Genomic DNA, 55,858 nt, shown 5'->3' with positions numbered 1-55,858 from the left:
TAATTTAGGCAACAACGCCCTCGGTAACTATTAAGTTTTATTTGATAGGGGTCTCTCACTTTTTGATTCCCCTTGTAAAGTTGCCACCCTCTCCCGTCAAAAATAAAGTCATCAGCCCAAACAAGAATCGGCATATCAAGCTCTAACCCCTGGCAATCAAACTCACTAATTGTGCGCTGGAAACTACAACACGATGTCGAAGAACTAACGTCATCATGGAACCATGGGCCCAATGGTTGTTTGTTATACTTGATGTTGTCTGACGAACTTAACAAGCCATACTTCTTGTTGGTGTTTTGATATCTATTGAGACAGTATCTTTTGGCTTTTTCCAAATCTCTGGTTAGATAGATATTAAAACCGTCTTTAATCGTCTGCTTAGCCAGCGCAACATCCGGCTTATCATTCAAAACACCTTCCACCCACTTAGGATATAAACTTGCGCTATGAGCTCGTAAAGACTGGTCTAAATTTAGCAATGGGTTTACTCGAACACGATTACTGCTCATGAATTGAAAATGATGCTCTAACGCTGGTGGGCAAAAAACAATCCAAGGCTCTTTACTACTTTTCAAAGCATCGCACCAAAGAGAAATACCCACTTCTTCACCCACATAAATCTCTTGTCCCTCTCCAACTAGAGCGACATAGTGACAAGGCGTTTTATCTTTATCTGCGATCCTGATGATGCAAGAAGGCTCCGACATTTGGTAATTCTTGTTTTTATTTTCGTCCCACATCCTCTGGGCTTCATCAAAAACAACCAAATTAGTATGAGGGATTGTACGTGGCTTCATATATTCGCGTTTAAAGTCTTTCAACGCGCGAACAAACGTTTTGTCATCAAGAGCATATTGCAAGACATCTACCAGCGGGCCATTCCCAGATAAAAACTGGCCTCTTTTGTTCCGATGGACAAACTCCAAACCCAGCAACGTCTTCCCTGCTCCAGGAACACCAGTAACCAGGGTCAATACACTCGCCCGATTTCTATTTCCTTCACTCTCAACCCAAGCAGTTACTTTATCCAACTCATCAAGCGCTTCATAAATCCCTGCACTTTTAGCGCTCTTTAGTTCTTCTATTGGGTTGTTTTGAAATATCTCTACTGCCGCATCCACTAAATTTGGTAATGGCGCATAAGGCGATTCAAGCCACTGTTTTAAATCAGTGTTAGTTGGAGCGCCCGTTAAGTACTTATCAAGAAAGGCTTTGAGTTTATCGCTAGATAGGATTGAGATATTACTTTCGATATCCGTTAATTTACCGGTGGATTGAGTCAAAACCAAACCGGCAATCACCTCTAGCGCAGCGCTTTCATGATGGTAATTGCAGAGATCTCGATAATAGCCACACAACTGGTCATAATCGGCTCGCTGATAGCGATCCTTCATTTTGAATTCTAAAATGAATAGCTTATTTTCGACGAGAAGCAGAACATCGGGTCTACGCCCTCCTTCAATTGGTAGAGCGTACTCAAAAATAATATAGCCATCAGATTGGGCACGCTTGGAGAGTTCTTTCTGAAGATGATGAAAACAATCAACCCAAGCTCGTTTCTGAAGTTCACCGAGCTCTAAGCCAGGGAAGTTGATACAAAACTCAGAACACATGTTGGCCAACCAGTTTTCTTCTTGTTCTTGAAGAAAGACATCAATCCTATTTGCATAGCAATAAGTCATTCACGGTCCTCTTCAGTTTGCTTGCAACTTTCTAACAATGGGGACATCAGCTTCGGCCCAATCTAAAGAAGTTAGCTCATCGAGATTTAACCACAATGCTTCAATATGCTCAGTAAGTACTATCTTTCGGTTTTCGACAGGACATAAGTAAGCGTGCATCGTGATATGAAAATCAGGGTAAGTATGTTCAACCGTCATGACATAATCTACATGTTCGATATTCAGATGAAGCTCTTCTTTCAACTCTCTTTTAATGGCTTCTTCTCGCTGCTCACCTACTTCCACTTTTCCGCCGGGAAATTCAAACTTCTCATGGATATAAGCCAACTTTGAAGGACCGCGCTGAACACACAAAGTTTTACCTTCATGTTGAATAATGGCCGCCACTACTTCTATGTTTTTTACCAAACTAACCTCAAATCAATAATCACGTGTTTTGTAGCCTAGGGACCAACACATAGGCACTTTCAAAGGCTCCAATAACAACCGTTAAAACTTAGTTCACCCAATCCAAATGATTCTCTTCAAACACTTCTACGCCCTTTTGCCGGATGCGGTTAATCCAGTACTCAGCTTTATTTGCTCCGACCCCAAAATGCTCAACAGCTGCTCGTTGTAATACTCTATGCTCATTCTGAATTGATGTTGGCATTAATGCTGAATCATCTGTATTTACACATACTGAAATTGAACCACGCCTTAAACCAAACTTGTTAAAACGTTCTCCCGCGTTTAACCAAGATTCAATAGGTGGATTCCAACGATAAATAGGATGTTCATGATAATGTTCAAAGCGCCCTATATATATATTTGATGTTGGACAAGCTTCGAATATTATTTCTTGAGAACCATATTTTTCCATTTGTAAATCTTGAATTGCTTCGTACAACTCTAATTCTGCTGCTGATATAGAGTCAAAATATGTCCCATACTTATAGCCAAAAGGCTCAAAACCTTGCTTGGGATTACAATGAATAATTACTTGTTTTTCACGCCTATCAAAAAAGCGTTCATCTAACTCAGCTAATATGTATTTTTGCCAAAGTGCGAATGCCTTTTGATTACTAGCGTTACATTGTATTTGGTCAAAATCTATTATCCAATCACGGAATAAAGGGTTCTTAGCATCAATAACTGGAGGCATGTCAGTAGATAACTTATCAAGGTTTAATGCATAAGGGCAATTTCTCCTCAATTTCCAAGCTTCATATAAACTTCGACATGAATGCTCCTCTTCGTAAAGATAGCCTGACCAGAAATTAATCTTCTCTTGCAGTAAATGCAAAACACCAGTAAATTTCGGCACTTTTTGAATAACTTCAAGTGATTTCTGAAAGCACCAAACAAGGTTGTCTAAATGTTCACCTATTGTGACATAAGCCGTTTGTTGTCTTTGGGCCCACAAAATAGGCGATACCCCGAGTGCTAGCCCATGACCGATTCGATCTCCTGACTGATAATCACAGAAATACACAGCTTCATCGATTGCTCTTAATCCAGAGAGCAAGTGGCTATAATCTTCACCTGCATGAATAGTTAAAAATGGTCTTTGATAACGAGTTGTAAATAGGCTCTGTGATGAGTGTTTAGCTGAACGCAAAACCCGCAAAGCAGGAGCAAATACTTCAATTGGTAAATCGTTCTCATTGCCTGCCACATCATAACCGCGTATTGCTTTACGCAAATCAACTTGTAATGATTCATTCTCACTTTCAATGCGAAATGCTTTTATCTCGCTATCAGAAAAAGAAACAGAACCATGAAATTGTTGAAGGAGCCTAACTTGATTCTTTATATTACCCCTAAACTTAGACTGTCTTTTGTCTTCCCTTTTGCCGCTTCTGGTAAAATGTAAAACAAAGTGCACCCTTTCTGTTAATGATTCTTTATAGAGGACTTCTAAACTAGCCTTTAACGCCTTCGGATCTGCCGGAAAGCTATTACTGCCAATAGCAAAATTTGGTGATACTCTAAATTCCCTTACTGTTTCTTTTGATATATCTGATTTAAAAGCATCAAGACCAACAATATCTTGCGAAGCTAAAGATCTCTGCCTACGGAGTGGAAAACGAAAAGACTCTACAAATTGGCCTAATCCAACCCCCATTACAATCATATAATTACGTAAAATATTGCTTATACGAATATAGGTTTCTAAAGCTTTATCTGCTTTGTTGCTTAAAGAAACTAGGCCTGTACAGAATAAGAGCCAACGATTCGCTGATGGAATTAATAAACAATTAGATTGTGATAAACAATGTTGAGTGAAATTAGCACAATCACCACGTTCAATATATGAAATTGCATCACCATTGAACTCAACATTAATATCAGGTTTCATATGTAGTTCATTTATTCGTGCATAATCATTATCAAAAGCAAAAGCTGCCAAATTATCACCCAATAAAGCACTCCACCTAGGTAAATCACCCTTTTTGTATTTTTCACTTTCAAATAAAGTGCTTTCTGGTCTCCTTGGCCACTTAATTTTACCGTTTACCTCTACTCCATATAATGAAAAGCTCAATAAAGATGGACCTGTATGCCCATGCCCACCTTGATGGACATGATTATCAGCAAAACCTTTCTTTCCTTTTGATTGCTGAAGAGCCGTAGGGCACTGATGATTTTTAATACAAGTTATAATCTCCTGTTCACTAATATCATAATCATGAGCTAAATCACTATAAGCTTTTGCAATAATCCAACTAACATCAATTAGAGAGGCTAATTCTAACCACTCTTCAAGATAATTTGACTTAACCTCAAAACGATTACCCTGCCAGATTAAATACTTATCAGACAATAAAGATAATAATTTTTTCAAACTAACCTGATCAAGGTTAAATGAAAAAACAAGAGCCGTAACATCTTCATTTCTTAGCATTCTTGATATATACGGTTGATAGTCAAAAATACTTTTTTCTTGTAATAGTAAACTTTGCTTATCAATACCAACCTCATTAAATAAAAAACGGTCAGATACAAGTAAGGAAGCGTAAGCGATACTTTCATCACTAACTTTAAGCATCATCACCCTCTACATATAACTGTATTGCTTTTAATAAGTTAGCGTTTAATTCTTTGGGTTCAACTAAGATAGTATTATTTGTTATTCTATTGTCTTTAATAAAGGTATCTAATTTGTTTTTATTTTTTTCATCTAATGCGTCTAATCTATTTTTAAGTGTAGATACTTGCTTAAGCTCTTTAAGTTCAAAATCTCTTCTTAACTTCGCCAATTTACCTTCCAACTCTCCTTTCCCCAAAGAAAACTGTGAATATAAATTACCTTTTGAATTATTTAACTTAAATATTGGATGTTCCCATAGAGCATCTATGAACTTTACATTCCATTTACTATCATCCTTTGACTCAGACCTTAACTTCTCTTCATTACGAGTAATTGTCCGGTCATACTTCTCAAATTCATTATAATCTCGTAATGTACTATAATTATCTGTTTGAGCAACATTAGCATTTATTGCATTACCTTTAATCGATGCTGTCATTGCTGAGTTAACAAGAATCAATTCAAAACGTCTTGCTAAATCCGTTAAATGCTCGTCGGAGTAATTCTTCTTAGATTTATATAAATTTAGTGCAGAAAATGTCTTATTAAACATAAATGAAAATATGGATATAAGATCACTTGGATTTATTTCTTCAAATAATTCTCTATTATTCACCTTCCAGTCATTAATTTCTCCTGACAGAATCTTTGCGGAAGAGCGCTTAGAATCACTTTCTTTTTCAACCTCTTCTTCATAGTCGCCATCCTGAATAACTTTAGTTGGATTCGCATTAAATATTGAATAAAATGGTCTACGACCAAGAATATTATAAATATCTTTCTCGATATCTACAGACTTATTTACGAACGAAAATAAAATCAATTCAAATGCACGACTACAAAATACATATTGGTAAGTATTTGATAGTGTTGAATAGTAGTCACCATATGTATAAACATCTAGTAATAGATTAGATTTACTTTTACGTTCTTCAGACAAGGAAGAATTCGTGTTTTTTATTGCCCCTTGTGTAACATACTTTTTGTCGTCAAAAAACTCATAAGGTGGCATACTTCGTAAAGTATAACTTTTTTCATTATATGCACTCTCCAGTATAGTTAAATTACCATTTAGTTGAGCTGACACCTGCTTGGGTTGTAATGAAAACATTGAATTTAAAGAATGTTTTTGGGAATCAAAAAAACATTTGTTAGCCCAAGGATATCGGTCTTTGCTCATTTGCATTTTAGGGTTAAATGCAATTAGAGATTCAATGTTAAAAGAAGAATCCTTATCTAAATTATTAAGCGTAAACCATGACATTGCGTTAGTAAAAGAAACACCGTTTTTCTTTTGTGCAGCCCAACTTTGGTAAGCCATCCATACTGGATTAATACTTTCATCACGTAATACTTCAGGATTAATAGAACGTACTAGCTGGGTTAGTTCTCGTGCAGACTCAGGTTCAGGCCAGTTATTTATAACCTCTTCATTTGAACATAGAAAATAAAATCGGTTAAATATTAAATTATAATATTCAACTATTCTTAAACCGCCACTTAAGTGAGGCACAATTCTTAGCTTTGGTGTAATTTGTGTTATCGGCTGCAAACCAATTCGCATTTGATTTGGGAAAACTTTTGTTAAGTAAGATGTAGTCAACTCCTTCGATACATCCTTTCCTTCATCAGTTAAACCTTCATTTTTAGATTTACTATCATAAGCATTGCTATCAAAATGAACATTTGTCATTTGTTCATATAAACGCATGTCACCACTAACAATAGGTATAATATATGGACACCCAAGTAAACGACGCACATCATCTACAACTTCAAATGCTCTACCAAGCGCCATATCTACATCATCAATTGGTAGCACCAGAGCTTGGCAACCCAATAAATTAATTGCTGACTCTATAAATAAATGGAAATAATTTTCAATTTGAATACCAGAATTATATTGTAGAATTTTATCAATTCCTGAATGACCATTAAAGTCATCTTTCTTTCCAAGCGCATCTGCTAATTTTTTTAGTGAGTTATAGAAATGCGACTTTTCTTGCTCACTAACAGAACTTACGCCATGGCATCCACTTGAACTTTTAATCTTTTTTTCAACTACATAATAAATTTGAGCGATTATTACGTTAGAAAAATGATCGTTATTCACAAGCATTGTTGGGTCAATTACGTTTAGAAACTTAAGCTCTTCTTCCTGTATATTTTCTTTTTTACAAGATTTTTTCCACAACTTCTCACAATTCCTCAAAAATACAGTTTTCCCTGTACCTCTCTGACCAGAAACAAGAATTGCATTGTGAGATAACCATGTTTTGTTATTATCTTTCTTTCTATTCTCTTTATACTCCTTAGCTTCTCGCAATGTAATTTTGAGCTTATTAATTAAACTTTCTTGCGCCTCACACTGCCAAAATTCACCACTGGAATCTGAATAATCATCTAGATATTCAGCTTTTATGTAATTTAATTTTAATATACCTGTCATAATTAGCCTACTTCTTAAACCCTTTCACCCAACCAATAGCACCATCAGCTACTGAGAAATAATCACCAACAATGTCTTGATTAGCAGAATTAACGTTAGCTTCTTCTAGAGAAAACAACTTTGTTAGTGTATTTTCTTGCTCTATTTCAATTGTTCTTTTATCGGCATTAATTACTGATAACTGATGTTCTCGTTCTAAACGTTCCAAATGATAGACCATTGTGCGATTACGACTCCATGCTCTTGTGTAGCCAAGCATTCGGTTAGCCGCATAGGTCACTACAAATACGGCAATGTGCACCGTACAAATAGCTGCAAGAGTTTCCTTTGAATAGAAAACACCTAGCAAGATAGCTTGCGTAATAAACAAGGTTTTAACCCATTTATTGAAGCTTTCAAGAAAGAAGAAAACCACCGCCACGGGCCAGAACAGTGTGAGTTGCCAATTCACAATATCAAAGGCTCTTAACAGGAATGGGTTAGTATCAACTAAGTTGATGTCGAACAAACTGTTGGAATAAATCAGTGTTAAGGAGAACACAACCCAGAATATACTGTGCAGTGCCAACCTTCTTGTCACTTTATGAGGAGTAGAGAAACGTTTTTCCGCATTTCTATACTTTTCTAAATGATGTTTGATTTCATCAAAAGCTTTATCACCTTCAAGTGGCTCTTTATTATGTCTTTTATCTTGGTACTCAGTCATTTTTATCGGTTCTTCTTATAATTCTCAGCCTGCTCTAGCACGCCTTTGTATACATCATCATTGGCTACTGGTGGGAAGCCGTATTTGTGTAGCAGTAAGATTAAATTCACTTTCAACTTGGCTTTGATATCATCGCGCCCTGCCCAGTCTGGGTATTGGGCGACATTGTCTACTGTGGTTTTCATCTCCTTCGCCAGTTCGAGCATCTTGTCATCGTCGTAAGTGAAATCGTATTTCTTGCGCATGTGATTCAAGATATCGAGGAACGCTTTCTCTTCTAGGTCAATCCCTAGCTCTTCAAATGAGCCCATTTCTTTCACGATATCAAAGATAATATCGGTCATTTCTTGAGAGAAGGTATCGAACTCCTCGCCATTCAACACATCATTTTCACGACGTTCGTTATACTGCTCCACCAGCGATTGGAAGCGCTTAGAGAAATTCATACCCTGTAGCTGGTTGACCTTTTTAAAGTCACTTATCGCCTTCTCTAGCAGCTTTTGAAGCAACTGAATTTTGGTGTTAGGCAGCTTAATCTTGTTGATGCGAGCTAGGTAATCTTCGTCGAAAATATCGATAGCTTCGGCGTGCTCATCACCAATGGTAAAGATCTCTTCTACTCCATCGGCACGGAGTGCTTCTGCCACTAACTCTCGAACACGCTTATTCATTTGTGCCGTGTCTGGTGCATCACCTTTGGTTAGCTTAAAGATGATGGAGCGTACTGCGATATAGAAGTGAATTTGGTCGCGCTCTTGCTGAGATAACAATTCACTACCACAGCAAACATCATAAGCCGCCTTCATACGGCCCACTAAAGCCATGAATCGGGTTTCGCCTTTCTTGGTTTGAAGAATGTATTCTGCCGACTGATTAAGACACTCTAGCTGCTTACACGGCTCTCCTGTGTAATAACCGGACGTATCGAACTTGTGGAACATCTGTCTTAATAAATCGAGGTGGTTCTTCACCTCAATAACGGAAAAACGAATATCTTCAAAGTTAGTCTCATCAGCCTTTGAATACATCGCTAAGGCTTGATTCATTCGCGACTTGATACCAATGTAATCGACAACCAGCCCTTTGGCCTTGCCTTCAAACTTACGGTTAACACGTGAGATGGTTTGAATCAGATTGTGTTTCTGCAACGGCTTATCGATGTAGATAGTATCCAATTCAGGAACGTCAAAACCTGTTAGCCACATGTCGACTACAATAGCTATTTTGAAATTCGACTTGGGGCTCTTAAACTGCTGGTCGAGCGATTTTCGATATTCCTTTGTCCCTAGCAGGCTGTATTGGTCAGAGTCATCGTCTTTACCGCGCGTCATCACCATTTGCACCATCGCAAGTGGCTTTAACTTTTCTTTCTCTTTTTCAGTCAGCTCGACGCCATCAATCGATAGCTTTTCCTCGAACCATTCTGGCCTTAAGATTTTGACTTGCTTATAGAAATCAAACGCAATTTCACGACTCGCACAGACAAACATCGCCTTGCCCTTTATCGTGGAACCTTCTTTAACTCGCCCTTCATAATGTTCAACAAAGTCTTTCGCCAAAGCTTCAATACGGTCAGGGTCGCCAAGAATCGCGTTCATATTGGCAGAAGCTTTCTTACTCTCTTCTATCTGATGTTCATTGGTGCCTGCTTCTGCGCACGCTTGGTAGTATTTCTCTACCTCTTCAAGCTTGCTGTTATCAAGAATGACTTTGGCTGCTCGGCCTTCATAAACAATACGAACCGTAATTTCATCATTAACAGATTCTGTCATGGTGTAGCTGTCTACTGCATCACCGAATACATCAAGGGTGGTATCGATCGGCGTTCCGGTGAAGCCAACGTAAGTCGCGCTTGGTAGAGAGTCGTGCAGATACTTAGCAAAGCCGTATGTCTCTTTCACATCGACGGCTATACCATCTTGATATTTGATCACCACTTTCTTATCGAGGTTGACCTGTGAACGGTGAGCTTCATCGGAAATACAGATGATGTTTGTACGCTCTGAAAGCAATTCGATGTCTTCGGTGAACTTGTGGATGGTAGTCAGGAACACACCACCACTCTTGATGCCTTGCAGCTTGTCTCTTAAATCTTGACGGCTTTTAACTGGCACAACCATCTCATCACCAATGTAATCAGAGGCATTACAGAACTGTTTAGAAAGCTGATCATCGAGATCGTTACGGTCGGTAATAAGTACAATGGTCGGGCTTTCAAAATCGATGCTTTTCATCAATAGGCGCGATAGAAATTGCATGGTGAAGCTCTTACCACACCCTGTTGCACCAAAGTAAGTGCCGCCTTTACCACTTCCGTATGGCTTACGTTCTTTGTCGATGTTGTAGTAAAGCTTACGCGCTGCGTAGTACTGCGGGTAACGGCAACAGATTTTTATCTCTTTCTTTGAAGTATCAGGGAAGAAGACAAAGTTCTTCACCACATCAAGTAATCTGGTTTGGTTAAATAACCCAGCAATCATGGTGTAGAGGGAGTTAATACCCTCTTTTTCGGTAGACTCATTACCCGTTACTTTGCGCCATGCGTAGAAGAACTCATACGGCGCAAACAGGTTACCCATTTTGTTGTTCACACCATCACTGATGATGCACATCGCGTTGTAGACGAACAGCTTGGGAATATCACGGCGATAACGCACACAGATTTGCTTCCATGCATCAAAAATGGTCGCGTCTTTCTCTCGCACGGCACTTTTAAATTCAAACACCACCAGCGGTAAGCCGTTCACATAAAGGATGCCATCAGGGATTCGAATTTGTTCATCGACCCCCTCAATCTCTAGCTGGCTAACGATTTTATAGATATTGGTGTCAGTCGCTTCTAACCGATTTGTTTCTAGGTACGTAACCTTACCTTCAGCAACTTTTCTATCAGAGTTGTCTGCTTTAGATTTATTCTCTAGCAGCGGGACAAACATCAAGCGTAAGGCTTGTGCCAAATGTCTTGTATCGATTAACTCAATATAGAGGTCTTTCTTTGAGCGATCTTCACGCTTAAACAAGAAGCCATTCGTTAGCCATTGGCAGAAGGTTTTATTGCTATGGTACAAATCACTGGCAGGCAACGTTGAGATCATACGAACAATGGTGTCGATTTCGCTCTCGGTTATACCATCGCCTCGGTACTGCTTGGCAAGGTAGCGTCGTAAGTCATCGACAATGAGTACTTGTTCTTTGTCTTCACGCGCTATTTGTTCACCCACTACGTGTGGGTAGCCTTGCTCACCCAATAGCTCAATAATGGCCTGTTCTAATTTGGCTTCTGTGAATTTTAAGCTCATCGCCTTTTCCTACTGCTGTTTGACGTTGTTTGTTGTTTTCTAAATTGAGTTATTTAAATTTGTTTTGTAGTAACTCGGTTTCGGGCTTTGTTCCATTTTCTCAACACCGCAGATCTTGTCACCTCCGCAGAATCAGATATATTTTGAATAATATTTCTGAATTAAAGCGAACATATTACGCTTACGCTTGTACGTGGTAGCGAGTTGCGCCACCTGACTATAAAATGTCGCCAATTGAGTAGGATGCGATTTCAGCATATTCTCTAAACGTCGAAGTAACTCTAAAGCTTGATCGTAAGCCGTATTATTGGTCTGTTCGATATAAGATGAGACTGCTCGCAGATAATAATCCAGCGTATTTTCAGGTTTATCATCCACAATTTGATCGGCAAGCGAAATAAGTCCTTGTATTGATATTTTATGTTCGGCAACCCATTCGCACGCTTTGTCTAATTGCTGGTTATCGATATAGAACAGAACCAAGGCATCCGTACGATCAGAAGCTTGATTATAGCGGTCTGGTTGTTGATAGGCATTGGCAAGTAGCAGTTCAGTGCGGGAGAAAAATTCAACATCATCAATTTGGTAATTGGCTTTAAACTTCGCTAACTGTTGATAATATTGAAAGCTTGGTGATTGTTCTAACAAACGGTTAGCTAATACCCATGCAGAATGGATTTCACCTAGTTCAACATAAAGACGGAATTGAGCTTGTTCGCACGCACGAAGTTCATAATCACTCGCCATTTTTTTCGCCTTAGCTAACCAAAACTCAGCTTCTAACGGCTCTTGCTCATCAATGAACATATCAACAACTTCAAGATAATCTCGACACGTTCGTGCTATTTTTTGTTTAATTTCCGCCACTTCACGCCAATCGGAGCTGTGTTTCATTAACGGAACTGCCCATGAGCGTAAGTTCCAGCTACTCTCATCTTGCGATGCTTGATCTATCGCTTGGCGGCATAAGGTTAGAAAGTGGGTGTTAGATTGCCAAATCGCTCCAAAACTCTCTTCAATCGAAGGAAATACGTCAAATTCGTAATGGGTCAAACGCTCAAACATCCACTGCGCTTTCTCTTGCTCACTCCAATTAAGCTTTGCCAGCGTCTTTGGCATGTGTTCGTTAATCATGCTTTCAATGCCATAACGATCGCCATTGGAGTCATCAATTTGCTCTAGCACCTTATTCAACCGTTCAACAAGGTAGTTGATTAATTTCCATTGATGATCGGCGTTAAGGCTTTGCATTGATTCAATGATCATGTTCAATTGAATTTCTGCTGAGTTGAAATAATCATGGCTTTCTCGCCAATCCCAGAGCTGTTCTCGCGGTAAGGCTTGGGTAACCAACTTTTTCAGCTCGCCATATACGGCTGGCTTTTCGCGTATTTCAATTTTTGTCAGCAGTGCATTCCATGTGTACTCATCTTCTTCTAGGTATTCGAGTAACATCTCTACCATGGCCTCTTCACCAAGGCTTTGCAGGTGATTTTTTATGGTATCTCGTTCACTACTTTGGTTTAAAGCTTGTTCTTGGTCTTGTAGGCAAAGGGCAACCGCCACGCCGTGCTTGCACAACATTTGATATTGCGCCGCAGGGCAAGTACAAGTGCCAACCAGATCGCCAGTGAAATCGAGGCTCACTTGATAATTGAGGCTGCCTTTGACCTGTGCGGTCGCGGTGTTGCCAACAAGGTTAAGCTTGCGTACTGCACCACTGCGTGAAAGCAAGATGCCTTTTTGCAAAGTGCTTGTTTCACACAGTGTCGTCAATTCAGAAATGTCGATTTCACGAGTATTAGTTGCGTTCATTATATTATGGTTCCACCTACGCTTTGCTTTGTTCTATTTCGGATTCATCTAATTCCCACCTTCGTTATCTCAGAACCGAGGCGCGAGGTATCTGAGATCTCGCTTTTCACCACCGTCAAAAACGAGATTCCTGATAAGTTCGTCCCTCACTTTCTGGAATGACGAAAGGTTACTCTGCCAGCGCCTTAGCTTGTTCTACTGGCAGGTTCTCTAAATCAACTTCGCCGGAAAGCAATTTAGGAAGTAACGTGTCACGGAGCTGCGATAAGCTATCTATCTCTTTTGATAGAACCTCAATTTTTTGGTCAATTGGTTCAACAAGATTATGGAAAGCTTCGACTAGCTCTTGAGAAGGAGTAATAAATGGAACTTTTTTCAATTCTTTCAGGTTTATTGAATTAAATAGAGTTCCGGAAGAGCCGTTATCCCCGAGCTTCTTCTCAATGTGACTCATAAATGCATATGTAAATGAACGAGAATCACTATTATGTTTAATTGCTCCAATACCTCGACCAATACAACAATCAATAGATGCCATATTCTTATCGCCGACTGGTGCACGAACACTGATTAAAGTGTCTCCTGCTTTTGCATATCGTTTAGGGTCTGTTGTATAAACACGAACATCAGGGTAACGGAAACCAAAATCTCGTCGTCCTTGGAAAAACGCAATTCCTTCTCCATCTTCGTTGTAAGTTTCACCCTTAGGTGACTGTCCCATCGTGATTTTGAAGTGCTCTCCCATACAGCTAGCCTCCCATCCTTTAGGAATCAAACCCAACTCAGACTCAACGAGCTTTTCTGGGAAAAGCGAGGCAGTAGTCACATCCATCCCTTTTGGTTGTTCACCATTCATTTTGGCCTTTACAGGGTCGAAGTCGACAAACCATGACTTGAAGATTGCTTGTGCCATTTGCTCTAGGGTTTGGTTGATTTGATTATTGATAGTAATTTTTTCATCATATTGAAATAAAAGATCCGCTATTTTTTCTTGTTGAATCTTTGAAGGTAAGAAAATAGGGACTCTGGCCAATATTTTTTGGTTCAGCGAAGGCATAGTTGTACCTTCACAGTTTTTTAGTAGCCACGCTTTTACTTGAGGGCTTCTCATTACATAGCTAAAGTATTTTGCGTCATATTTTTTTGACAAGCGAAGATAGATGCCATCAGATCCTACAAACCAACCTTTTTCTCTTTCAGTAATTAGCGCATTTCGCTCTACCCCTCCTTTACGAGCGAAAACGATATCCCCCTCTTGAAGCACAAACTTAGGTAGCCTTGCTGTAACAGCTGAATCTACACGAGGTGTTATATCTTCCAATTGAATGAACCCTTCGCGAATTTCTCTTACAGAAATTAAAGGCACCCCAGTTTCAGTGTACTCTTCCGCCTTTAAAGCCGTTCCGAAAGGGCCAGTTTGTAGAACAGCATCTCCTGCTGCGATCAGTTCACCTAGTAGAGCTTGCTCCCACTTACTCCCCATAACCCAACGCCTCCAAATTACGGCGAATCGCTTTGTCCAACTCTTGAGATTGGTTCATTTGGTTGTATAGGGTTTGTGAAAGCTCACTCATCTTGATTTCAAACGGAATGCCGTCATCTTCCACTTCGGCTGCGCCAACATAGCGCCCCGGAGTCAGTACAAAATCATTAGCCTTAATATCGGCAACAGTGGCTGATTTGCTAAAGCCTGCTTTGTCTTCATACTTCTCTACTTTGCCATCGCCACGTTCAATACGCGCTTTAAGCTCCGCTTCATCACTGCGCCATGCGTGGTAAGTATCAGCAATCAGTGCGATGTCGTCTTTAGTGAGTTCTTTATTGGTACGACTAATCATGGTGCCCATTTCACGAGCATCAATAAACAAAGTCTCTTTTTGGCGGTTACGGTAGCCTTTGGTGTTGTTCTCGGTTTTGTCTTTGGTGATAAACCAAATGCACACAGGGATTTGCGTCGTGAAGAACAGTTGTCCCGGCAAAGCAATCATACACTCAACGCGATCGTTCTCGATTAGCTGCTGGCGGATCTCACCCTCACCTGACGTATTTGAACTCATAGAGCCATTCGCCAATACAAAACCAGCCGTGCCTGTTTCACTTAGCTTAGAGAGCATATGCAAAATCCAACCGTAGTTGGCGTTGCCTGTTGGCGGTGTACGGTAGCCAGCAAAGCGCGCATCATCGGTTAGCTCGGCTTCATTACGCCAACCTTTAAGGTTAAACGGTGGGTTTGCCATGATGTAATCGGCTTTTAAGTCTTTATGCTGGTCAGCAAAAAAGGTATCAGCTGCACGCTCACCTAAGTTGCCCGATAAACCACGAATGGCTAAGTTCATCTTCGCCAGTTTATAAGTGGTCGAGGTAAGCTCTTGACCATAGATAGCGATGTCTTTGGTGCGCCCTTCGTGCTCTTTAATGAACTTTAAAGACTGAACAAACATACCACCGGAGCCACAAGCTGGATCGTAGATCTTACCTTGGAAGGGTTCTAGCATTTCAGCTAATAGTGTTACCACTGACTTAGGCGTATAGAACTCGCCACCACCTTTGCCTTCGGTTGCTGCAAACTTACCTAGAAAGTATTCGTAAACACGACCGACTAAGTCTTCTTCGCTCATGTCACATTCGTTCGCCAGCGTATCAATGTTTTCAATGCTGTCGATAAGTGACGCCAGCTTTTTCACTTCCAGACCTTGGCGCGAGAAGTAGTTGTCTGGCAGAGCGTCTTTTAAGCTTGGGTTGTTTTTTTCGATAGTCGATAAAGCGGTATCAATGATGATAGCGATATCGTCTTGCTTAGCGCGCGCTTTAACAAATGACCAACGCGCATCTTCTGGCAAAAAGAAGATGTTGTCTTGTTGGTAGAACTCTTTCATCTCAACAAAAGCTTCTTGCCCATCGTCTATCATCTTCTGACGGCGTGCTTCAAACTTGTCGCTGATGAACTTTAAGAACACAAGACTTAATACCACGTGTTTGTATTCAGATGACTCAACACTGCCACGCAACTGATTAGCGGTATCCCAAAGGGTCTCTTCAAAGCCTTTGGTCGCTTTTTTAGCTTTTGACGCAGGCTTAGCTTTTGAGGCGGGTTTCTTGTTAGCGGGTGCTTTTGCCATGTTCTTAATTACTCGAATAATGTAGGACTCTGCTTTCAAGCGCAGACTATTGAGGGCGATTATATATGAAATTGAATGAGTTGAATTGATAAAGCTCCGATTTTAGACGCTTTTTACGTGCCTTAAGATAAGGAAATATCCAAATGATCGAGCATTTTAAAAAAGCCACAAAATTCGTTTAATCTTTATAAATAATTCAGTGGCTAGATTAGCAGCACTTAACAGTCTTGTAGGCACTCTGCATGAGCTTCACAACATTTGATTGATTACCCCAAGGTAAACATGCCTATCTCCGCACTTACAGGGGAGCTCAACATTTACGTGACTAAATTTGATGTAACCTTACGGCTATTTGATTTACCATGATTGACTCTTGGGTTATCCCTTTTTCCAGTTCAGACATTATGGACTCTAACTTAGGGGGGATAAGTTTTGAGACACGATCCCAGTTTTGGTATTGGTCTGCAAACAAGTCTGAACGACCATGTTTTTTGAGAGAACCCATAGATAAATTTGGTAGCAGCATATAAGTCGCTCCCGATGATAAAGCTAAAGAAATACCTTTAGGATCGGTATCAAACCAAGCTATAAGCTCTACGTCTGGAAAAGCCAACGCAATTTCTTTTGAGATTACTCCCGTGTCCTTATCCCCCCGGTAAACGATAAGAGGGTTAGGCCCTATGTCGGTTTGTACTAATCTAAACTTAGAAAATGCTTCATAGTTTTCAACAATCACAACTTGGCTGTGCTCAATGCTCGTCAAATGACTTAGAGCTACCTCAATGTTCATGCCCTCTTGTAAGTCATATGATTTACCATTTATGTTCGTGGACAAAATCCCATAAACTTTAATGACCTTGTCTTTGACAGGACTTGAGCTTAACTTCTCGTTAGGAAAGAACTGAGCCATATCCGTTCGAGAATTAGGGATGGGATCAGTTAAAAGATCAAAACCAGATTGCTCTTTAATCACCTTCCTAATTTGACGTATATCTCTAGGCGTCAGCTGCAAATGTTCTCCTCTGGCGCTCCCAACACTAAAGTCGCGATGAAAAGTATCAAACACGCCACTCAGCGCTACACTGGCACCTTCATTAACCTTCGCAGGAGAGAAGAGTTGCTTTAACCGATTTAAATCACTACCCGTTATATCATCAATAATTCTACTCACAGTTTCCTCGCTATAGACACATCTTCTAAGTGAAGGTTGCCGTAACCTATATTGCTACCTTTTGCTAAATAGGTATAAGACCCGATAGGCTCAACGGTAAAGCCTTTGCTATCTTCGGGAAGCATTGAACTATGGAAATTAAGCACGCTAAATAGCCACACGTCTTTAGCGCAAGTGAGCTGGTCAAGATCTTCCGGTAAGTCACTATTGATTTGCTCGTAATACTCCAAAGCGGAAATGCTGGTTTTTCCCTTACCAATAAAGGCTTCAGCAAAAAAGGTATCGCAATGTGAATCAATGTCCGCTTCAATCAGCTCTTGTATTTCAACATCAAGAGTCAATTCTCGGCGCTCAGCTTCTTCAACAACCGGAAGCTCTTCTTGTTCGGCGGGCTGTGCCGTAATTTTTTCAACAATATCGGCCAATTCCGGCTCTTGGTCCATATCATCAGGATTTGGGTGATGCGCAAATTGAATAGGTTCTGAAAGCCAAAACATCGGAATGCCGTCGTGCTTTGCTACCTCATCAGGCAAAATTAAATCGTCACTTGGTGTCCAGTGTGGCTCTTGATCAATAAACCGATCAAAGGCATTGATCAGGTCCTTATCGCGTTCGCGGTTACGATACTTCAGCATCAAAGCTCGAAGTTGAATTAGGATAGACCCGAGCTCTTGTTGGCAACTACGAATCGCACTGTGCATTTCAGCACAAAACAAGGTGTTGAGCTCGGAGTTATCTCCAGCCATTTCACTCAACAACTTAAAAGAGAAAGCTTTCATGCCACTAACAAGCTTTTCAGCTTGCTCTATGGCAACTTGGTTCTCTTTTTGTTTTTGAGCGAGCGTATGGCCATAACCAAAGTCATAACTGATCCGGTTTCTTAATCGACGACATGACTCTTGCAAGTCCATTGTGATTTCATAAACCACACCTTCAAGGCTATTAAACCTATCCGCCTCTTGTTCTCTTTTGCCATTTAATTTAGCTTCCAGGTATTCTTGCGCTAAGCTCTGAATTTCTGGAATGCGCTCAGCATGTTGAGTCCCGAGAAATGAACTTGCCTCCGTTTCAAGGAAGTAGTTCATCAATGCTTCCATCTTAGGGTGCACGCGGTAGCCGCGGCTTGTCACGATAACAACACGGGCTTCTTTTAATTTACGTAGGTCATTGGCGTTTTCATGAGTTTCACGTATCGTGCCATTTTCAAAAACATGCGTTAATGTGTCCTTTGCTTGGCTGATTAAGCGAAGCATGTGGTTAACACCACCATGTTTCCCATTGCTTTGAGGGCTCATCAAAAGTCGAACTCCCCTTGGTTCTCGTTTGCTTTGTTAACTGTCTCAACGATCTTTTCATGCGTATCGATGAAATCGAGCACCTCGTAAACAAAGTCTAATTTTCCCGTCATCACATAGAGTTGGCGCTCTTTGTTTACTAAATGAGCCACCCCTTCTTTAACCAGAAATTCAACAACCACATTTAGTTTATCAGCTGCACTATCACGCACTTTTTTTCGACACACTTTTGGAAGTCGATAAATACTATCGAGTTTCTCCATCAAGCTAGGAGACGAATGGATTTGCGCGCTCAAGACAGGCACATTTAACTCATCGCCGCCAACCATCACTGCTTCAACTTGAGCAGCCTCACTGACTGTCGCCACGAACTTAACCACAGGTCGAATGATACCGTGTACATTACTCATCAACGCGGTCACCTGACGACGATTGTGGTCGTCGATACTTTTATAGGTAACATAATAGGCGCTGGTTCTGCTCGTACATTGGAGCTCGCGCCCCATAATAGTCAACGCTTGATTGATTTCTCGGCGTGTACGATCCTCTTTAAGCGTCTTGTAAGCTTCACGATCCGTTGCTGGGCAGATAAAGCTACCACTAAGTAGAGATTCTAAGACTTGTGATACTGGCTTCATGCTTCTACTCCTGTGCTAGTTTCAGCGGCTTTAGCTAACGCAAGTTTGCTTACTTTAGGTTTGTTGAAAATGTTCTTGTAAGGCGTTAAGTGATACAGATACTTAAATAAGTTGGCCGTACGATTATTGCCATCGGGTTGAGCCGCGATAACATTGAAGTTATGTGCCCCCATCATTTTGAGCAGTTTGGCTTGGTTTTCTGCCGTCAGCTTACCAATCTCATCGGTTGGGTAAGTTATTGATAGTCGACTTGCTCCACGTTGTTGTGTCAGAAGTGCTAAATACAACATGGATTGAATGAGCAAGTTCGTACCATTACTGGCCAAATCACGCATATCTTTATCTGTTTTGGCCGTTTTACGCTGGTTGTTCTCGATGACTTCAAATTTGATGTCAAACAGCTCAGTAGGCTTTTTAACTTTCTCGGCACTAATATGGTATGTCAGTGTACTTAAAGCGTTGAAAAACTCTTTGGTTGGTAGCTCAGCAGATCCCGTTTTATCCCACTCTTCGTAAATCTCAGAGAAGTTAATAATATCTTGCCAACCTTGTAGTTTGGAAAGTGAACTTTCAACGTTAATGTCAATAGAACCAACCACCGAGAACGTGTTATTGAGCTTTACTTGTTCAGAGATATTACGACCAAGTTTCTTAATGTCACGGTCGAAGCCGAGTAGCCGATGCTTGAAGTCAACGAGCATACGCCCCATGTTGACCGCGCTTTCAATTGTTATGCTGGTCACCTGAGGAATAATGTCATTCATGATGATTTCTAGAATATCTATTCGCTTAGAGTCACTAGCAACAATATCCTCTGTAATGGCGTTTCGGCTGCTTTCATTCCAGAAACGATACAGCTCCCCGTCACCAAGGTTGAGAGTGATAGTTTCCATCTGTTGTATATCTTTTTTACGTAGCTTAGTAAGCCTCTCTAACTCCGGGAGTTTGCTCTCTACATAGCTCAAGAGTGAATTTAAATCGCCGTTATAATCGAGCGCTTCTTGGCTGCCTTCTTCGCCCTCAAACATCACATAGTTAGTTAGGCGAGAGATTGCACTGTCAGCTCGCTGTTTGTGGTTTCTCAAGATAGAGAGCTTCTCATCAAACTCTTTTTTGGTTCGATGAGCTTTGGCTCTCAACTCTTTCAGTTTAGTTTCAAAAGATTCAAACTCTTGATGCACCGTTTCAAGTTCTTTGACCTTAGTATTTCGATCGTCACGTCTCTTAGGATCATCCACTTCATAAACAGCAAGCCATATCTCGTATTCTTTGATTTTATGAGACTTCACTTTTAAGTTTTTGATCTCATTATCAAGCAATTCAATTTCTTCTTTGTAGCGTTGATAGATTTCACCGCTAATACCTTGATCACTCAACCGCTGTTCATACTCCGTTTTGATGCGCTGTTTGTTCTCGCCCAACGTCAGAGTACTTTTTTCCAGTAGTTCATCTATAGCTCCGATCGTGAGATCAAGTGATGATTCAACATTGCTAATTTGAGTAAGCCTGTCGTTGTTTAGCTCTAATTTTGCTTCTTCAAAACGTTCAAGCGTTACTGAGATTTCCCTATCAATCAGGGCTATAGCTTTCTCAATCGATTTGATGTTTATATTAATTTTTTCGACTAAGCCCTCTTTTGCACGGGCAATCTCTATTTTCTTGTTTTTAAGGTTAACCTTAGTTTGTGATAGGTCACCCTCAGCGTTTCGCAGTTCATTGCGTAATCGTGATAACTCAAGCGTTGACTGCTTAACAGCAAAATCATTTTTCAAAATTTGCTTATTGAAATCAGCCTCTGCGTCTTCAAGCTCAACGATACGGTCCATCAAGTGAGCCTGCTCTTCCACATCAGCTTTGTTGGTGACACTACAATCTGCTAGGTTGCTCGTATCGATATATAAATCGTACATTGAACCTGAATCTTCAGTCATTGATGGTGTGAGTGTCGTGTCCATCAAAAGCTCATCGGTGAGAACACGACCAAGTGGAGAGCTTTGCCACCCCTGTCGATTAGCCTCCAGGAACGAGAACAAGGTTCCTGAATCTGGGTCTAATCGGTTACTGACTACTTTTAGCCTGGTTTCGGCATCGCGCATATTTCGACGAGTGGCCTCTAATCTTTCGAGTAGTTTTTCACGTTTAGTTTGTAAGTTGACTCCTTCCTTCTCACTCAAAGTTGTCGTGTGTTTTAACGTGTCTACTTGTTCTTGTAATCTGTCCTTCTCAGACTCCAACTGCTCTCTCTGCTCAATGAGAAACTCATCAATATCTGGGTTCTTTAGTCGCTGCTTTTGAGTAGCGAGTTCAGCCCTATGCTCCATAAGAGCCTGAGATTTATCCGCTGTAAAAATCGTATGGGTTTGGGTCAGTTCCTTTAACTGTGGCTGATATACATCGTCTATCTTGTCTTTTTTAACCTTGCACTCTTTCTCGGCATCAAGTTTTTGCTCTGTTAGGTCAGACTTTTCTTTATTGAACTTACTAACAAGGTTTTGTTTGTCTTTCTCATACTTTGCTTTCGCATCATTTACCTTAGTTTCAAGATCGGCGTAACTTTGTCTTTGTTGTGCCACCCTGTCTTCCATTTCTGGCAATTGCTTTAGCTTAACGGACAGTTCTGGATAACCACTATTTTCGTATGTTATAAGCTTGCTGTGATGTACTTCGATCTCAGAGTTAATACTTGTGATAGAGCGTTGAAGAGCGCTCTTTTGAACCTCTTTATCAAGCTTATCTTGATTAATTTCGCCAATCTGCTTGTCACTGTTTTCAAGAAAATCTGAGCGCTCGATTTCGGTTTTCTTAAGAGATTCATCAAGGCTTTCAGAGGCTTCACGAATGATTGTTAAGGCATTGGCGAGCTGAGTGGTTAGATAGGCAATCTGCTTATTGTTCGCAATAGCTTCAATGAACGCTTCTTTTTTGGCTAGGAACGCTGTTAGGCCGTTGTAGTCATCACACCATTGTTCAATTCTGTTTGCATCCACACCAAACTCTAATGTGCTATTTCCTTGCTCGAGGATATCCAGGAAAAGCGCCTTTGTGTCGGCCATATTGAATTCACCTTGAATCAACGCCGCTGTGATTTTTTCAATGTGACGGACATCATGACGACCAGAGCACAAAGAGTAGCTCAGGAACTGATTGCTCAAATTCCCTGCATTAATATTTTGGATAATTTCGCGGTACTCTTTGACGCTAGTAATACGCGACTCGTATTCTAAGCCGTTAGCGTTCAGCTCCGCGGCCAGCTTTGTACAGCCGATAGCGTAAGGCTTATCTTCGCTGTCTTGTTTAATGATCACTGACTGCTCAAACTGACCTTTAACGAAAAGGTAAACAATGCCACCTTTAGTACTAAGGTTTCGATAACAAATGACATGAGCAACTTGACCACGAGCAGTAATGTACTCGAAAACAATATAACTGTTGTTGTGTGGTAAATACCATTCTGCAAAGGGCTTATTGACATTCGATTTCCTGACGATCTGCGTGCCAGTCGCTCCATAAAAGAACGGAATGAGCCTTAAAAGTGATGTTTTGCCTTCTCCGTTACCGCCAGTGATCTGAGTGGGAGCGTCAAAAGAATACTCAGAAAACATCTTGTTTTTCTGATAAGAATTTATTGCGATAACTTTGGTCAATCCGGCATACATCATCGTATCTATCTCGAGTTATGTTGTTTTTCTTGACTGAAAATCAACCAGTTTGAATTTGTGGCCACTAAATCAGGTTACAGCTTTCAATACCATCGACTCTCTCACAGTAAAGATTCCTGACTTTTCTTGCCCTTGCCAATATCCACAATAAATATATGTACTTTTTCACTACATGTATATACTGTATACATCAACATGTAACATTTATGAGCACGAACATGAGTCAAGCAGATATCAAATGGGACCAACAAGTACGATTTCGACTAATTGAGATCATTGCTCTTTGGGAGGGTCGACTGACGACAAATCACCTATGTGATGCTTTTCACATAGGGAGACAACAAGCTTCTAGGGATATCAACAAGTACATTAGCTTAACTGACCAAGGTCAATTGATACTGGATAGAACAATTAAAGGCTATAGGCCAGCAGACAACTTTAAGCCTTTATTTACTCAAGGCACTGCTCATGAGTATCTACTTATGCTTCATCAGCAATATAACCAAGAAGAGACCTTCGAGTTCTTTAATTGGGGGGAAGCTCAATCGACCGTATTGAACGTTCCTGAAAGGGCTATATCACCAAGCATTGTTCGAGGATTAATTGCGGCAGCAAGGGCTAACCTTCGCGTCGATATTGACTATGTATCGCTCTCTACACCTGAGGTTCGAGGTCGAATTATTGCGCCTCACAGCTTAGTCTATGATGGGATCAGGTGGCATGTAAGAGCATATTGTGAAGAGAAAAATGAATTTCGAGATTTCGTGTTAAGTCGCTTTAGGAACGAACCTGACTTAATGGATAAGTCACCAAAAATGCGAGAACATGATGACAACTGGAACCATCAAGTTAAGTTAATGATTACACCTAACCCTTACTTGTCTGAGCAACAACAAGTTGTTGTTGCTGACGACTACGCTATGAAAAACAAGAAGATGGAAATAGTAACTCGTGGAGCTTTAGTCAGTTATTACTTGCGACGTATGGGCGTCATACAAGACCAAAAGCTGCTAAAAGAACAACCAGAAGCCTATCAATTGACTGCTCACTTTGACGAAAGTCTACCTAGATAAATCAAGGTTCGTTCGAGACAACCCGATAAGATTGGTGATGTTCTAGATGGAACATTATCTGTCTACTCGAAACTAGGGCTGACTGTATTTATGGTGTAAAGATCCATGAATAAACGCTCCTTGCTGAATGCTTTAAAACAGCAGCCTACACCTATTGTAAAGTGACGACTAAAAACACCCTACATTTCACTCGATAAGTTTTTAGCTAATATTCCTTTTCTGATACCAAATAACCTCTGACACATCACAATCAAAGTACTGACATAAGGCATCAAGAGTTTTTGTGGTTGTAGTTTACCCTTCATCTCGGATCATTTTCGCCATGGCCGAACGCTGAATACCTATTTCGGCAGCAATTTGAGCTCCAGAGATCTTCCGTCCCTCTTCCGCTGATTTTTTATCTATAAGTTCCTTTAAGTTATATCTAATCACACATCAATTCCTAAAAGATATAATAATGTGTCTTGATAAAACACAAACAATGGAGGTCAAATGGACCAATTATTACTTACAGCAAAAGAGCTTGCAGGTCGTATCAAATTTAGCGCCAACTATATCAATTCGACTCTGCGAGATTCAATTTTCATCGAAGGTAAACACTACATTCGACCATTCAATGGTAGAAAAATTCTCTACATTTGGGAAGAGGTAGAGGCAGAATTATACCAATCTGCATCACGTAACCTTCAGTATATTCCAATGGCTGGCGGGAGGGTGTGTCATGGGTAGTATCAATTCACGTAGCGGTAAGCTCTATCTCGACTTCCGATATGAAGGTATGCGTTGCCGTGAGCAAACTGCACTGCCTGCAACTCAAGTAAACCAACGCAAGCTACAGAAACTGCTAAATCAAATTGAAGCGGACATTCGCCTGAGTTGTTTTGTATATAGTGAGTACTTCCCTGAGTCTAAGAAAGCTCAAACATTTTTGAAACAAGACATCCAAGCTCAAAAACGCAAACAGGAATTACTTGGTAATTACAAAACGGCAGTACAAGGGCTACAAGGAATTGAAACTGTCTTGTTCGAAAGCTTCGCACAGGAGTGGTACGACGAAAACGAAGTGCGTTGGAAAGAAAGCTATAAGGACAGTATGAAGATCTACTTATGGTCGTACCTTGTACCTCACTTCGGGCGTTTAGACGTCGCGAAGATCTCTCGACCTGACATCTTAAAGTACCGTGCTTCTTTAGTGAAACCGCGTAACAACGGCAAAAAATTATCTGCCGAGTTCATTAATCATGTCATGACACCACTGCGCATGATTTTGAGCGAAGCCGGAGATCGCTATGATTTTCGTTCGACGTTTGAAAACATCAAACCACTACGTGTTGAACGCACTAATGTAAACCCGTTTGATTTTAACGAAGTGAACTTGTTTTTATCATCGGTACGTTCCGATTTTAAAGATTACTTCACCGTTCGTTTCTTCACCGGAATGCGCACCTCAGAGATCGATGGTCTGAAATGGAAGTACGTAGATTTTGAGCGTGGTTTAATTTCAGTTCGAGAAACGTTTGTACACGGCCGTTCAGACACAACGAAAACGGTGGGTTCAACAAGAGACATTCAAATGTCATCTGTTGTACTTAAAGCTATAAAATCCCAATACAAAGTGACTGGTACTAAGGAGTATGTGTTCTGCAATGCAGCTGGAAACCCTTTAGATAAAGGTAACGTCAGAGACCGAATCTGGAAGCCGACACTTAAAAACTTGGGAATGGAATATCGCCGCCCTTATGAGACTCGACATACGGCTGCAACATTATGGTTAGCAGCCGGAGAAGCACCTGAGTGGATAGCTCGCCAAATGGGCCATACCACTACAAAAATGCTGTTCACAGTTTACAGCCGATATATACCAAACCTAACCAGGCAAGACGGCAGTGCTTTTGAAAAGTTATTAGATGCTAATTTAAATGGAGGAAAGTAAATGGCTTATTCACCTCTAGCTATTCACTGCACCAGTTTGTGCTGTGACATTCTTCAGGCTCAGCGTTTTCAGAAAATCTCTCATCAAGATATTGATTGGCTATACGATGAAATTTACGAACTTATCAAGCAACGTACTGAACTGTGGCCAGATAAATTCCATCATGAACATGTCTTTATTGATTCAGTCACGCGCGGTGTACTAAAAGCACTACATCTATGTAAAGACAAACCAAATAATCGAGATGCCAGTTGGCTGTTGATTGCAATGCAATCACGGATCAGTTTTTCTTTGAAGCAATTGCATTAATGAGAGCTACTCAAAAAAGAGCCAAATGAACCCATGTTTATTTGGCTCTTTTCTATTTCCCATTTTTGAACATTTCTATACTCTGCTTGAATCTACCCTCACCTACAACTGGCGCCTAGTTCACCTTGAAATAACTCATCAGCCATCACCCGTTAACAAGAACACTATAATTTGTTGCACACCCACTTCACTGGCCGCACAAAGTTAACGTTGATAACTTGAGCCTAAGTTCTATAGTAGTTTTGCATTAACCGTAGTGCTGGACCCTTCAAACCGCACCAGACTCAGATTAACGAGAGCATTCTTTTTAAAAATGTGCTGATGACTATTTCTTAAATGTTCTGTTACTCCAAACTGTAGATGCTTAGAAGGTTGTCACAGCATGGTCACCACGCGGTCACAAATCGAGTTTGAGAGATATGAGTCACTTAGCTCATCCAATAATTATTCAACGGGGAGGCAGACAAGAATGATGCTATTTAAGGTACTTTCCAGAAACGCAGACACAAAAAAGCCCACGCTAGGTGGGCTTTTTGCTTGTTCAGAAAGAACGAATTTGGTGCCCGCTACTGGACTCGAACCAGTGACACCTTGCATGTCATGCAAGTACTCTAACCAACTGAGCTAAGCGGGCGATGTTCTAATTTCTTATTACTACCATTGTGACAAACTCAATAGTTATGCAATAAAAACTAAAGAAGGAATGGTGCGTCCGAGTGAACTCGAATCACCGACCCCCGCCATGTCAAGGCGGTACTCTAACCAACTGAGCTACGGACGCATTCCCTTAGAACGCCAACGATGATATCCATGATAAACAGATGGTGCAAGTATTAACTGGCATCTTGCGATTCGTTTGCTCACTTTGCAATCAAAGACATAACAACATGTCGATTTTACACCCAGATTATCGTCAAACCGCTGAAAAACAAAGTTTAGTTAGAAAAAATTCTAATCCTTGATGACAACCAATTAACTAACCTAATGTGTTCAATTTGGGATTTTTGTTGTCTATACCGTTTTTCTTGGCCTTTACAGTAACCATACAGGTATAGATCAATGCCTATATTTAGTGTCAAAAATTTTGCTTGCCCACTGGGTTACCGTAGTATTTTGATCATTATAAGTGAAAGGCACGCAGAGGCTTTGTAACTCACTGAAATACATCATTCATAAAAATCACCACGATTTTGTAATCGTCGTCATCGAATTACTAGGCCGCAATGACTAAATTCGGATTTTTCATATAAAGTGGCCGGGTTATTACCAACATACATAAATACGATAGCACTCTATAGTCGAAAAACATCAGCTACAATTAATCTCCCTCAAGAGCAACAATCTATAAGCAATTCAAAACCCAACCCCACACATCATAGCTATTTTGAATACATACAGCACAGTAATACATAATGAAATTTGCATAATGGTAAAGCGCGCCTATATTCATAACCTGTAGGAATCAATAATCTAAATTCAATGCTATACGTGAATTTATGGTTTACGATAAATACAAGTGTGAAAAATAGGGAATAAATTATGAAAAAATCACATATCGCCATTGCAGTGGTGAGCATACTATCGACATCTGCCGTATCGGCAGCGACCATTTATGAGACAGATGAAACAGTATTCAATATCGGCGGCCGCGCAGAAGTTCGAGGGAATTTCTCTGATGCGAATAAAAGTGCTGGTAATAGTAGCACCTATAGTGATAGATCACGTGTCCGCTTAAGTGTCGATGGCACACAAAAAGCGTCGGACGATATTTCCTTTTTTGGGAAATATGAATTCGAACTAACAGAGTCTGAAGATGGCGCATCAGATGATATCGGCATTAACACTCGATTCTTATATACGGGTGTTCAAACCAATCACGGTAACGTCTATTATGGCCACCAAAATAATGCCGTTACCTACTTAACCGATTGGACGGATATGGCTGAAACCTTCAGCGGCTATATCAATGAATACACGGTGTCGACTGCTGATCGAGCAAAAAATGTTTTACGTTATGAACTGACAAGCGACAACATCACCTTTCAAATTGATGGCAATTTCAATTCAGATAGTGAATCAGCACAAAGTGACGGCTTCGGTGCAGTTGTCGCCGGCAGCACTTCGATTGGGTTAGATATTGGCGTCGGTTATGCGTCAAGTGATGAAACCTATGGCGTTGGGACAGATACAGAAACTTCTGATGCCTATATTGGTGCGGTTAAGTACACCAACGATCAGGGGGTTTGGTTCGCCGCACTCTATCAATTTGGTAGTATTTCAGGTCTAGGCGTAAAAGATTCAGACTACGATTCTGCCGATGCTTACTTGGGATACTCGTTTGGTGTCAACACCGTCAACCTGACCTACAGCTACTTTGAAGCTGACGATATTGCAGATTACGACATTAACTTTATCGGTCTAGAATACGCACGTTATATTGGCGATGTGGCCTTCTTTGGTAGTTATAAGTTTAACATGTTAGACGAGGGCGAAGGTGGGCAAGGCGATAACGACGAAGATGAGCTACAGCTCGGTATGCGTTACGCGTTTTAGTCTAAACCAATCCACTTAATATTAGTAAAGCCGAGCATAATCAATGCTCGGCTTTTTAGTTTGTATAACTTATTCGTATCTAAGCGATTGAATGGAGTCCAACCGGATGCATTACTATCGATACCAACTATTCTTCAACATCGAATACAACGTTGTAGTTTTCGGTATAGGTGCAGTTTGGCTGGCGGCTACAAGTGAAGAAGCGTCGGCCTTTGTAATCGCCTTGGCTTGCCAGTTTGATGATCATTGGGCTACCACACTTCTTACAAAATCGCACTTCTTTTGATGGCTCGATTAAATCGATGTGTGCTGCCAGTAACCTCTTCAAACGGCTCACTTGGTAGCTGTGTTTAATAGATGCACCAATCAGAGGTAAACCTGCCGATTTACACACGTGAATTAGTAGCTTTTCGCGATCGACTTTCCCTTTATTGAGCTCTTTGCCGTTATCAAGTTCGATAATAACGCGGGGCTCTAGCGTTCGCGGGTCGCAAACAACAAAGTCGAAGTAACTACGTAAGATCTTGTTGTTGGCGATAAACCAATTCTTCTTATTGTTCGTCTTAGCAGGAATAAGTACGTTCGACATGCTGACTTTAGCAAACACTTCCCCATGGTTGCCCACAGCTGATTTTAGCGCATTATAGAATGTCGCCTGTTGCGCCGACATCAACGCGCCTTTCTTCTGATAAGCGTGGTCTTTGGTGTCATCGTGTTTCACCACATACTTTTGAATAAAGTAAAAGAACACAACCAGAACAATTACAACGATAAAGATATTAGTCATTTTCCAACACAATCAAGTCTGTATAGGGATTAAGAGAGTAGCTAGCGTATGTAGAAAAGCATCACCTGGCAAGCAAAAGAGCGAGAGTTGCCAACCAGAATCACGACCTTTGAGCGCAGTGCCCAACGAGAGGTCGCTCCTTCGCTAGACACACCTCTCTTATTTTGATAATTAAATCATCAATTACACTCTAGATTGATTTAGATCAATTTACCTAGATTTGTGATCAACTAGTCTGAAAAACGTTAGGCAAATGTTAATAAGGAAATTGATATGGAACTTAAACAAGACCCAAGATGTTATACCGACGTATGTGTAGATGGTAAATGGTTCCACTATGACCACTGCGGAACCCAAGCCTACATGTTAAAGGGAGGAGCTTCGGCTGTGATTGAACTCGCTAGCGAACCAGCGACAGAAGGCGAATTGGTTGAAATGCTTCAAGGTGTCGCTAAGTAACCCACCAAGCCAAATCACAGTATGAATTAAGCGAATAAGAGTAAATAGCCGTATTAGTTCAGATAAGCACTCTTATTCGCTTAGTTATTGAAGTTCAGGTTTCTTGATTGCAGGGGATTAACTAAGTTTAGGAACTCAAATGATAACGACTTTATTGCGCCCTGACTGCTTAGCTTGATACAAAGCATCGTCTGCCGATTTCAAGTGTTTCTTATAGGTACGGCTATTCAACTGTTGCCCCGTTAGATGAGTCGTCGCACCAATCGATGTGGTTAATTCTAATGGGCCAGAATGCGTTTCAATCGGTCGGTCAGCGATCGCTTGTCTTATCAGTTCAAGCTCTTTATTAGGATCTTGATTCCCAGCCAGCAACAAAACAAACTCTTCCCCACCCCATCTTGCCACTACATCGTTTGTTGATAAGATTTTCTCTAAACGCTTAGCGACTTCCACCAGCACTTGGTCACCAATATCATGGCCATAAGTGTCATTAACTTGTTTGAAGCGGTCTAAATCTAGAATAGCGAGCGTATACCCAAACGACGACAAATGATGTGGCATCGGCTGAGTTAACCGTTGCTCTAAGTAACGCCTATTGTATAAGCCTGTCAGTTCGCATCTTGTTGATTGCTTAAGTAGTTCTTTGTTGGTCTTCTGGATCGAGCGTAACCTTATCAATAGTAACGTGGCGCTTATCATCACCATGATACCCAAAGCGACGACGATTCGATTCCGTAATTGCTGCTTATCTAATGTCAGCTCACCCAACTCTTTTTCTGCGTTAAGCAGTTCGTTTTCTTGAGCTAATGATGCCGTAGCGAAATCTTGCTCGAGTAAAAAGATATCACTCTGGCGCTTATCAAATAGCAGCGCTTTATTACCCTTGTAATAGAGCTTGAAGTAGCGAAGTGCGTTCTCGCTGTCGCCTCTTGAATCATAGTATTCAGCAAGTGTTCTTAAGCCGAGGACCTTCCAGCTGCGAGTCCCCACAACATCGAACATTGCAGACGATCGCTTTAGATCAGCAAAAACAAAATTATCTTGGTTCAAACCAATGTTCGCTAAGGCTCTATTTAGGTAACACTGCCCCAATTGAAGTGTGTATTTGTCCACGCCTGGGTATCTAAGACACAAGTTTGCGACTTGTCGTGCTGACTCAAAGTTCTTTTCCGCCAACAACACATCACTCTCTGCTTTTAATAGGATGATTTTGTATCGTTCACTCACGTTATCGCCATTTAGCTTAGCCGCACTTTGATATGCTTCTCGGCCTTTGACTAAATCACCACTGCGCAGATAAGCAAAAGACTCATTCACATGCAGCACGCCGATGGTAGACGCTTCGAGTAGTCCACTCTTGTAATAGAGCTTTTTGGCTCTTTTAATCAGCTTGAGCGCTTTAGGCCAGTCTTCCAAATAGATATAAAGCAGTGCCATATTTGACACTAACTTGCTGTTGTAGATGTGATGAGGGTACTTCTTACCAAGGTCTAAACCTTTATGGAAAAAGTATTGAGCTTCAGGAAAGTCATTGCGGATGTTATTGATGACACCAGCCGTGTTATAGGCCTTAATCAACAACTCTTCATAGTGAAGCGATTCTGCGATATCTATCGCAGCTCTGATTTGGATTTCAGATTCCGCTAGCTCACCCGTACTGATGTATTCGATCGCTAATTCAACGAGAGATTGGGCCTTTAGCCAACCCATATGTTCGTGTTGTGCGAGTGCTTTAATCTGCCTGACGTATTCGGAAACCGCTTTGGTATCCAACTTATGTTGCGCGAGGTTCGACAAAATCATCAATTCGTAAGCACGATAGATGGCTTTATCTTGGTCTGGGAACTTGGCTTGGAGAGCCTCAAGTTGTTGGGAAGCTAAATTAGGGTCACCGCGAGATACATCGAGAATATCGATCAACGCAGATCCATATTGAGAGAGTGATAACTCTTTCTCTGGACTATAAACACTCGGGTTTTCAGGGCGAATATGCTTTAAATCGTCGTCATAAGTTGGATAGAGCAAATACAGCCCCAGCACAATACTCATCAGCACCACGAAAAGGAATGAACCTAACACATTGTTTCTATTCATTTATCAGGGCCATTATTGATTGAATTCCAATTTTATTGACGTTTTTTTAAGAGCGGTCAAACATTATACCCGACAGATATACAGATTAAAATCCTGCGCACTGGTGGATCTGAATTGGGTTTTTCTCATTAATTAGAATAATCAGGCAACTTTCTTGATTTAACTCAGACAATCATCTACCTCATTGGCGTTATAGTGATTTTCCTGTTCCTACCTCCGCGGCTTCTTTTTGAACAAGCGGAAGCATAATGAGAATTAACAATGACCCAAATTAATGAACAACGTCTTGTAGAACATTTCTGCGATCTAGTGAAAATTGATAGTGAATCTCGTAACGAAAAAGCGATTGCTGAAGCTTTGGCTGAGCAACTCGGTGAACTAGGTTTTGAAGTTCACAAACTGGCGGTTCCTGAAGAAGTGTCTAATGGTTTCAACATCTACGCTCGTCTAGATGGCACTCTTCCAGGTAGCACAGTGTTCAGCTGCCACATGGACACAGTAACGCCAGGCATCGGCATTGAGCCAATCATCGAAGACGGTATCATCCGTTCAAAAGGCAACACAATTCTAGGTGGTGACGACAAGTCTGGTATCGCAGCTATCATGGAAGCGGTTCGTTGCATTAAAGCTGAAGGACAAGAGCACAAAACTATCGAGATTGCATTTACTGTATTCGAAGAAGGCGGTCTGTTCGGCTCTTTGAACTTCGATATGTCTTACATTCAATCTGAGCACGCAATCGTACTTGATACAGGCGGTCCAATTGGCACTATCGTAAACGCAGCGCCTGGCCAGCAGAAGATTGTTGCTAAAATCAAAGGTCGCCCTGCTCACGCTGGTTTAGCACCAGAAGAAGGCATCAGCGCAATTCAAGTTGCTGCAGACGCTATCACTAAGATGAACCTACTTCGTATCGATGAAGAAACGACAGCAAACGTTGGTATTGTTGAAGGTGGTCAAGCAACTAACATCGTAATGCCAGAGCTTAAAGTCGTGGCTGAAGCACGTTCTCTAAACGGCGAAAAGCTAACGGCTCAAGTTGAACATATGATCTCTACATTCCAAGAAAGTGCTAAGCAGTTCGGCGCTGAAGTAGAAATCGAATCAACTCGTGCTTACGATGCATTCGTTATTGCAGACGATCATCCGCACATTCTTTCTATCAAATCGGCGTTTGAGAAGCTTGGCGTAACAGCGAACACTAAACGCACTGGCGGCGGTAGCGATGCAAACAACTTCAACGCAAAAGGCCTGACAACAGTTAACCTTTCTACTGGTATGGCGAAAGTTCACACCACTGAAGAGTACATTGCAGTGAAAGACATGGTCGCAATCACTGAGTTTGTTGTGGCTTACGTAACGCAATAATCGAATCCATTAGTTAGGTAGTCACTTCTATCTAGCACAATGAAAAAAGCCGAGACATCATCACGATGCTCGGCTTTTTGTTGTTTAGGTGAACATAGAAGGTCGAACCTAAAACCCTCTACGCTTCCAGAATTGGCCTTCGTCTTTTGCTACTAGGTCGAATGTCTTGTCGGCGATGATGTTGCCTTTTAGCTCAACCGTCATGCGCCACTTTCCTAGCTTGTTCGAGACAGGAGCCCAGATAGTGTCACCTAAGTAGAAATCCCAGTCATTGTTACCGACATACTCCTCACCATCAAACGGTTCGAGCACTTCACCTTTGTCTGTGGTGATGTTTGGGTGATAAATGCAGTAACGGATCTTCTCACCTTTGGCTTTTTTGATATTCAGGATATAGCCAAACTCTACGTCGATTTCAGCATCAACGGTGGTGGTGAACTCTTGGATTTTTGGAAGATCTTTAGATTTTGAATCCCATGTGGAATAGATACCATAAGAAGTCATGTCGACCACAACAGAGCGCTTTGCCATTTCAATCGTTACCTTGAAGTTGTTCTATTAATTTAATTCTATTTGCCATTCAGCCACGCAAGCAGAAGAAGAACGAGGCTATTCTTGCCAGTCTTTCGCCATACGCTTAATTACTGAAGGTTCAATGTCGTGAATAGTGCCATATTGCTCTCGGCACACTTCGATAATTAATTCTGCTTTATATTTGAGTGCAAGTTGGCGGTAGGCTTTCATTTCCCAATGCTTAATAAAGGTATTCGAAACAACCACATCAAACCCTTGCTTTAAGCCGTTTTCAGCTGTGTTTTGACACCACTCATGAGCTTGTTGCAGCTGCCTAGGATCAAAATGGTACTCACCTTGCTCATTCACATAATACATATCGGCTTCGACATGCAATGCATCGTAGGTTTTTGCTTTTGTTGATTTGCCAGAGCCGGGCAACCCTCGAATGAGTATTAACTTCATCTGTCACTTTACAGGCTAATTCGAAAACATGAGTTTATCGTAAATAGTAACGAGTTGCTCTGATAACTGCCTCTGCTCAGCATACGAAAACCAAGTACTTACACACGACTCAGACAATCACTGAATACAATGAGACTCCCCTCGAAGCGCGTGGATTGCTTCTGATAGAAAACACAAATAATTTACATCTATCCATTTTGCATATCGACAAGCGTATCAAACTACTATAGATTTAGATGTATAGACGTCTACATATCTAGCTTAGGGAGAAAGCTGTGCCTATTCGCATTCCAGACCAATTGCCAGCATCCGATGTTCTTCGTGAAGAAAACATCTTCGTTATGCCGTTATCAAGAGCATCGACACAGGAAATTCGTCCACTTCGAGTCTTGATCCTCAACCTAATGCCGAAGAAGATTGAAACTGAAACTCAATTTTTACGCCTACTATCGAACAGCCCATTGCAAGTGGATGTAGAGCTGCTGCGCATTGATGACCGACCAAGTAAAAACACACCGACTGAACACCTTGATAACTTCTACCGCCAATTTGAAATGGTCAAAGAAAGAAACTTTGATGGATTGATCATCACTGGTGCGCCGCTTGGCTTGGTTCAATTTGAAGATGTGATCTACTGGGATCACCTGAAAACCATCATGGAATGGGCAAACAAGCACGTTACTTCAACGCTATACGTGTGTTGGGCGGCTCAGGCTGGTTTGAAGTTATTATATGATTTGCCAAAACGCACTCGTAAAGAGAAGCTGTCTGGTGTTTATAACCACGAGATACATAACCCATACCACCCTATTTTACGTGGCTTCGACGATACATTCTTAGCTCCGCACTCTCGCTATGCGGACTTCTCTCAAGAGTACTTAGCGGAACATACTGACCTTGATGTTCTTGCAACTTCTGATGTTGCAGGCGTATACCTAGCAGCAACCAAAGATAAGCGAAACGTGTTTGTAACGGGTCACCCTGAGTACGACTCTCACACACTTCACAATGAGTACATTCGAGATTTGGGTGAAGGCATGGAGCCTGTGATACCAATCAACTACTACCCGAATAACAATCCAGACAACAAACCGGTTGCAAGCTGGCGCAGCCACGGACACTTGTTGTTCTCAAACTGGCTAAACTACTGCGTTTACCAACAAACGCCTTACGATCTGGATCATTTCAGCGAAGACAACTTTACCAAAGACGATTAAGTTCTTTCTTCCGATTCACAAACACATAAACCGTGTTCAGTATGTTGTTGATAAAACGACGAATTGGACGCGGTTTTTTTATGGTGTGTGGGTCGCATTCCATGATAGATTTACGACTTCAATGGGTTTGATTTCATATGATGGGTTGGTGTTCATAAGGAGCTTCACATGCCTGCCAAGCCATCATTTTCAAATCCGATTTCGTTGTCCCGCCCTCTTTCGTTATCAAGTGTGGTACTACTTGCCTCGCTTTCCTTGGCCGGTTGTGTCTCTGTCACTGAAGGACCGCCAAAGATTGAAAGTGATCCTATCGCGATGTCTGAATCTCGAATCGAATTAGGTTTGGGCTATATGGGACAAGGCAATATGGTGAGAGCGCGTGAAAACCTTGAGCTCGCGATTAAACACGCACCTAGCTACTACCGTGCTCGGCTTTCAATGGCGCATTACTACGAACAAGTGGGTGAAGTAGATGAAGCGAGAAGCACTTACCGCAAAGCACTCAGTCTTGATTCAAGAAATGGCAATGTATTGAACAACTACGGTACCTTCTTGTGTAAACAGGGCGAATACGAACAAGCCGATAATTACTTCAATCGCGCCATCGACCAACCCTACTACTACTTGGTGTCTGCAAGTTATGAAAACGCCGCGTTTTGCGCATTTAAGGCTGGCAATACCGACCAAGCGAAGTACTACTTCAGCAGAGCGATTGACCACGATCCAAACCGCGTAAAATCGATACTACAGTTATCAAAAATTGAAGTGAGTGACGCCGATTACAATGACGCTCGAATCCGTTTATTCAAATTCCACCAGCGTTATGGCTATCAAATTCCATCGCTTAAAATCTTGGTCGATCTCGAAAACAAAGCAGGTAACAAAGCTCTAGAGCAGAAATATCAGAGTAAGTTAGATGAGTTGCTTTCTGCTTAGGTTATATGCAAAACACAAAAAAAACGGGCTTGTTGCGTTAACAACAAGCCCGTCCGTATTTCAGCTTAATATCTTAACTAAGTGCAGCCGCTATTTTAGCGCGATCCACTCTTGTCTTTGCTCATCGTCCATAAAGGTCCATGCGATAAAGCGACTTACCTTCTGGCCTTGTGACATCTCGACGACTTTCACTTGTTTAGCTCTAAGCTTGCCAAGCTCTGAACGAACCATATCGACGTTATCTTTCTTAGAAATCAATGTCGTAAACCACAAAACTTGAGTAGCAAAAAGTTGACTCTCTCTCGCCATCTTCATAATGAAAGCGGCTTCACCACCTGGGCACCAAAGCTCGGCTTTTTGACCACCAAAGTTTAAGGTTGGTTTATCTTGCTTAGTTGATTTATCTAACTTAACTGGCTTCTTATTCATTTCTGGCTTGAACGACTGACCGGCTTTCTTAGCACGGTTCGCCGCTAGATTATCCAGTTTACGTTGTGACCCCTTTTCAGCCTCTTCAAGAGAGCTGTGGAATGGCGGGTTACAAATAGTGACATCGTAACGTTCATTATCCTTAATCACGCCCTTAAAGATAGATTCAGAGTCAGCTTGTAGGCGAGCGCGGATCTTACCTTTTAGATTAGGGTTGCTTTCCGCTATGAAGTTCGCTGTTTTGATGGAGACTGAATCGACATCAGTACCTGTCCAGCGCCACTTATACTCTGTCGCACCAATGATTGGATAAATACAGTTTGCACCAACACCGATATCTAATGCTTTCACAGAAGCATGATTGTAAGGTTCACCTTGGCCATCGCTATTAAGGATGTCTGCCACTCTATGAATGTAGTCTGCACGACCAGGAATTGGCGGGCACAAGTAGCCAGCAGGAATATCCCAATGCTTAACGCCATAGTGATGCGCCAGTAAAGCCTTGTTAAGTAGCTTAACGGCTAATGGATCAGAGAAATTAATGGTGTCTTCGCCCACCGGGTTCTTGATCAGATGTTCTTTTAGCTCAGGCAATGCTGCAACCAATAACTCGAAGTCATAGCGACCTGTATGTTGATTTCTTGGGTGTAATCCACCTTGAGGCTTTTCAGTCGAGCGTCTTTTCTGGGCTGCGTTTTTGTTAAAAGCAGTTTTATTGAAAGAACCCTTATTCGATGACCCTTTATTCGCACCCGGTTTACCTTTGCTATCTTTTGCAAAAGGTCGCTTTGCTTTGTTGTTGTCAGCACCTTTGGGAGCACTGTTTTTGCGGTCTGATGTGTTCTTTGTAGAAATACGCTTGTCGCTGCTTGGCTTGCCTGCATTTGGCTTAATATCACCGTGCTTACGGTTACCTTGTTCAGCTTGGTTGTCTTTTGTTTTTGTTGATGAGGTACTGTTTTTCGACAGGCTTAGCGTAGTTCTATTTTGTGATTGGCTCATTGGGCTACTTCTTTAAGTCTAAATACATCATGAATAAACGGGCATCTAACTCAAGTTGATGATATTCCGGCTCCATGTGACAGCATAGTTGGTAAAAGGCTTTGTCGTGTTCTTTCTCTTTGATGTGCGCCAGTTCATGCACCACCAGCATTCTCAGCAAAGGTTCTGGTGCATTTTTAAAAACACTGGCGATACGAATCTCGTTCTTCGATTTGATCTTTCCACCGTGATTCTTCGCGACGTAAGAGTGCAGACCTAATGCATTATTAATTAGGTGTATCTTGCCGTCGTAAATCACTTTACTGATCGGTGGCGTTTTTTTCATGTAGCGATTTTTAATCTCAATCGCATAGTCAAACAGGGCTTTCTCGCTTTTGATTTCATGATTCTTTGGGTAGCGAGCTTCAAACCACGGCACCAATTTGCCCGATTCTACAAGTTGAGTAACAGGATCAAGAATGTGCTTAGGATAGCCTTGAATATAGCGTAAAGAAGGATGCATGCTGAAAGACCGTACAAGTTACACCACGACAATACGTTGTGGTCTTGAAAATTGAGCCGCATAGTGTAACTGATCACACTTTTCTAATCACCTAGGATTCGTTACACTTTAGCGAGATTCACCAAGAGAATGAAAAAATGAAACGTGTTGTATTGTACGTCGCAGACAAATGCCCGCACTGTAAAGATGCCCAAAGGTATTTAGACTCTAAGAAAATTGTTTACCGCCTGACGAATGCAAAGATGCAGCGTGGCCGTAAAGAATTGCAAGCAATGGGTGCTCGTTCTATCCCCGTGCTTAAAATCGGCGATCAAGTGATGGTCGGCTGGAATCAGAAAAACTTCGATAAGATGTATAACTCAAAGAACACCTAACGTGCTCTGAGCCAGTCATACTTCTATACAACAAAGCCCGAATATCCAATCTAGGATGTTCGGGCTTTGTTTATTTAAATCTTACTAAATCACACATACCGCTTAACGAAATCAATAAAGGTTCGGTCTGCTTTTGACAGATACCCTTCCTTTCTCCACGCCAAAGATAGGTTCAGTTTCACAGGGTCTTTAAATGGCACGCCTACGACATCTTCCTCGTATTCTGTCACCAAGCTAAGCAACGCGGTGATGGCAAACTCTCGCTTCACGATGGAAAGAATCATTGGCAATAAATTGGTTTCGAACGCGATGGTCATATCGAGGTTGTACTTCTTACAAGTCGCATCGATAAAATCGCGGTGGAAGTAGCCCGATTTGAACATGATCAGCTCTTGAGCAAAAAATTCTTCAAAGGTGATGGATGGTTGCGTTGCCAGTGGGTGATCTTTGCCAACTACAGCTAACATTTCTGAGCTTAACAGATGATCCGTTTCCAAATCATCTGGAACGTTCTCATGATTAATTACGCCAATATCGAGTTCGCCGTTTAACAGCATTTCACGAATCGATGCGGTGCCAGCATCAATCAAGGTCAACTTTAGGTTTGGGTATTGGCTTTTAAATGCCATCACTACTTGGGGGAAAAAGTAACTGCCCATCATACTTGGAGCGCCTAATCGAACCTCGCCTTTTTCTAGCCCCTTTAGTTCATTCATCGCGAGCTGAGCATCATCAAACTGCTGGGCGATTCGCTTTGCATGCTCAAACAGTACTTTGCCCTCCTCCGTTAAAGTGACGGATTTATCGCCTCGACGAAATAGAATCAACTCTAGTGTCTGTTCTAGTTTTTTAATGGAGATACTCAATGCAGGCTGTGCGATATGCAGCGCTTTGGCCGCCTGGGTGAAGTTACCAAACTGAGCAACAGCCAGAAAATGTCGAAGTGGTTTTGATTCAAGCATGGCGATATATTTAATATATAGAGGTGATATTTTTAATATATTTCTTTAATCACACCTGTACTGATAACTTGTTCACAAATAGCTTACTAACTCGCGCAGGCACAACGTAAATGTTTGATAAAGGCAGTCCTCAATACAAACGTATCACTCAATCATTGGCGATTGGTTCATTTATCATTTTCTGTAACCTTTACCTCTTTCAGCCTATCTTGCCGCACATGGCGGAGCACTTCCAAGTATCTGAAACTCAGATCAACTGGTTATTTGCTGCTACAACACTCGGCCTTTCGATTAGCTTGGTACCTTGGGCAATTGCCTCTGAAACCTTTGGTCGTAAACCCATTATTCTGTTCAGTCTGTTCGCTATCCCATTAATAGGGTTAAGCATGGTGTTCACGACTACCTTGTTGCAACTCGTTATTGCCCGCGCATTTATGGGCATCGCTGTGGCGGCGTTTGCTGGTGTGGCGGTTGCCTATATGGTTGAGGAGTTAACACCCAAAGCCTTTGCTGTCGCGATTGGAGGTTATATTGCGGCCAACTCATTGGGTGGAATCTTCGGACGTGTATTAGGCGGCTTAATTACAGACTATTTCGATTGGCATGCAACTGTACTGTTTTTCGTTGTCGGTTCATTGCTTGGTGCACTCTTTATTGCCTATCGCCTACCTGACCAACAGAACTTCAAACCTCAAAAAGGGCTGTTCTTTCATCACAACCGCTCCGTTGTAATGCACTTAAGAAACCGTACCTTGTGGCTTGCCATGTTGATTGGTGGTGCTAACTTCGCGCTGTTTGTTAACCTGTACTCTGTAATGGGCTTTAGGCTAGTATCCGAACCTCACTCGGTACCCGTTGGTTTAGCTTCACTGATATTCCTATGTTACTTGGCCGGTACGGTAAGCTCTAAGCTCTCCAACAAATGGACACTTCGCTTTGACCCGTTAAGCGGAATATTGATGGGCGTGTGTATTAGCTTAATCGGAATGCTAATTTCTGCAGTCGACAAAGTTCCGTTCATGCTAGCAGGCTTGTTATTGATTAGTGGCGGCGCGTTCTTCGCCCATACCCTTGCCTACTCTTGGGTAAGTCAAAAAGCACCGAGCGCTAAGGCAACGGCAACCGCTCTTTACTTAGTACACTATTACATAGGCGGGAGCTTAGGTGGTTTCTTACTCTTGTATTGCTGGCAACTGTTCGGTTGGAATGGCGTGATTGCGGGCGGTTCAATCTTCTATGTCGCGATATTTGCTTGGGTCTACCAGTTGAAACAGCTACAAGTATCGGCGTCTAAACTTGCACAAGCATAAGTACGACTAAGGTTGTAACTCAATTATTGCTTTTGATTGACGTCCGTTCTGATATCCTACGCAAAATTTCATTTCGGAACCTGTTATGTCGAACACTCAAAGCACAGATCTTCAAACCATCCACGACCAAGTAAAACAATGGTTAGACGATGTCGTTATTGGCCTAAACCTGTGCCCATTCGCAGCCAAGCCACAACGTAATAAACAGATTAAGATCTTTGTGAGTGAAGCGAATACGGAAGAAGCGTTACTGGAAGACATCATGACGCATTTCGTAGAGTTAGATAATACGCCAGTTGCTGAATTAGAGACGACTTTAGTGGTGGTTCCTAACATGCTGCAAGACTTCTTCGACTACAACATGTTCATTGATTGGGTTGAAGCGTTGATCAAACAGCAAGACTGGGAAGGCGTTTACCAAGTGGCAACGTTCCATCCTGACTATTGCTTTGGTGGTGCGGATCCAGAAGACGATGAAAACCTAACGAATCGCTCTCCATACCCTGTTTACCATTTGATTCGTGAAGCAAGCATGGAAAAGGTACTGAAGCACTACCCTAACCCTGAAGCGATCCCAGACACCAACATCGCAAGAGTTGAGTCTTTAACGCCAGAAGAACGCCGTCAACTGTTCCCTTACTTGTTTAGTTAATAGTTCAGTTAATCGCTAACATGATGGCTCATATTCCTGAGCGCTCTTGATGATATGGACGAGAAATGAACTGATCTCGTCCATTTTGTTTCGCAATGTACAGACACTCATCGGCAACTTTGATGAGCTTATCTAACGCCGAGATCCTTTCCCCTTTGGTATCCCCTGTACTCAACTCAAAATGACACGCACCAATTGATATAGTGACAGGCTTTCGATCCAGTGTGATTTTCTTCATCTCTTGCAAAAGAGTCATGAACTTATCTTCAACATAATTTGGTGTTTTATTTGGATACCAAAGAATGAACTCTTCACCACCAAAACGCGCCACAAACTCACCCTTTTGAGTGTTATTGTTCAGCACGCTCGCCACTTTCTTTAATACAACATCGCCCATTTGGTGACCGTAAATGTCGTTAACCTGTTTAAAGAAATCGATGTCGACAACGGCCAAGGTTCCCTTTCCTAAAGAGCCTTTTAATTGCTCCACTTCTGCATTCAATGTTTTGAACAAGCAACGTCTATTTGGTAAGTGTGTCAGAGGATCATACAGAGCTTGATACTCCAATTTCTCATTCAGTTCTTTTAGCTTTCTTTCTTGCTGCCTTCTAACCAGCTCCACTTCGATCCATGATGCCATTAGTCTCATCACGTCGACATCGAACTCTTTGAACTCACGATGATAGGGTGCTGGGCTTGAAAAGTTTAAGGTGCCATAAAGCTCATCATTAACGAAAATGGGAACCCCAATATAAGACTCCAAGCCAAAAGACTGGTAAGCAGGATGCTTCGCATACTTATCGTGTTTGCCACAATGCTCAATACAGATAGGACCAATCGATTTACAGGTAATTTCGCAATAGGTTGAACGATAATCGAAGATATCGCCACTATTGAGCTCAACCCCTTCAGGTGTGACAGAGTGTTCAACTAAGTAAGTATTACCCTCGACTTTAGATAAAATACCGATATCAAGGTTGAAGCGTTCAAGCCCCATGATAAGCAGCTGAGCGATCTGAATATCGAAGCCCTTCCGGTAATCATTGGTGATTTGATACAAGCGACGTATAACAATTTCGCTTTCACTGGCTTGGTTCATAAATGGAGTCCCACTGCAGCCGAAGTTAATGGCAACATTAATATTTGGTATATTAAGAAGAGTAAAGTGTAAAAAAACATAATAATCAATTGGTTTGTATGCAAAATACCTCATTGGTCCAATGAATAAAAGTCGACTTCTTCGACTTTGCGTTAGCACCCTATTCCTAGCTTTGGTAAAATAATCCATTAACGAAACAGAATGGATAGGAAAATGAACCTTTCTCAACTAAGCCAAGAAATCTACGATCACCTTTACCGCGACATTGAAGAGTTCCGCAGTACTTTTGATCTGCCTGTTGCTGCTCCTGAAACAATGGACGAAAAAGGCGATACGCTACATACCTCTCTAGCGATCGAAGAACTGACAGAACTTGCAGAAGCTGACTCAAAAATCGAACAAGCGGACGCTATTGTAGACAGCGTTTATGTTTTGATGGGGCGTCTGGTTCACCTTGGCCAAGCTAAGGTTGAAGACAACCTAGCAATCAGCTACCTGATCGACCTGCTATTGAATGTTTCTAAAAACCGCTCTATTGACTTCTTACCTTGCTGGGACGAAGTACACTCAAGCAACATGAGCAAAGTATGTCGCAACGAAACTGAATACGCTGAAACAGAAGCTTTCTATGTTGAGCAGAACATCAAGCTGATGGCGGTTCAAAAAGGCGAATACATCATCGCTAAGTGTGCGGAAGATTTCGTATCTGAGGGCAAGACAGTTCGCCAAGGTAAAGTACTAAAATCAGTACACTACCGCCCTGCGAACCTTGAGCCACTAACGGCTTAACTAAGTTTACGACTGAACTAAGGTTATGGCTGTAGCTCTTTAAAGCACCAGCGCACCAAAATAGCAAACGCCACGTTTAAATAACGTGGCGTTTTATTATTATCTGTCAGTGATTTCTAACTGTGTGTTAATTGTAGCTAAGTGTTATACCAGTCGCGCCATGTGATAAGCCGCCACATATTCGCCATTTCTGAAAGCGAACCCTGCGGACTCTCCTTCAATCACGAAACCAAACTTCTTATACAGACTGATCGCTCTTTCGTTATCGGTATACACCGTTAACTCCATTCGCTTGATGTTAATCCAGTTATCACACAAGTCGATTGCTGTTGCGAGCAGTTGGCTACCGACACCTTTGCCTAACACATCGTCTTTAACACCCATACCAAATGAAGCCACATGTCGTCTTCTTGGATTCACACACACTTCCATTCCCAAGTTGCCAACAATCTCATCGTCGATCATCGCGACATACGAGTACACGTTGTCAGGCATATTAGAGATTCGTTTTTGCCAGCTTTCCAGAGATGGATTTGGGAGTTGCAGCGTACCGGTATAAGCATTAGTGCATTCGTAAACTTCTTTTATTCCCTTCGCATCTGACGGCTCAGACCGTCTCACTATAATACTCATCGCAACTCCTAATATTTCTTCGCTAAATATGAAACACATCCTCAATGTGCACCTAAACACACTAACAAATAGTGAATATTTAACAATAGGTTAGATGAACTTATCTTATTGGGCTTAATTGATACTGAGTAAACGCCCTCTCTCAATATCTTGCTCAAGTACCTCCGGCGTTAAATCGCCATGTCCATGGTGGTCATGATTATGGTGATGACCATGATCGTGTCCGTGGGAATAACCTTTGTGTTCATTTGCTCTTTGAGCTAACTTGTGTGAGTCCAAATAGGTATCAGTTAAATCAGCACAATATTCTTCGGTCCATAAACGTCGAGCCTCATCATCACTCATGATTTGCTCGGCTTTAGGGCCCAATTTGTCCATGTAGAACATCCCCAACTCCTCTCCTTCAACATTGGCGTGGTTGATAAGGTTCATAAACGCAGGCTCTTGATTCTCATCTGATAGATGACCATTTTTGTAACACACGGTTAGGCCAATAATGTCGTCGCCAAGTTGCTCTAATTCAGGGTTAAAATGATTGTGACTATGATTATGTTCGGCAGCGGCGACAAGCATTGGAGTAAGTAAAACACATGCGATAGCCAGTAGCTTAATGGTATTTTTCATGGGATAGTCCTTCTGTATTTTCGAATACAAATTTGATTAGTTGGCTGACTTAGCTTCTTGTGAGATGAGCTAAGTTAAGGGGAACTTCAAGACCATTTCAGCCTGAGTACCCCTCTGTCTCACTACAAATAATCAATATGGTTGGATAACGAGGCTCGATATAACGAGCGTTCTGTAGACAAAAATCACTTATCAACTACGATTCTTGCTGGTGCGATGGTGTAAGTCATTGGCTTCACCTCCCATTCACCTTTTGCTTCCAATGCAACCGCTAGTGCTTGCGCCTCTTCACATACCTTCGCGGGTTTTCCATCAGCCCAGAATGAAGGACCCGAGGTGTATCCACACATAACAGAAAAAGCGTGTTGGCCATCCTTTATTGTGTATTCCGTCATAATGCCTCCGCCTTCACCGTGCGTGATTTTTAGCGAGCCTTCATCGGCAACATGCATTGCATCGGAAGGTGCTCTACCACTTACGTTACTCAGCAGCGCAGCGTTTGCGACTTCGACTCAAGTTTACATCGAACAAAACGTTGCCTCTAATGCTGCTGATAGCGGTGTCTACACCACAGAAGCTGGCTCATTAATCGATACCTCAGAAAATGGACAAGTCTATATAGGTTTTGATGACCAGGGTTGGCTGGCAGCGGGTTACGGCCACGACTTTCACATCAGCGAGTCCTTCACGTTCAACCTATACGGTGAACTCGGTAAATGGGACAACGGTGAAGAGTTATTAATCGAAGGTATTATTGATTACCAAGTCAATGATAACTTCAATGTATTCAGTGGATTGGGATATAACCAGTCAGGGCAAGTACTCGAGAATGTAAGCGACACCACGATCAACACTAATAAGTTCATCGCCGGTGCGGGGTACTCACTCTCAGGCTGGGATTTAGCTTACCAATACACTCACGAAAACAGTGATGGATCCAATGGCGGGTTTACCCACAACGATGACAACGTAATCTTTCATCAAGGCGACTACCGTACCAATGAACACGAAGTCGTTCTCTCTAAGAGCATCGACGACTGGACACCCTACGTGAAATACACCTATTTCAACACCAACGAAGGTGACCTTTACTTGAACGGCCAATCGATGGGCCCGATCGACAACGACAGCATCATCACACTTGGTTTGTCTTACGACTTCTAAATATCTCAGATTCAATTCTCATAGGCAGATGGATTTGCCCACCTTTCGAGGGCACTACTATGAAAATTACTTCTCAACGTAACAAAGCCATTGATATCGCTGCAGCGATCAGTATCGTTTTGTTTTCTGCGATTCCCACCTACGTAAGTGCTGATCACTTAGACTCCCATTATCTAGAGCCGAGTTATCTAGAAACCAGCTATCTAGACTCCTCCTTCGTCGAATTCATGACACCAGATTTTGATCAGGGGTATCTTAACGATGAGATTAAGCAAAACCTTACTCTGGAATAATTCTTCAACACATTACAAAACGTTATATAGCTCTTGTTTTCTATATAACTCTCATCTTCTTATAGAGCCGTGCTGAGTGATTAAGACTCCGTTCCTGAATCACTTTTTCTAGGCTGATGACATTCAAAACCGCAAATGCAGACGCTAAAAAAGACACCACACTCGTCAAAAAGTGTGGTGTCTTGGTTATTATTGCAAGGCTAATTAACTAACAATAGTTAAGATTAGTTGGCTGGACGCCAAACGCCCCATTTGTCATTTTCGTAAGTCGCTTTAGGGTTAGTGCCACCTTGAACCCACCATTGTGCTTTCCATGACTGGTTCGAGTAAGTCACGACTTCGCCACCAAGGTAAGTCGCTGATGAGTCCCACGTACCTGGATCTGGCGTTGGATCTGGGTCTGGTGTTACGCCACCGTCATCAGCAATTACTTCAAAAGTGAAGGTTTCAACACTGTCGCTTTCAATCGAGCTAGCCATAAACGATAAAGTTTCGTTTGCAGTGATGCCAGTGGTATCAACTACGATAGAAGCCGTGCCGTTATTTTGAATGCTTACAGAAGTACCTTGAGTTTGAGTCAATGTCGCCGCTTCGCTTGTTGCAATTACAACTTTGTCGCCAGCATTCACTACGTTGTCACTCTTCACTAGCTCGTAGATGTCGCCTTTTAATGGTTCAACACCACCGTCGCCACCATCAATCAGCGTTAACTGACCAGAAGCACGGCTATCTTTTGAGTTAAAGAAGTTACGTGAAGGATCGTTTTGGAAGTACATGTAGTGCTGCATTTCAGCGTGCCAATCACCAATGAAGATCGCGCCATCTTTAAACTCTTCGTGCCAGCCGTTAATCTCTGAAGCCAACAAGCGAGCCCAATCGTTAACGTTTGAAGCGTCGATAACGATGTCGAAGCTACGCGCGACTTCACCGTACTTGTTGATGATGTCGTACTTAACCGTATCACCAATTTCTGGCGTACCAAACTGGTCAGAAACAAACAGGTCGCCACGGACTAGATCAGGTTGAGGTGTAGGCTCTGGTGGAGGGGTTGTGCCACCCGCGATAGTGATGTCTGAACAGTTGTAGAAGCCTTCGCCCGCAGCATCATCACGTTGCCAACGAACGAATAGAATCGCATCGCCAGAACGGTCTGAAGGAATAGTGACATTAATGCGGTACTTGCCGCCATTAACCGGAACGTTACCCTCTTCTTGGATAAGATCTAAGTCTCCCCACGCTAGGCCTTTGCTTAGGTCCGCGTTTGGTTTCGTTAGGTAGAACTCCCAGAAAGAAGGGTTGTGTGGCGCTGTCGCATTGAATACATATTCAAACGTACCAGTATTTAGCTCGGTACGAGTCCAACCAGTATGAGGCGCACCCATGCCGCGTTTTTGCGAATCGTTGGCATAACATAACGTGCCGTCAGGAATCGCCGCTTTTACAGCATTGATATTATTGAAATCTTGGACATTTTTCGCGTACTCGTTACGTTGAACAAACGGGTATGAACCCGAAATGTCTTTTGCTTGAGCACACGCAGCATTAGGTGGTGTACCCGACCAAATCCCGCCTTGCTCGTAACACGTGTTCTGACGCGCGCTTGGAAACTCAGACCAACCATGAGCATTTGCCACTGACGGCACACTCGATAGCATAGCCATACCCACTGCTATTTTTAGAATATTATTATTTATTGTTGTCACTTTCCCACTCTCTATTATTTTACCCTAAACACAAAACCAATTGGTTACTAACCAACCAGCACTGTAATTCGAAGGTTTATAGTTTCTGACTTAAAGAACAACGAAAAATATATACGTCAATTTTATCAATAACAGCAGATTTTATATTGATAGGAATCAGCATCACACAACTCAAACAAATGCGTTGTAGATAGATGATATTGGTTCGAATTATCAATTTTTACCGACAAAAATTACGCATTCCCTAAGAAAATAGATCGCTAGGAAGGTATTTTTTCATTGAATTAATTGGAGTGAAACGCTCGCATAAATAATGATATTGAGTGCTTTTTATCATCATTATTATTACGTTGTTGAGACTGCTGTAAAGTCGCTAAGCTATTGAGCGTATACGTTTATAAATGGATAAATCATTAAACGTTAATTTGAACGAGCTAAACTAATAGCGGCTATTCATGCCAAATCGATTCGACATATCATCGTCCATACGACCGCCCTTCCAACCGCCACCGCCCAACAAATTAAGTACATCACGCGCGTTATATTCCTCACCACCGAAGAAGTCATTAGACACATTATTACGCAGCAATTTAATGGCTGGAGCAATTTCAGCAGCAAGGTCTTGTGGATCAGCAAACAATGCTAAGGCAACCAGTTGTTGGCGCTTACTTAATTCACATGAACTCGTTTCTACTTGCCCAATAGAGAAAAAGTCACTGCTTCCGTACGCTTTCACCAACTTTGCAGAAAGTGATTTGATTACTTTCTTGATTCGTCGTCGTTGAATATATCTAAACATATAGATTGCCTTGTATTGATGAGCTTAAGTTAACCAAACAGCAGATAGGTCTGATTGTCGACTGAGATACTTTTGACTTCGGTGTTGAACACGGACTCTAGCTGCTCAGGGGTAAGCACTTGATCAGCTGAGCCTGATGCTTGAAGTACACCTTTATCGAGCAACAACACTTGGTCTGCGTGTCTTAGTGTTCTGTTCAAATCATGGTTAGCCATGATCACGGCGATGCCCTTCTCAGCCACTCGTTCGATAAGCTTGTACAACAAGGCTTCTTGAGCAATATCCAACGGAGCTGCGGGTTCGTCGAGGATCAGCAGCTTCGCGTATGGGTTAAGTGTCGGCCAAATTTGCAGGCACATTCCCGCCAAACGTACGCGTTGCCATTCACCACCAGACAGTGTCTGAATTGAGCGATGAAGTTTGTCTGCAATGTCTAGCATCTGGCTGATTTCTTCCAAAGCTGCGTTGATTTCAGCATCAAGGCCGTGTGAGGAGCTTGGCAGTGACAATGCAAGATATTGGAACACTTCTAAGTTGAAGGCTGGCCTTGCGCTTTGGCACAAGTAAGCGCGATGCAATGATAAATCTTGTAAAGACAGCTCCGACAAATCCTGCCCGTCGATCTTTATATCGCCTTTGTAACCATCACCAATTCCAGATATCGCTTCGAGCAAGGTACTTTTACCGCTGCCATTAGGGCCGATAACGTGAGTCACCTGCCCTTGCTTGAGCTCAAATGATAGTGGTAATAAACGAGCGCCGACGCTCAGGCTCTTAATTTGAATCATGATTTTTAATTAACATCCAAATGAAGATAGGCGCACCGATACTGGTGGTCATCACACCCAAAGGCAGCTCTGCGGAATCTAATAAGGTTCTTGCACAGATATCAGCAAACACCAACAACGCAGCGCCAGCAACGGCAGACAAAGGAAGAAGGTATTTGTTATCAGTACCAATCGCTAAACGCAACAAGTGTGGCACAACCAAGCCAACAAAGCTGATCACGCCACCTAAAGCTACCGCGCAGCCGACTAAAATAGACACGGCGAAAATTAGACGCCAGCGCAATCTCGGTACGTTTACGCCTAACTGTGCGGCATGCGTTTCGCCAATCATTAACTTATCTAGCTTACTACCTTGCAGGCACAGCCAAATAATCACGGGGATCATCACCAACGTGAGCGAGTGTTGATACCAAGTGACGCCACCTAAGCTGCCCATCAGCCAATACATCAATAAGCGTAGACTTAAGTCATCACTAAAATAGAACGCCCATGTCACCATCGCGCCAGAAAGAATGCCTAACGCGACACCCACTAGCAGTAATTTAGCCGTGGTGAGTCGCATCGTTTTTACCATGCTCACCAGTATCACGGTGAAACAGAGCGAGCCTAAAACGGCGGCAATCATGAACAGTTCTGGTGTGGGAGCAAACGGCAAGAAGAACAGCACGATAACCATCGCCAAACTTGCACCACCAGAAATGCCGAGCACACCGGGCTCTGCTAATACGTTACCCAATAAGACTTGTAAACTTGCGCCAGATACGGCTAACCCTGCCCCGATAGCAATAGCCGCCAATAGTCGAGGTAAGCGTAAATCAATCAGTAGTTTTTGTTCTAACGTGGACAATGTGCCCAGAGGGGAAATGAAAAGATCGCCAACCATTAGGTAAATCGCACTCAGCGCGACAAGCAGTGCTGCCATCAGATAAATGGCTCTAGTCCATTTGCGCTGTTTTTGGTGAAGAAGTTGTTGGAAATCCATATCAAGCTACTTTGAAAATGTTCGCGTAACCTTACCTGTATCCCCAAATAAACTCAAGGCTCACACCGTAATGTGAACCTTGATATTTCAACCAGTTGAGCGGTTGTTTTCGTCGTTTAAACCCGAGTCGATATTAATCGTACACAAGCTGACCATGGTCGAATCGCGTTTCAACTTCACACACCATTAAGGCTGCTCGTTGACCGATAGCAACATTACGATTAGGGAACACCACCGCTTCGTTTTCATTCTTAGCCATTAACGGTTTATCACCATCATGACCGAATACTTCACCGTGCTTGAACGCGGTAAAGTTCTCTACAGAATCTGAGAACATGAAATCGAAGTCATCATGTAAACGAACAATGGTTCTGCTCACGCGATAAGTGATGGTTCGCTTAGGTAAATGCTCTGGCTCAACTTCAGCAATCAAGTTACGCATCGCCAAGTCAAAAGCCGTTAGCTTATCAAGTTGGTTCTCACCAATTCTCGCGACCTGCCCTAGTTCCATTGTCAGTGCTTGCGCTTCGAAGTTTTCAGCACTGTACCAACTGAATGTACTGGTTGGCGCATTTGACAACAACACTGCTTCCACGTGCGCACTGTTAATGAAATCAAACAGCTCTTTACTGCGTACTTCGTGGCGAACTTTAGGGCTCACTGCAAACGAGTAATGCTTAGATAAACGGATTGCACAGTGCAAATCTAGATGCCAACGAGTGGCAGGTTCCGTTTCTTTGTAAAACTCAGTCACCAAGAACTTCAAGTTCTTCGCGATATCCACTTCTCGATTGCTCTCGTACTGCTTTTCATCAAACAGACGATTCATGTTCACATCAAGAAAACGAGTATGCGCGTTAGTGGCTTCTGGGTGAGCTATGATAAACAAGCATCTCGCGTTTACTACTTGGAAACCTGTTTCAATATCCTCAATGAGCTTATCGATCAGCTCCATTGGTGAAGTTTCGTCGCCATGAACACCGGTTGAAAAAATGATGTTCTTGGTTTCAGAATTAAAATCCGCGGGAATCACTTCCAAGACACCGCGTTGATGAAGCTTAATTTGAACACCGTTACTCAGTACGGTCTGTCCTGCAAACACTTCTTGCTCAAGATCTAGGCTGTCAAAAAGAAATGATTGGCGAAAGAGGGTCTTCGTCATGCGCTACTCCTTAATTGCACGGCCGTATGTTAATAAATTGTACATAGAAATTGTGTTGCTAGGATCGCACTTATCAACAGAAACTCCGTTATCACTCACAAATACTACCCATATATTTTTATATTACCTGCTGACTTTACTAACCGACATCTGTTCCAAATAACTTTCTCTATTTAAAGAGACTTTTGGTTGTTTCGGCTTATCTCAGGTTATGCCAGCAAGATAAGAGCCACGTAAGCTAACACAGCTCTTACCTGCTATGAACAGATTGAGATCAATTAATCTTCCTGATCGAGCAATCTTTCAAATTCATCGATTTGAACTTTGACCATGTCGATGCTTTGTTGCCAAAAATCAGCTTGAGTCAGGTCCATTCCTAAGTGCTTTTGAACGACTTCTTCCGCCATCATGCTGCCCGTATCACGAAGCAACGAAACGTAATCGCCGTAGAATTGCTCACCTTTCGCATCGCGCTGAGCGTAAACACCTTTACTGAACAGGTAACCGAACAAGTATGGGTAGTTGTAGAAGCTTACTTGAGAGATGCTGAAATGCAGTTTGCTCGCCCAGAAGTAAGGGTCAGCTTCTGTCATTGCATCGCCATACCACTCTTTCCAAGTCGTTTCCATCAAGTCACACAGCTGCTGAGCCGTTAGCTCGCCTTTTTCACGCTGCTCGTAGAAGGCTTTTTCAAACTCAAAACGAACGGGAATGTTCACCATTAATGCCAAAGAAGAAGAAAGCTCTTCCCACAGCATTTCAAGTTTCTCATTACATGTTTGTGCTTGTTTTAACAAATGGTCTCGAACGATATTTTCAGCAAAGATCGAAGCGGTTTCTGCCAGCGTCATTGGGTAGCGTGTTTGACACAACGGCATGTCTTTCATCACCCAGTTGTGGAACGCGTGGCCTAACTCGTGTGCCAATGTCATTAAATCTGAGCGGCTACCGCTCCATGTCATGAACACAAGCGGAGTGCGTGTAGCAGCAAACTTGGTGCAGTAAGCGCCTAAACGTTTGTTGGCTGCTGGTGCGGCATCAATCCAACCATTATCAACCATCAAAGCGACAAAATCAGCCATCTCTGGATTTACTTCAGCGAACGCAGTTTTGATCACGTCGATCGCCTCATCAAATGGGTAAACCTTAGATTCAGCGTCACCCAGCGGCGGCATCGCAGCTAAGTGATTCCAAGGCTTCATTTCATCTAGCCCGTGAACTCTTGCCATTAACAAACCTGCTTTCTGACCAACAGCTCGATTTGCTTTTGCTACCGACATCATGGTGTCTAGCGTTTCAGGTACGATGCGGCTGCCGTGTAGGCTTGGATCAAGGAAATGCACATCGCTAATCTTCGAACGCTTTTTGTTTTCAGTCAGTCGCCAACCCGCCAATGCATTTAGAATCGAAGCAAAAGACTCTTGGTGCGTTTTCATCGCACCTTGAACCGCGCGCCATGCTGGTTCTTGTTTGTCGAATTCGCTGCCGTACAACAGGCTCGCGGCTTGTGAAAAGCCTAGGGCTTCCTCTTCACCGTCCAGCTTTAGCGACAGTTTTAAAGATCCGGTTAGGTTATCGTATAAACGACCCCATCCGTCACGACCATCAACCTTCATCGCTGCTAATAACTGCTCTTCAGCAACACTGAGTCGGCTGCTTGATAACTTACGAGAGCTTTCAATCGCAAAGCGCTGCCCTGCTACGTCCGCACTATCATGCTCTAATACTGCATCAATAAATTCTGGTTCTGCGTGAATTAGCGTATCTTCGTAAGGGCTGAACGCTTGAGACATTTCAGAGTTCAGCTTCGCTACACGACCAAGCAATGCTTTCGCTTCTGTGTGTGTCGCGTCGACCGATGCGTGGCAATTAGCGAAGGTGTTGATTGTACTCAGTAACGTGCCTGCCGCTTCTGAAGTCTGAATCGCGTTTTGCATCGCTAGAATGATATGACGCTTTTCAACGTGTAGGTTCAACAGCTCAATGCACTGCTGAATGAGTTCAATGTCCTGTTCGATTTTTGCATCATTAAGATCGCTATAAGCAATGCTTAGATCCCAACTTGGTGTTGTCATGACTAAATTCCTTTCACGTAGGTAGTAATACCAATCAGGTATAGCGGCTGTGAACGCCGCTTTATACTTCTATTTATATTTCTGTTTCTATTTCTATTTCTATTTCTATTAACAGGTTTAATAGATTGTTAATTCTTAAAACCGTGTATTTTTAACACTCAGAGAACAGGTATCCCTATCGATTTAACGCTGATAAAGCTCTGCGCAAACTGAGTGATTTGAATATGCGTTATCGATGCGTTTTCTATCGATAACTTCGAGTACAAACTCGGGTTTTTCCAATCAATATTAAGGCAGTGCGCTAGCAGTATGCGAATCACACCACCATGAGTAACCAACAATATGTTGTCACTTGAATCATTCAAAAGTTGCGACCAAGCTTGAGTTACTCTGTCGTGGAAGCTCTGTAAACTTTCTGCGCCAGTTAATTGATGATTAGCAGGGTCTTTCCAAAAGGTTTCTAACATTCCCCACTTGTCTTCAAGTTCATCAAATGGGACACCATCTACTTCACCGAAGTTCATTTCCTGAAAACCCGATGCAACTGATAAAGGCACAGACATACGCTCTGCAAACAAGCTCGCGAGATCACCACATCGTCTTAGTGGAGAGCTAACCACGCTATCAAAGGTAATGTCTTGTGTAGTTAGTGCCTCACATATCTGTTCTTGAAGATCAGAGTTGACCAGCACATCAGATAAACCATTGAGCGCAGCTTTTCCTTCGACTTTGCCATGTCTTAACAAATAGATGTTTTTGGTTGTTCCATTGACCATGTGTGCGACCTAGCCTTGAATATCAAGCAAGTGATTAGATGGTTTTAAGTGCAGCGGCAATCCGGCAGCAACCAGCGTGACGCGCTCAACGACGCGAGCTAGCGCTTGGTTCATTCGTCCTGCATTGTCCACAAACAAGCGAGACACTTTACCCAGCGGCACCACACCTAAACCGACTTCGTTAGAGACCATGATAATTTGCGCCGGACTTTGCTCGACGCTTTTGACCAATACTTCAACCACGGCTTCAACCTGTTCATTAGTTGCGTCATCACCCAGTTCAAAGATGATGTTGTTCAACCACAAGGTTAGGCAATCAATCAATACCACATCTTCTTTCTCAAAAGACTGCAGTTTTTCGGCTAATTCGACGGGTACTTCATGCTCAATCCACTGCTCGCCACGACGTTGTTGATGGTGCGCGATTCGTTCTCGCATTTCATCATCAAGATATGTCGCTGTCGCAATATAATTGAGGCGTCCATTTGAACATGCTTCAAGCGCACATAATGCTTGTTGCTCTGCAAAACTAGACTTACCAGAACGAGCCCCGCCCAATACCAAATGGCTGTTTCGCTGACTTGCTTGATTAATTTGATTAGCTTGAATAGTTTCATTCGTGTTGGTCATAGGAAGCCGTTATAGAAAGCCATTGTAAAATGCAGTAATGAATACAAGGTAAGTCAGCAACTCCATTAACTGTTGAGCCGCACCCAAGCAGTCCCCAGTAAAGCCGCCAATTCGAGCCGTTAACCACGTTTTAAAACCTGTTCTGAACAGATAGGCGACGACAGATAAAACCAAAGCGAATTCAAGACCAAACCACAGGCTAGGCAGCACGCCTACCAGCAACAAGAAGACAAGTTCGCCTTTGGTTTGCTTGTTGGCCAATGGTTTACTTTTACTGGTATCTAAATCACTGACATAAGGCATGTCGTAAATTAGCGATGCAGCAATCGCGCGGCTAAAGGTATAACTGGTCACGATTACCATAAACAGTCCCGTCATGCTTATGAGTTCATTCAACAGCACCCACTTGCCAAGCAGAGCCATAATCAGAGCAGACGCACCATAAGTACCGATTCGACTGTCTTTCATGATGGTCAAACGGCGTTCTAGGGTCATGC

The 55,858-nt window shown here is 42.1% G+C and carries 49 protein-coding genes and 2 tRNA genes (1 of these 51 running past the window's edge); 15 read left to right on the top strand and 36 right to left on the bottom strand.

Features of this window, described 5'->3' with window-relative positions; genetic code table 11:
* The 13 genes from AB4493_RS08775 to AB4493_RS08715 form a co-directional block, all read right to left on the bottom strand.
* Positions 1 to 1,682, bottom strand: a 1,682-nt coding sequence (locus AB4493_RS08775) for a DNA/RNA helicase domain-containing protein (RefSeq protein WP_372154876.1), incomplete at its 3' end; no start/stop codon positions are given.
* A gap of 12 nt (positions 1,683 to 1,694) precedes the next feature.
* Positions 1,695 to 2,090: a (deoxy)nucleoside triphosphate pyrophosphohydrolase gene (locus AB4493_RS08770; protein WP_372154875.1), complete on the bottom strand. Its 396-nt coding sequence runs from the start codon at positions 2,088 to 2,090 to the stop codon at positions 1,695 to 1,697.
* Positions 2,091 to 2,178: 88 nt separating this feature from the next.
* Positions 2,179 to 4,716: an antiviral RADAR system adenosine deaminase RdrB gene (gene rdrB / locus AB4493_RS08765; RefSeq protein WP_372154874.1), complete on the bottom strand. Its 2,538-nt coding sequence runs from the start codon at positions 4,714 to 4,716 to the stop codon at positions 2,179 to 2,181.
* Complete coding sequence (rdrA, locus tag AB4493_RS08760; RefSeq protein WP_372154873.1) at positions 4,706 to 7,204, bottom strand: antiviral RADAR system adenosine triphosphatase RdrA; 2,499 nt, start codon at positions 7,202 to 7,204, stop codon at positions 4,706 to 4,708. The genes rdrB and rdrA overlap by 11 nt, the downstream gene beginning before the upstream one ends.
* A 7-nt stretch (positions 7,205 to 7,211) precedes the next feature.
* Entirely contained in the window at positions 7,212 to 7,910 is a 699-nt protein-coding gene (locus AB4493_RS08755; RefSeq protein ID WP_372154871.1) for a hypothetical protein, read from the bottom strand.
* A gap of 2 nt (positions 7,911 to 7,912) precedes the next feature.
* Positions 7,913 to 11,209 (bottom strand): type I restriction endonuclease subunit R, encoded by a 3,297-nt coding sequence (locus AB4493_RS08750; RefSeq protein WP_372154870.1) that lies wholly within the window; start codon positions 11,207 to 11,209, stop codon positions 7,913 to 7,915.
* 132 nt (positions 11,210 to 11,341) lie between these two features.
* On the bottom strand, positions 11,342 to 13,024 hold the full coding sequence (locus AB4493_RS08745; RefSeq protein WP_102427826.1) for an SWIM zinc finger domain-containing protein: 1,683 nt from the start codon (positions 13,022 to 13,024) through the stop codon (positions 11,342 to 11,344).
* A gap of 169 nt (positions 13,025 to 13,193) precedes the next feature.
* On the bottom strand, positions 13,194 to 14,507 hold the full coding sequence (locus AB4493_RS08740) for a restriction endonuclease subunit S (RefSeq protein ID WP_372154869.1): 1,314 nt from the start codon (positions 14,505 to 14,507) through the stop codon (positions 13,194 to 13,196).
* Positions 14,497 to 16,143 carry an N-6 DNA methylase gene (locus tag AB4493_RS08735; protein ID WP_372154868.1) on the bottom strand — a complete coding sequence of 549 codons (1,647 nt, stop codon included), beginning with the start codon at positions 16,141 to 16,143 and terminating at the stop codon, positions 14,497 to 14,499. The genes AB4493_RS08740 and AB4493_RS08735 overlap by 11 nt, the downstream gene beginning before the upstream one ends.
* A 325-nt stretch (positions 16,144 to 16,468) precedes the next feature.
* Positions 16,469 to 17,314 carry a hypothetical protein gene (locus AB4493_RS08730; protein ID WP_372154866.1) on the bottom strand — a complete coding sequence of 282 codons (846 nt, stop codon included), beginning with the start codon at positions 17,312 to 17,314 and terminating at the stop codon, positions 16,469 to 16,471.
* Positions 17,311 to 18,609 (bottom strand): hypothetical protein, encoded by a 1,299-nt coding sequence (locus AB4493_RS08725; protein WP_372154865.1) that lies wholly within the window; start codon positions 18,607 to 18,609, stop codon positions 17,311 to 17,313. The genes AB4493_RS08730 and AB4493_RS08725 overlap by 4 nt, the downstream gene beginning before the upstream one ends.
* Positions 18,609 to 19,247 carry a hypothetical protein gene (locus AB4493_RS08720; RefSeq protein WP_372154863.1) on the bottom strand — a complete coding sequence of 213 codons (639 nt, stop codon included), beginning with the start codon at positions 19,245 to 19,247 and terminating at the stop codon, positions 18,609 to 18,611. The genes AB4493_RS08725 and AB4493_RS08720 overlap by 1 nt, the downstream gene beginning before the upstream one ends.
* Entirely contained in the window at positions 19,244 to 22,903 is a 3,660-nt protein-coding gene (locus AB4493_RS08715) for an ATP-binding protein (protein ID WP_372154881.1), read from the bottom strand. The genes AB4493_RS08720 and AB4493_RS08715 overlap by 4 nt, the downstream gene beginning before the upstream one ends.
* 221 nt (positions 22,904 to 23,124) lie before the next feature.
* Here AB4493_RS08715 and AB4493_RS08710 point away from each other — a divergent pair, with 221 nt between their 5' ends.
* Positions 23,125 to 23,979 (top strand): WYL domain-containing protein, encoded by an 855-nt coding sequence (locus AB4493_RS08710; protein ID WP_102321025.1) that lies wholly within the window; start codon positions 23,125 to 23,127, stop codon positions 23,977 to 23,979.
* Between the two features lie 294 nt (positions 23,980 to 24,273).
* Here the strand turns inward: AB4493_RS08710 and AB4493_RS08705 are convergent, their stop codons facing one another.
* Positions 24,274 to 24,411 carry a hypothetical protein gene (locus AB4493_RS08705; protein WP_372154861.1) on the bottom strand — a complete coding sequence of 46 codons (138 nt, stop codon included), beginning with the start codon at positions 24,409 to 24,411 and terminating at the stop codon, positions 24,274 to 24,276.
* A gap of 60 nt (positions 24,412 to 24,471) precedes the next feature.
* Between AB4493_RS08705 and AB4493_RS08700 the strand changes: the two genes are divergently transcribed.
* The 3 genes from AB4493_RS08700 to AB4493_RS08690 are packed head-to-tail and all read left to right on the top strand — an operon-like array spanning position 24,472 to position 26,221.
* Positions 24,472 to 24,708 (top strand): hypothetical protein, encoded by a 237-nt coding sequence (locus AB4493_RS08700; protein WP_102321027.1) that lies wholly within the window; start codon positions 24,472 to 24,474, stop codon positions 24,706 to 24,708.
* Positions 24,701 to 25,912: an Arm DNA-binding domain-containing protein gene (locus AB4493_RS08695; protein ID WP_372154860.1), complete on the top strand. Its 1,212-nt coding sequence runs from the start codon at positions 24,701 to 24,703 to the stop codon at positions 25,910 to 25,912. Before AB4493_RS08700 ends, AB4493_RS08695 begins: the two co-directional genes overlap by 8 nt.
* The gene (locus AB4493_RS08690; RefSeq protein WP_102321029.1) at positions 25,913 to 26,221 is read left to right on the top strand and encodes a hypothetical protein; all 309 of its coding nucleotides are present in this window, start codon (positions 25,913 to 25,915) and stop codon (positions 26,219 to 26,221) included.
* A gap of 557 nt (positions 26,222 to 26,778) precedes the next feature.
* Here the strand turns inward: AB4493_RS08690 and AB4493_RS08685 are convergent.
* Both AB4493_RS08685 and AB4493_RS08680 read right to left on the bottom strand, forming a co-directional pair.
* Positions 26,779 to 26,855, bottom strand: a tRNA-Val gene (locus AB4493_RS08685).
* 70 nt (positions 26,856 to 26,925) lie between these two features.
* Positions 26,926 to 27,002 (bottom strand) — tRNA-Val (locus AB4493_RS08680).
* 758 nt (positions 27,003 to 27,760) lie between these two features.
* On the opposite strand from AB4493_RS08680, the gene AB4493_RS08675 reads away from it, so the two are divergent.
* Entirely contained in the window at positions 27,761 to 28,774 is a 1,014-nt protein-coding gene (locus tag AB4493_RS08675; RefSeq protein ID WP_065584214.1) for a porin, read from the top strand.
* A gap of 127 nt (positions 28,775 to 28,901) precedes the next feature.
* Here AB4493_RS08675 and AB4493_RS08670 read toward each other — a convergent pair whose 3' ends face one another.
* The gene (locus tag AB4493_RS08670) at positions 28,902 to 29,561 is read right to left on the bottom strand and encodes a DUF2726 domain-containing protein (protein WP_372154858.1); all 660 of its coding nucleotides are present in this window, start codon (positions 29,559 to 29,561) and stop codon (positions 28,902 to 28,904) included.
* Positions 29,562 to 29,834: 273 nt separating this feature from the next.
* Between AB4493_RS08670 and AB4493_RS08665 the strand changes: the two genes are divergently transcribed.
* On the top strand, positions 29,835 to 30,020 hold the full coding sequence (locus tag AB4493_RS08665; protein WP_017059179.1) for a hypothetical protein: 186 nt from the start codon (positions 29,835 to 29,837) through the stop codon (positions 30,018 to 30,020).
* A gap of 135 nt (positions 30,021 to 30,155) precedes the next feature.
* On the opposite strand, the gene AB4493_RS08660 is transcribed toward AB4493_RS08665, so the two are convergent.
* On the bottom strand, positions 30,156 to 32,114 hold the full coding sequence (locus AB4493_RS08660) for a diguanylate cyclase domain-containing protein (RefSeq protein WP_372154857.1): 1,959 nt from the start codon (positions 32,112 to 32,114) through the stop codon (positions 30,156 to 30,158).
* Positions 32,115 to 32,375: 261 nt separating this feature from the next.
* Here AB4493_RS08660 and AB4493_RS08655 point away from each other — a divergent pair, with 261 nt between their 5' ends.
* Positions 32,376 to 33,482 (top strand): M20/M25/M40 family metallo-hydrolase, encoded by a 1,107-nt coding sequence (locus tag AB4493_RS08655; protein WP_017059177.1) that lies wholly within the window; start codon positions 32,376 to 32,378, stop codon positions 33,480 to 33,482.
* A gap of 108 nt (positions 33,483 to 33,590) precedes the next feature.
* Here the strand turns inward: AB4493_RS08655 and AB4493_RS08650 are convergent, their stop codons facing one another.
* Both AB4493_RS08650 and AB4493_RS08645 read right to left on the bottom strand, forming a co-directional pair.
* Positions 33,591 to 34,013, bottom strand: coding sequence for a DUF3859 domain-containing protein (locus AB4493_RS08650; protein WP_019824122.1), 423 nt, complete (start codon positions 34,011 to 34,013; stop codon positions 33,591 to 33,593).
* Between the two features lie 78 nt (positions 34,014 to 34,091).
* Positions 34,092 to 34,460, bottom strand: coding sequence for an ATP-binding protein (locus AB4493_RS08645; RefSeq protein WP_017065537.1), 369 nt, complete (start codon positions 34,458 to 34,460; stop codon positions 34,092 to 34,094).
* A 275-nt stretch (positions 34,461 to 34,735) separates the two neighbouring features.
* On the opposite strand from AB4493_RS08645, the gene metA reads away from it, so the two are divergent.
* Both metA and pilW read left to right on the top strand, forming a co-directional pair.
* The gene (metA, locus tag AB4493_RS08640; protein WP_017066439.1) at positions 34,736 to 35,677 is read left to right on the top strand and encodes a homoserine O-succinyltransferase; all 942 of its coding nucleotides are present in this window, start codon (positions 34,736 to 34,738) and stop codon (positions 35,675 to 35,677) included.
* A gap of 168 nt (positions 35,678 to 35,845) precedes the next feature.
* A complete protein-coding gene (pilW, locus tag AB4493_RS08635; protein ID WP_017065536.1) occupies positions 35,846 to 36,613 on the top strand; it encodes a type IV pilus biogenesis/stability protein PilW in 768 nt (255 codons plus the stop codon).
* A gap of 90 nt (positions 36,614 to 36,703) precedes the next feature.
* Here pilW and rlmF read toward each other — a convergent pair whose 3' ends face one another.
* Positions 36,704 to 38,044 (bottom strand): 23S rRNA (adenine(1618)-N(6))-methyltransferase RlmF, encoded by a 1,341-nt coding sequence (rlmF, locus tag AB4493_RS08630; RefSeq protein WP_372154856.1) that lies wholly within the window; start codon positions 38,042 to 38,044, stop codon positions 36,704 to 36,706.
* 4 nt (positions 38,045 to 38,048) lie between these two features.
* The gene (locus tag AB4493_RS08625) at positions 38,049 to 38,546 is read right to left on the bottom strand and encodes a YgjP-like metallopeptidase domain-containing protein (protein ID WP_004734935.1); all 498 of its coding nucleotides are present in this window, start codon (positions 38,544 to 38,546) and stop codon (positions 38,049 to 38,051) included.
* 137 nt (positions 38,547 to 38,683) lie between these two features.
* Here AB4493_RS08625 and AB4493_RS08620 point away from each other — a divergent pair, with 137 nt between their 5' ends.
* On the top strand, positions 38,684 to 38,920 hold the full coding sequence (locus tag AB4493_RS08620; RefSeq protein ID WP_016786183.1) for a glutaredoxin family protein: 237 nt from the start codon (positions 38,684 to 38,686) through the stop codon (positions 38,918 to 38,920).
* Between the two features lie 89 nt (positions 38,921 to 39,009).
* Here the strand turns inward: AB4493_RS08620 and AB4493_RS08615 are convergent, their stop codons facing one another.
* Complete coding sequence (locus AB4493_RS08615; RefSeq protein ID WP_017065533.1) at positions 39,010 to 39,882, bottom strand: LysR family transcriptional regulator; 873 nt, start codon at positions 39,880 to 39,882, stop codon at positions 39,010 to 39,012.
* 110 nt (positions 39,883 to 39,992) lie between these two features.
* Here AB4493_RS08615 and AB4493_RS08610 point away from each other — a divergent pair, with 110 nt between their 5' ends.
* Both AB4493_RS08610 and AB4493_RS08605 read left to right on the top strand, forming a co-directional pair.
* On the top strand, positions 39,993 to 41,192 hold the full coding sequence (locus AB4493_RS08610) for an MFS transporter (protein WP_017065532.1): 1,200 nt from the start codon (positions 39,993 to 39,995) through the stop codon (positions 41,190 to 41,192).
* Positions 41,193 to 41,277: 85 nt separating this feature from the next.
* Positions 41,278 to 41,844 carry a DUF1415 domain-containing protein gene (locus AB4493_RS08605; RefSeq protein ID WP_102393884.1) on the top strand — a complete coding sequence of 189 codons (567 nt, stop codon included), beginning with the start codon at positions 41,278 to 41,280 and terminating at the stop codon, positions 41,842 to 41,844.
* A gap of 28 nt (positions 41,845 to 41,872) precedes the next feature.
* On the opposite strand, the gene AB4493_RS08600 is transcribed toward AB4493_RS08605, so the two are convergent.
* Positions 41,873 to 42,943: a diguanylate cyclase domain-containing protein gene (locus tag AB4493_RS08600; protein WP_372154855.1), complete on the bottom strand. Its 1,071-nt coding sequence runs from the start codon at positions 42,941 to 42,943 to the stop codon at positions 41,873 to 41,875.
* 213 nt (positions 42,944 to 43,156) lie between these two features.
* On the opposite strand from AB4493_RS08600, the gene AB4493_RS08595 reads away from it, so the two are divergent.
* Entirely contained in the window at positions 43,157 to 43,732 is a 576-nt protein-coding gene (locus tag AB4493_RS08595; RefSeq protein WP_108161526.1) for a nucleoside triphosphate pyrophosphohydrolase family protein, read from the top strand.
* Between the two features lie 144 nt (positions 43,733 to 43,876).
* On the opposite strand, the gene AB4493_RS08590 is transcribed toward AB4493_RS08595, so the two are convergent.
* From AB4493_RS08590 to AB4493_RS08580, 3 genes are all read right to left on the bottom strand, one after another.
* Complete coding sequence (locus AB4493_RS08590) at positions 43,877 to 44,365, bottom strand: GNAT family N-acetyltransferase (protein WP_017068284.1); 489 nt, start codon at positions 44,363 to 44,365, stop codon at positions 43,877 to 43,879.
* 114 nt (positions 44,366 to 44,479) lie between these two features.
* The gene (locus AB4493_RS08585; protein ID WP_017059165.1) at positions 44,480 to 44,989 is read right to left on the bottom strand and encodes a hypothetical protein; all 510 of its coding nucleotides are present in this window, start codon (positions 44,987 to 44,989) and stop codon (positions 44,480 to 44,482) included.
* A 185-nt stretch (positions 44,990 to 45,174) separates the two neighbouring features.
* Entirely contained in the window at positions 45,175 to 45,384 is a 210-nt protein-coding gene (locus tag AB4493_RS08580; protein WP_017059164.1) for a hypothetical protein, read from the bottom strand.
* 1 nt (position 45,385) lies between these two features.
* Between AB4493_RS08580 and AB4493_RS08575 the strand changes: the two genes are divergently transcribed.
* Both AB4493_RS08575 and AB4493_RS08570 read left to right on the top strand, forming a co-directional pair.
* Positions 45,386 to 46,153: a hypothetical protein gene (locus AB4493_RS08575; protein ID WP_372154853.1), complete on the top strand. Its 768-nt coding sequence runs from the start codon at positions 45,386 to 45,388 to the stop codon at positions 46,151 to 46,153.
* Between the two features lie 59 nt (positions 46,154 to 46,212).
* The gene (locus AB4493_RS08570) at positions 46,213 to 46,446 is read left to right on the top strand and encodes a hypothetical protein (protein WP_102427813.1); all 234 of its coding nucleotides are present in this window, start codon (positions 46,213 to 46,215) and stop codon (positions 46,444 to 46,446) included.
* Positions 46,447 to 46,670: 224 nt separating this feature from the next.
* Here the strand turns inward: AB4493_RS08570 and AB4493_RS08565 are convergent, their stop codons facing one another.
* From AB4493_RS08565 to AB4493_RS08525, 9 genes are all read right to left on the bottom strand, one after another.
* Positions 46,671 to 48,101: a lytic polysaccharide monooxygenase gene (locus AB4493_RS08565; protein ID WP_372154880.1), complete on the bottom strand. Its 1,431-nt coding sequence runs from the start codon at positions 48,099 to 48,101 to the stop codon at positions 46,671 to 46,673.
* 487 nt (positions 48,102 to 48,588) lie between these two features.
* The gene (locus AB4493_RS08560) at positions 48,589 to 48,948 is read right to left on the bottom strand and encodes a DUF6559 family protein (protein WP_372154852.1); all 360 of its coding nucleotides are present in this window, start codon (positions 48,946 to 48,948) and stop codon (positions 48,589 to 48,591) included.
* 29 nt (positions 48,949 to 48,977) lie between these two features.
* Positions 48,978 to 49,736 carry a vitamin B12 ABC transporter ATP-binding protein BtuD gene (gene btuD / locus AB4493_RS08555; RefSeq protein ID WP_136978782.1) on the bottom strand — a complete coding sequence of 253 codons (759 nt, stop codon included), beginning with the start codon at positions 49,734 to 49,736 and terminating at the stop codon, positions 48,978 to 48,980.
* Positions 49,723 to 50,718 carry a vitamin B12 ABC transporter permease BtuC gene (btuC, locus tag AB4493_RS08550; RefSeq protein WP_017096955.1) on the bottom strand — a complete coding sequence of 332 codons (996 nt, stop codon included), beginning with the start codon at positions 50,716 to 50,718 and terminating at the stop codon, positions 49,723 to 49,725. Before btuC ends, btuD begins: the two co-directional genes overlap by 14 nt.
* Before the next feature lie 133 nt (positions 50,719 to 50,851).
* Positions 50,852 to 51,880: a succinylglutamate desuccinylase gene (locus AB4493_RS08545; RefSeq protein ID WP_017059157.1), complete on the bottom strand. Its 1,029-nt coding sequence runs from the start codon at positions 51,878 to 51,880 to the stop codon at positions 50,852 to 50,854.
* 278 nt (positions 51,881 to 52,158) lie between these two features.
* Positions 52,159 to 53,955, bottom strand: a complete 1,797-nt coding sequence (locus AB4493_RS08540) for a M3 family oligoendopeptidase (RefSeq protein ID WP_372154850.1) — start codon at positions 53,953 to 53,955, stop codon at positions 52,159 to 52,161.
* A gap of 158 nt (positions 53,956 to 54,113) precedes the next feature.
* On the bottom strand, positions 54,114 to 54,731 hold the full coding sequence (cobC, locus tag AB4493_RS08535) for an alpha-ribazole phosphatase family protein (RefSeq protein WP_017059155.1): 618 nt from the start codon (positions 54,729 to 54,731) through the stop codon (positions 54,114 to 54,116).
* Between the two features lie 9 nt (positions 54,732 to 54,740).
* Positions 54,741 to 55,361: a bifunctional adenosylcobinamide kinase/adenosylcobinamide-phosphate guanylyltransferase gene (gene cobU / locus AB4493_RS08530; protein WP_017059154.1), complete on the bottom strand. Its 621-nt coding sequence runs from the start codon at positions 55,359 to 55,361 to the stop codon at positions 54,741 to 54,743.
* 9 nt (positions 55,362 to 55,370) lie between these two features.
* Positions 55,371 to 55,858: the 3' portion of an adenosylcobinamide-GDP ribazoletransferase gene (locus tag AB4493_RS08525; protein ID WP_372154849.1), read on the bottom strand. It continues 319 nt past the right edge of the window; 488 of the gene's 807 nt are visible here — the last part of the coding sequence; its start codon lies off the right edge, out of view; the stop codon is at positions 55,371 to 55,373.

The sequence above is a fragment of the Vibrio sp. 10N.222.55.A1 genome, from assembly GCF_041473835.1.
GTDB classification, from domain to species: Bacteria; Pseudomonadota; Gammaproteobacteria; order Enterobacterales; family Vibrionaceae; genus Vibrio; species Vibrio crassostreae_C.
This window is presented reverse-complemented; position numbering and strand designations above follow the sequence as displayed.

Coding starts and splice junctions, on each gene's coding strand:
- AB4493_RS08740 (WP_372154869.1), bottom strand. CDS start 14,507: ATGGGGAGTAAGTGGGAGCAAGCTCTACTAGGTGAACTGATCGCAGCA.
- AB4493_RS08540 (WP_372154850.1), bottom strand. CDS start 53,955: ATGACAACACCAAGTTGGGATCTAAGCATTGCTTATAGCGATCTTAAT.
- cobU (WP_017059154.1), bottom strand. CDS start 55,361: ATGACCAACACGAATGAAACTATTCAAGCTAATCAAATTAATCAAGCA.
- AB4493_RS08710 (WP_102321025.1), top strand. CDS start 23,125: ATGAGTCAAGCAGATATCAAATGGGACCAACAAGTACGATTTCGACTA.
- AB4493_RS08570 (WP_102427813.1), top strand. CDS start 46,213: ATGAAAATTACTTCTCAACGTAACAAAGCCATTGATATCGCTGCAGCG.
- AB4493_RS08585 (WP_017059165.1), bottom strand. CDS start 44,989: ATGAAAAATACCATTAAGCTACTGGCTATCGCATGTGTTTTACTTACT.
- AB4493_RS08575 (WP_372154853.1), top strand. CDS start 45,386: ATGCCTCCGCCTTCACCGTGCGTGATTTTTAGCGAGCCTTCATCGGCA.
- AB4493_RS08625 (WP_004734935.1), bottom strand. CDS start 38,546: ATGCATCCTTCTTTACGCTATATTCAAGGCTATCCTAAGCACATTCTT.
- AB4493_RS08695 (WP_372154860.1), top strand. CDS start 24,701: ATGGGTAGTATCAATTCACGTAGCGGTAAGCTCTATCTCGACTTCCGA.
- AB4493_RS08670 (WP_372154858.1), bottom strand. CDS start 29,561: ATGACTAATATCTTTATCGTTGTAATTGTTCTGGTTGTGTTCTTTTAC.
- btuD (WP_136978782.1), bottom strand. CDS start 49,736: ATGATTCAAATTAAGAGCCTGAGCGTCGGCGCTCGTTTATTACCACTA.
- AB4493_RS08620 (WP_016786183.1), top strand. CDS start 38,684: ATGAAACGTGTTGTATTGTACGTCGCAGACAAATGCCCGCACTGTAAA.
- btuC (WP_017096955.1), bottom strand. CDS start 50,718: ATGGATTTCCAACAACTTCTTCACCAAAAACAGCGCAAATGGACTAGA.
- AB4493_RS08560 (WP_372154852.1), bottom strand. CDS start 48,948: ATGTTTAGATATATTCAACGACGACGAATCAAGAAAGTAATCAAATCA.
- AB4493_RS08725 (WP_372154865.1), bottom strand. CDS start 18,609: ATGAGCCCTCAAAGCAATGGGAAACATGGTGGTGTTAACCACATGCTT.
- AB4493_RS08755 (WP_372154871.1), bottom strand. CDS start 7,910: ATGACTGAGTACCAAGATAAAAGACATAATAAAGAGCCACTTGAAGGT.
- AB4493_RS08735 (WP_372154868.1), bottom strand. CDS start 16,143: ATGGCAAAAGCACCCGCTAACAAGAAACCCGCCTCAAAAGCTAAGCCT.
- AB4493_RS08565 (WP_372154880.1), bottom strand. CDS start 48,101: ATGCTATCGAGTGTGCCGTCAGTGGCAAATGCTCATGGTTGGTCTGAG.
- AB4493_RS08545 (WP_017059157.1), bottom strand. CDS start 51,880: ATGACGAAGACCCTCTTTCGCCAATCATTTCTTTTTGACAGCCTAGAT.
- AB4493_RS08590 (WP_017068284.1), bottom strand. CDS start 44,365: ATGAGTATTATAGTGAGACGGTCTGAGCCGTCAGATGCGAAGGGAATA.
- AB4493_RS08690 (WP_102321029.1), top strand. CDS start 25,913: ATGGCTTATTCACCTCTAGCTATTCACTGCACCAGTTTGTGCTGTGAC.
- AB4493_RS08675 (WP_065584214.1), top strand. CDS start 27,761: ATGAAAAAATCACATATCGCCATTGCAGTGGTGAGCATACTATCGACA.
- AB4493_RS08580 (WP_017059164.1), bottom strand. CDS start 45,384: ATGACGGAATACACAATAAAGGATGGCCAACACGCTTTTTCTGTTATG.
- AB4493_RS08610 (WP_017065532.1), top strand. CDS start 39,993: ATGTTTGATAAAGGCAGTCCTCAATACAAACGTATCACTCAATCATTG.
- AB4493_RS08645 (WP_017065537.1), bottom strand. CDS start 34,460: ATGAAGTTAATACTCATTCGAGGGTTGCCCGGCTCTGGCAAATCAACA.
- cobC (WP_017059155.1), bottom strand. CDS start 54,731: ATGGTCAATGGAACAACCAAAAACATCTATTTGTTAAGACATGGCAAA.
- AB4493_RS08660 (WP_372154857.1), bottom strand. CDS start 32,114: ATGAATAGAAACAATGTGTTAGGTTCATTCCTTTTCGTGGTGCTGATG.
- AB4493_RS08655 (WP_017059177.1), top strand. CDS start 32,376: ATGACCCAAATTAATGAACAACGTCTTGTAGAACATTTCTGCGATCTA.
- AB4493_RS08615 (WP_017065533.1), bottom strand. CDS start 39,882: ATGCTTGAATCAAAACCACTTCGACATTTTCTGGCTGTTGCTCAGTTT.
- AB4493_RS08665 (WP_017059179.1), top strand. CDS start 29,835: ATGGAACTTAAACAAGACCCAAGATGTTATACCGACGTATGTGTAGAT.
- pilW (WP_017065536.1), top strand. CDS start 35,846: ATGCCTGCCAAGCCATCATTTTCAAATCCGATTTCGTTGTCCCGCCCT.
- AB4493_RS08650 (WP_019824122.1), bottom strand. CDS start 34,013: ATGGCAAAGCGCTCTGTTGTGGTCGACATGACTTCTTATGGTATCTAT.
- AB4493_RS08605 (WP_102393884.1), top strand. CDS start 41,278: ATGTCGAACACTCAAAGCACAGATCTTCAAACCATCCACGACCAAGTA.
- AB4493_RS08750 (WP_372154870.1), bottom strand. CDS start 11,209: ATGAGCTTAAAATTCACAGAAGCCAAATTAGAACAGGCCATTATTGAG.
- AB4493_RS08715 (WP_372154881.1), bottom strand. CDS start 22,903: ATGTATGCCGGATTGACCAAAGTTATCGCAATAAATTCTTATCAGAAA.
- rlmF (WP_372154856.1), bottom strand. CDS start 38,044: ATGAGCCAATCACAAAATAGAACTACGCTAAGCCTGTCGAAAAACAGT.
- rdrB (WP_372154874.1), bottom strand. CDS start 4,716: ATGATGCTTAAAGTTAGTGATGAAAGTATCGCTTACGCTTCCTTACTT.
- AB4493_RS08720 (WP_372154863.1), bottom strand. CDS start 19,247: ATGAAGCCAGTATCACAAGTCTTAGAATCTCTACTTAGTGGTAGCTTT.
- AB4493_RS08700 (WP_102321027.1), top strand. CDS start 24,472: ATGGACCAATTATTACTTACAGCAAAAGAGCTTGCAGGTCGTATCAAA.
- AB4493_RS08595 (WP_108161526.1), top strand. CDS start 43,157: ATGAACCTTTCTCAACTAAGCCAAGAAATCTACGATCACCTTTACCGC.
- AB4493_RS08600 (WP_372154855.1), bottom strand. CDS start 42,943: ATGAACCAAGCCAGTGAAAGCGAAATTGTTATACGTCGCTTGTATCAA.
- rdrA (WP_372154873.1), bottom strand. CDS start 7,204: ATGACAGGTATATTAAAATTAAATTACATAAAAGCTGAATATCTAGAT.
- AB4493_RS08745 (WP_102427826.1), bottom strand. CDS start 13,024: ATGAACGCAACTAATACTCGTGAAATCGACATTTCTGAATTGACGACA.